55 protein-coding genes, 2 tRNA genes and 1 pseudogene (2 of these 58 cut by a window edge) are annotated in these 55,974 nt (G+C 69.0%); 31 read left to right on the top strand and 27 right to left on the bottom strand.

The window, feature by feature from the left end; genetic code table 11:
• Window positions 1–228, bottom strand: a pseudogene (locus PV679_RS26630) (hypothetical protein); the annotation flags it as partial.
• A complete protein-coding gene (locus PV679_RS26635; protein ID WP_319682938.1) occupies window positions 219–1,070 on the bottom strand; it encodes a DUF4253 domain-containing protein in 852 nt (283 codons plus the stop codon). The pseudogene PV679_RS26630 and the gene PV679_RS26635, both read right to left, overlap by 10 nt.
• 154 nt (window positions 1,071–1,224) lie before the next feature.
• Here PV679_RS26635 and PV679_RS26640 point away from each other — a divergent pair, with 154 nt between their 5' ends.
• Entirely contained in the window at window positions 1,225–1,545 is a 321-nt protein-coding gene (locus tag PV679_RS26640) for a hypothetical protein (protein WP_319682939.1), read from the top strand.
• Window positions 1,546–1,579: 34 nt separating this feature from the next.
• Window positions 1,580–2,068 carry a DUF4265 domain-containing protein gene (locus tag PV679_RS26645; RefSeq protein ID WP_319682940.1) on the top strand — a complete coding sequence of 163 codons (489 nt, stop codon included), beginning with the start codon at window positions 1,580–1,582 and terminating at the stop codon, window positions 2,066–2,068.
• A gap of 26 nt (window positions 2,069–2,094) precedes the next feature.
• On the opposite strand, the gene PV679_RS26650 is transcribed toward PV679_RS26645, so the two are convergent.
• Complete coding sequence (locus tag PV679_RS26650; protein WP_319682941.1) at window positions 2,095–2,595, bottom strand: hypothetical protein; 501 nt, start codon at window positions 2,593–2,595, stop codon at window positions 2,095–2,097.
• 59 nt (window positions 2,596–2,654) lie between these two features.
• Complete coding sequence (locus PV679_RS26655) at window positions 2,655–2,981, bottom strand: hypothetical protein (RefSeq protein WP_319682942.1); 327 nt, start codon at window positions 2,979–2,981, stop codon at window positions 2,655–2,657.
• A 267-nt stretch (window positions 2,982–3,248) separates the two neighbouring features.
• Between PV679_RS26655 and PV679_RS26660 the strand changes: the two genes are divergently transcribed.
• From PV679_RS26660 to PV679_RS26670, 3 genes are all read left to right on the top strand, one after another.
• A complete protein-coding gene (locus PV679_RS26660) occupies window positions 3,249–3,833 on the top strand; it encodes a hypothetical protein (protein WP_319682943.1) in 585 nt (194 codons plus the stop codon).
• 215 nt (window positions 3,834–4,048) lie between these two features.
• A complete protein-coding gene (locus tag PV679_RS26665; RefSeq protein ID WP_319682944.1) occupies window positions 4,049–5,359 on the top strand; it encodes a hypothetical protein in 1,311 nt (436 codons plus the stop codon).
• Complete coding sequence (locus tag PV679_RS26670) at window positions 5,359–7,422, top strand: hypothetical protein (RefSeq protein WP_319682945.1); 2,064 nt, start codon at window positions 5,359–5,361, stop codon at window positions 7,420–7,422. Before PV679_RS26665 ends, PV679_RS26670 begins: the two co-directional genes overlap by 1 nt.
• Here the strand turns inward: PV679_RS26670 and PV679_RS26675 are convergent.
• The 7 genes from PV679_RS26675 to galU form a co-directional block, all read right to left on the bottom strand.
• Window positions 7,404–7,477 (bottom strand) — tRNA-Ala (locus PV679_RS26675). The genes PV679_RS26670 and PV679_RS26675 overlap by 19 nt on opposite strands.
• A gap of 86 nt (window positions 7,478–7,563) precedes the next feature.
• Complete coding sequence (glpR, locus tag PV679_RS26680; RefSeq protein WP_319682946.1) at window positions 7,564–8,709, bottom strand: gephyrin-like molybdotransferase receptor GlpR; 1,146 nt, start codon at window positions 8,707–8,709, stop codon at window positions 7,564–7,566.
• 142 nt (window positions 8,710–8,851) lie between these two features.
• On the bottom strand, window positions 8,852–9,472 hold the full coding sequence (locus tag PV679_RS26685) for a GNAT family protein (RefSeq protein WP_319682947.1): 621 nt from the start codon (window positions 9,470–9,472) through the stop codon (window positions 8,852–8,854).
• Window positions 9,469–9,996, bottom strand: a complete 528-nt coding sequence (locus PV679_RS26690) for a MogA/MoaB family molybdenum cofactor biosynthesis protein (protein WP_319682948.1) — start codon at window positions 9,994–9,996, stop codon at window positions 9,469–9,471. The genes PV679_RS26685 and PV679_RS26690 overlap by 4 nt, the downstream gene beginning before the upstream one ends.
• A complete protein-coding gene (moaC, locus tag PV679_RS26695) occupies window positions 9,993–10,541 on the bottom strand; it encodes a cyclic pyranopterin monophosphate synthase MoaC (RefSeq protein ID WP_319682949.1) in 549 nt (182 codons plus the stop codon). Before moaC ends, PV679_RS26690 begins: the two co-directional genes overlap by 4 nt.
• A 72-nt stretch (window positions 10,542–10,613) precedes the next feature.
• Window positions 10,614–11,948, bottom strand: coding sequence for a gephyrin-like molybdotransferase Glp (glp, locus tag PV679_RS26700; protein WP_319682950.1), 1,335 nt, complete (start codon window positions 11,946–11,948; stop codon window positions 10,614–10,616).
• A gap of 4 nt (window positions 11,949–11,952) precedes the next feature.
• The gene (gene galU / locus PV679_RS26705; protein ID WP_319682951.1) at window positions 11,953–12,855 is read right to left on the bottom strand and encodes a UTP--glucose-1-phosphate uridylyltransferase GalU; all 903 of its coding nucleotides are present in this window, start codon (window positions 12,853–12,855) and stop codon (window positions 11,953–11,955) included.
• Window positions 12,856–12,960: 105 nt separating this feature from the next.
• Between galU and PV679_RS26710 the strand changes: the two genes are divergently transcribed.
• A complete protein-coding gene (locus tag PV679_RS26710) occupies window positions 12,961–13,572 on the top strand; it encodes a 5-formyltetrahydrofolate cyclo-ligase (protein ID WP_319682952.1) in 612 nt (203 codons plus the stop codon).
• 103 nt (window positions 13,573–13,675) lie between these two features.
• On the opposite strand, the gene PV679_RS26715 is transcribed toward PV679_RS26710, so the two are convergent.
• Window positions 13,676–16,513, bottom strand: a complete 2,838-nt coding sequence (locus PV679_RS26715) for a penicillin acylase family protein (RefSeq protein ID WP_319682953.1) — start codon at window positions 16,511–16,513, stop codon at window positions 13,676–13,678.
• 214 nt (window positions 16,514–16,727) lie between these two features.
• Between PV679_RS26715 and PV679_RS26720 the strand changes: the two genes are divergently transcribed.
• The 6 genes from PV679_RS26720 (at window position 16,728) to mscL (ending at window position 22,824) form a co-directional block, all read left to right on the top strand.
• Window positions 16,728–18,320, top strand: a complete 1,593-nt coding sequence (locus PV679_RS26720; RefSeq protein WP_319682954.1) for a potassium/proton antiporter — start codon at window positions 16,728–16,730, stop codon at window positions 18,318–18,320.
• Window positions 18,321–18,673: 353 nt separating this feature from the next.
• Window positions 18,674–19,933: an MFS transporter gene (locus tag PV679_RS26725; protein ID WP_319683004.1), complete on the top strand. Its 1,260-nt coding sequence runs from the start codon at window positions 18,674–18,676 to the stop codon at window positions 19,931–19,933.
• Between the two features lie 66 nt (window positions 19,934–19,999).
• Window positions 20,000–20,365 carry an FmdB family zinc ribbon protein gene (locus PV679_RS26730; RefSeq protein WP_319682955.1) on the top strand — a complete coding sequence of 122 codons (366 nt, stop codon included), beginning with the start codon at window positions 20,000–20,002 and terminating at the stop codon, window positions 20,363–20,365.
• A 79-nt stretch (window positions 20,366–20,444) separates the two neighbouring features.
• The gene (locus tag PV679_RS26735) at window positions 20,445–21,278 is read left to right on the top strand and encodes an S-methyl-5'-thioadenosine phosphorylase (RefSeq protein ID WP_319682956.1); all 834 of its coding nucleotides are present in this window, start codon (window positions 20,445–20,447) and stop codon (window positions 21,276–21,278) included.
• 253 nt (window positions 21,279–21,531) lie between these two features.
• Complete coding sequence (locus tag PV679_RS26740; RefSeq protein WP_416069807.1) at window positions 21,532–22,170, top strand: RcpC/CpaB family pilus assembly protein; 639 nt, start codon at window positions 21,532–21,534, stop codon at window positions 22,168–22,170.
• Between the two features lie 168 nt (window positions 22,171–22,338).
• Window positions 22,339–22,824, top strand: a complete 486-nt coding sequence (mscL, locus tag PV679_RS26745) for a large conductance mechanosensitive channel protein MscL (RefSeq protein ID WP_319682958.1) — start codon at window positions 22,339–22,341, stop codon at window positions 22,822–22,824.
• Between the two features lie 10 nt (window positions 22,825–22,834).
• Here the strand turns inward: mscL and PV679_RS26750 are convergent, their stop codons facing one another.
• The gene (locus tag PV679_RS26750; RefSeq protein WP_319682959.1) at window positions 22,835–23,041 is read right to left on the bottom strand and encodes a hypothetical protein; all 207 of its coding nucleotides are present in this window, start codon (window positions 23,039–23,041) and stop codon (window positions 22,835–22,837) included.
• Between the two features lie 125 nt (window positions 23,042–23,166).
• Here PV679_RS26750 and PV679_RS26755 point away from each other — a divergent pair, with 125 nt between their 5' ends.
• Together PV679_RS26755 and PV679_RS26760 are read left to right on the top strand one after the other, a co-directional pair.
• Entirely contained in the window at window positions 23,167–24,198 is a 1,032-nt protein-coding gene (locus PV679_RS26755) for a P1 family peptidase (RefSeq protein WP_319682960.1), read from the top strand.
• Between the two features lie 146 nt (window positions 24,199–24,344).
• Complete coding sequence (locus tag PV679_RS26760; RefSeq protein ID WP_319682961.1) at window positions 24,345–25,181, top strand: DUF6227 family protein; 837 nt, start codon at window positions 24,345–24,347, stop codon at window positions 25,179–25,181.
• 267 nt (window positions 25,182–25,448) lie between these two features.
• Here PV679_RS26760 and PV679_RS26765 read toward each other — a convergent pair whose 3' ends face one another.
• The 4 genes from PV679_RS26765 to PV679_RS26780 form a co-directional block, all read right to left on the bottom strand.
• Window positions 25,449–27,554: a fructose-specific PTS transporter subunit EIIC gene (locus PV679_RS26765; protein ID WP_319682962.1), complete on the bottom strand. Its 2,106-nt coding sequence runs from the start codon at window positions 27,552–27,554 to the stop codon at window positions 25,449–25,451.
• Between the two features lie 85 nt (window positions 27,555–27,639).
• Entirely contained in the window at window positions 27,640–28,644 is a 1,005-nt protein-coding gene (pfkB, locus tag PV679_RS26770; protein ID WP_319682963.1) for a 1-phosphofructokinase, read from the bottom strand.
• A complete protein-coding gene (locus tag PV679_RS26775; protein ID WP_319682964.1) occupies window positions 28,641–29,417 on the bottom strand; it encodes a DeoR/GlpR family DNA-binding transcription regulator in 777 nt (258 codons plus the stop codon). The genes pfkB and PV679_RS26775 overlap by 4 nt, the downstream gene beginning before the upstream one ends.
• 366 nt (window positions 29,418–29,783) lie before the next feature.
• The gene (locus tag PV679_RS26780) at window positions 29,784–30,779 is read right to left on the bottom strand and encodes an RNA polymerase sigma factor RpoD/SigA (protein ID WP_319682965.1); all 996 of its coding nucleotides are present in this window, start codon (window positions 30,777–30,779) and stop codon (window positions 29,784–29,786) included.
• Window positions 30,780–30,932: 153 nt separating this feature from the next.
• On the opposite strand from PV679_RS26780, the gene PV679_RS26785 reads away from it, so the two are divergent.
• Together PV679_RS26785 and PV679_RS26790 are read left to right on the top strand one after the other, a co-directional pair.
• Window positions 30,933–31,463, top strand: coding sequence for a GNAT family N-acetyltransferase (locus PV679_RS26785; RefSeq protein ID WP_319682966.1), 531 nt, complete (start codon window positions 30,933–30,935; stop codon window positions 31,461–31,463).
• A gap of 134 nt (window positions 31,464–31,597) precedes the next feature.
• Window positions 31,598–32,650 carry a questin oxidase family protein gene (locus PV679_RS26790; RefSeq protein ID WP_319682967.1) on the top strand — a complete coding sequence of 351 codons (1,053 nt, stop codon included), beginning with the start codon at window positions 31,598–31,600 and terminating at the stop codon, window positions 32,648–32,650.
• Window positions 32,651–32,693: 43 nt separating this feature from the next.
• On the opposite strand, the gene PV679_RS26795 is transcribed toward PV679_RS26790, so the two are convergent.
• A complete protein-coding gene (locus PV679_RS26795; protein WP_319682968.1) occupies window positions 32,694–33,476 on the bottom strand; it encodes a class III extradiol ring-cleavage dioxygenase in 783 nt (260 codons plus the stop codon).
• Window positions 33,477–33,591: 115 nt separating this feature from the next.
• Between PV679_RS26795 and PV679_RS26800 the strand changes: the two genes are divergently transcribed.
• Complete coding sequence (locus PV679_RS26800; protein WP_319683005.1) at window positions 33,592–34,125, top strand: MarR family winged helix-turn-helix transcriptional regulator; 534 nt, start codon at window positions 33,592–33,594, stop codon at window positions 34,123–34,125.
• Between the two features lie 159 nt (window positions 34,126–34,284).
• Here the strand turns inward: PV679_RS26800 and PV679_RS26805 are convergent, their stop codons facing one another.
• Window positions 34,285–35,820, bottom strand: coding sequence for an MFS transporter (locus PV679_RS26805; RefSeq protein ID WP_319682969.1), 1,536 nt, complete (start codon window positions 35,818–35,820; stop codon window positions 34,285–34,287).
• Between the two features lie 245 nt (window positions 35,821–36,065).
• The gene (locus tag PV679_RS26810) at window positions 36,066–36,719 is read right to left on the bottom strand and encodes a helix-turn-helix domain-containing protein (RefSeq protein WP_319682970.1); all 654 of its coding nucleotides are present in this window, start codon (window positions 36,717–36,719) and stop codon (window positions 36,066–36,068) included.
• Between the two features lie 274 nt (window positions 36,720–36,993).
• Between PV679_RS26810 and PV679_RS26815 the strand changes: the two genes are divergently transcribed.
• The gene (locus tag PV679_RS26815) at window positions 36,994–38,316 is read left to right on the top strand and encodes a M6 family metalloprotease domain-containing protein (protein ID WP_319682971.1); all 1,323 of its coding nucleotides are present in this window, start codon (window positions 36,994–36,996) and stop codon (window positions 38,314–38,316) included.
• Between the two features lie 20 nt (window positions 38,317–38,336).
• Here the strand turns inward: PV679_RS26815 and PV679_RS26820 are convergent, their stop codons facing one another.
• A complete protein-coding gene (locus PV679_RS26820) occupies window positions 38,337–38,753 on the bottom strand; it encodes a MerR family transcriptional regulator (RefSeq protein ID WP_319682972.1) in 417 nt (138 codons plus the stop codon).
• Between the two features lie 218 nt (window positions 38,754–38,971).
• On the opposite strand from PV679_RS26820, the gene PV679_RS26825 reads away from it, so the two are divergent.
• Window positions 38,972–40,111: a serine hydrolase domain-containing protein gene (locus PV679_RS26825; RefSeq protein ID WP_319682973.1), complete on the top strand. Its 1,140-nt coding sequence runs from the start codon at window positions 38,972–38,974 to the stop codon at window positions 40,109–40,111.
• 116 nt (window positions 40,112–40,227) lie between these two features.
• Here PV679_RS26825 and PV679_RS26830 read toward each other — a convergent pair whose 3' ends face one another.
• The gene (locus tag PV679_RS26830; RefSeq protein ID WP_319682974.1) at window positions 40,228–40,746 is read right to left on the bottom strand and encodes a hypothetical protein; all 519 of its coding nucleotides are present in this window, start codon (window positions 40,744–40,746) and stop codon (window positions 40,228–40,230) included.
• 100 nt (window positions 40,747–40,846) lie between these two features.
• On the opposite strand from PV679_RS26830, the gene PV679_RS26835 reads away from it, so the two are divergent.
• On the top strand, window positions 40,847–41,404 hold the full coding sequence (locus PV679_RS26835; RefSeq protein WP_319682975.1) for a PadR family transcriptional regulator: 558 nt from the start codon (window positions 40,847–40,849) through the stop codon (window positions 41,402–41,404).
• 268 nt (window positions 41,405–41,672) lie between these two features.
• A tRNA-Arg gene (locus PV679_RS26840) sits at window positions 41,673–41,748 on the top strand.
• A 44-nt stretch (window positions 41,749–41,792) separates the two neighbouring features.
• On the opposite strand, the gene xerC is transcribed toward PV679_RS26840, so the two are convergent.
• Window positions 41,793–43,454: a site-specific integrase gene (gene xerC / locus PV679_RS26845; RefSeq protein ID WP_319682976.1), complete on the bottom strand. Its 1,662-nt coding sequence runs from the start codon at window positions 43,452–43,454 to the stop codon at window positions 41,793–41,795.
• On the bottom strand, window positions 43,451–44,131 hold the full coding sequence (locus tag PV679_RS26850; RefSeq protein WP_319682977.1) for a helix-turn-helix transcriptional regulator: 681 nt from the start codon (window positions 44,129–44,131) through the stop codon (window positions 43,451–43,453). The genes xerC and PV679_RS26850 overlap by 4 nt, the downstream gene beginning before the upstream one ends.
• A 96-nt stretch (window positions 44,132–44,227) precedes the next feature.
• On the opposite strand from PV679_RS26850, the gene PV679_RS26855 reads away from it, so the two are divergent.
• The 5 genes from PV679_RS26855 (at window position 44,228) to PV679_RS26875 (ending at window position 49,458) form a co-directional block, all read left to right on the top strand.
• Complete coding sequence (locus PV679_RS26855; RefSeq protein WP_319682978.1) at window positions 44,228–44,458, top strand: hypothetical protein; 231 nt, start codon at window positions 44,228–44,230, stop codon at window positions 44,456–44,458.
• A 383-nt stretch (window positions 44,459–44,841) separates the two neighbouring features.
• Window positions 44,842–46,011, top strand: a complete 1,170-nt coding sequence (locus PV679_RS26860) for a DUF3631 domain-containing protein (RefSeq protein ID WP_319682979.1) — start codon at window positions 44,842–44,844, stop codon at window positions 46,009–46,011.
• A 231-nt stretch (window positions 46,012–46,242) separates the two neighbouring features.
• Window positions 46,243–46,983: a DUF2637 domain-containing protein gene (locus tag PV679_RS26865; RefSeq protein ID WP_319683006.1), complete on the top strand. Its 741-nt coding sequence runs from the start codon at window positions 46,243–46,245 to the stop codon at window positions 46,981–46,983.
• A 424-nt stretch (window positions 46,984–47,407) separates the two neighbouring features.
• Window positions 47,408–47,749, top strand: a complete 342-nt coding sequence (locus tag PV679_RS26870; protein WP_319682980.1) for a plasmid mobilization relaxosome protein MobC — start codon at window positions 47,408–47,410, stop codon at window positions 47,747–47,749.
• The gene (locus tag PV679_RS26875) at window positions 47,746–49,458 is read left to right on the top strand and encodes a relaxase/mobilization nuclease domain-containing protein (RefSeq protein ID WP_319682981.1); all 1,713 of its coding nucleotides are present in this window, start codon (window positions 47,746–47,748) and stop codon (window positions 49,456–49,458) included. Before PV679_RS26870 ends, PV679_RS26875 begins: the two co-directional genes overlap by 4 nt.
• A 28-nt stretch (window positions 49,459–49,486) precedes the next feature.
• Here the strand turns inward: PV679_RS26875 and PV679_RS26880 are convergent, their stop codons facing one another.
• Window positions 49,487–49,729, bottom strand: coding sequence for a DUF397 domain-containing protein (locus PV679_RS26880; protein WP_319682982.1), 243 nt, complete (start codon window positions 49,727–49,729; stop codon window positions 49,487–49,489).
• Complete coding sequence (locus PV679_RS26885; protein ID WP_319682983.1) at window positions 49,726–50,607, bottom strand: helix-turn-helix transcriptional regulator; 882 nt, start codon at window positions 50,605–50,607, stop codon at window positions 49,726–49,728. Before PV679_RS26885 ends, PV679_RS26880 begins: the two co-directional genes overlap by 4 nt.
• Window positions 50,608–50,793: 186 nt before the next feature.
• On the opposite strand from PV679_RS26885, the gene PV679_RS26890 reads away from it, so the two are divergent.
• Together PV679_RS26890 and PV679_RS26895 are read left to right on the top strand one after the other, a co-directional pair.
• On the top strand, window positions 50,794–52,113 hold the full coding sequence (locus tag PV679_RS26890; protein ID WP_319682984.1) for a hypothetical protein: 1,320 nt from the start codon (window positions 50,794–50,796) through the stop codon (window positions 52,111–52,113).
• Between the two features lie 19 nt (window positions 52,114–52,132).
• Window positions 52,133–52,849 (top strand): 2'-5' RNA ligase family protein, encoded by a 717-nt coding sequence (locus tag PV679_RS26895; RefSeq protein WP_319682985.1) that lies wholly within the window; start codon window positions 52,133–52,135, stop codon window positions 52,847–52,849.
• Here the strand turns inward: PV679_RS26895 and PV679_RS26900 are convergent.
• Window positions 52,827–53,273: an ATP-binding protein gene (locus PV679_RS26900; protein WP_319683007.1), complete on the bottom strand. Its 447-nt coding sequence runs from the start codon at window positions 53,271–53,273 to the stop codon at window positions 52,827–52,829. The two genes, PV679_RS26895 and PV679_RS26900, sit on opposite strands and share 23 nt — an antisense overlap.
• Window positions 53,274–53,492: 219 nt before the next feature.
• Between PV679_RS26900 and ribA the strand changes: the two genes are divergently transcribed.
• Window positions 53,493–54,650, top strand: coding sequence for a GTP cyclohydrolase II (gene ribA / locus PV679_RS26905; protein WP_319682986.1), 1,158 nt, complete (start codon window positions 53,493–53,495; stop codon window positions 54,648–54,650).
• Window positions 54,651–54,679: 29 nt separating this feature from the next.
• Window positions 54,680–55,974, top strand: partial view of a glycosyltransferase gene (locus tag PV679_RS26910; protein WP_319682987.1) — the 5' portion only. 37 nt of this gene lie beyond the right edge of the window; 1,295 of the gene's 1,332 nt are visible here — the first part of the coding sequence; it begins with the start codon at window positions 54,680–54,682; its stop codon lies off the right edge, out of view.
• Window positions 55,972–55,974, top strand: the 5' portion of a protein-coding gene (locus tag PV679_RS26915; protein WP_319682988.1) for a hypothetical protein. Its footprint extends 1,170 nt past the window's final position; only the first 3 of its 1,173 coding nucleotides appear in the window; it begins with the start codon at window positions 55,972–55,974; the stop codon falls past the right edge of the window. Before PV679_RS26910 ends, PV679_RS26915 begins: the two co-directional genes overlap by 40 nt.

The raw sequence follows: 55,974 nt of genomic DNA on the forward strand, positions 1-55,974 counted from the left end.
AGTACCGCTTCGTGTACTTGCTTGCCACCTGGTCACTGCTTCCTCTGGAACCACTCTGATCCCAGTCTCCAGGTGTCCACGATCAAGGGGAAGCTTCACGGTGAGATGGGCTTCGCGCTGGTGGTCGGCGACGATGCAGTCAGCCCAGCCGCTGCCGGTGAGCAGCCACGACAGGCGCATTTCGCTCGGCATCACGGAACCTTCCGTATGGGCATTGATCAATCCCACCAGAACTCCCACTCGTGAGCATCAATGAGTTGGTCGGCGTATGCGGTGAGGCTTCCGGTTGCCTGCCAGATGTTGTCGGGACAGAAGGCGAAGTGCTCGGCAGCTATGACCAGGGCAGTGTCGCGGTCCGCGGGCGCAGCGGCCACGCTCAGGGAGAGCGTGTCGAAGCCGGCGCAGACCATGCGGGCGCCGAAGCGGCGTTCCCAGTCACTCAGGATGGCGGAGAAAATGGCCGTGTCACTGTCGTAGTTGACGGGCCCTTGCCAACCAGCGGCGGTCAATGCTGTGGCCCCGGATGAGGCGGCGATCAGACCAAGGCGAAGCCAGGGGCGACGTGCGAGAAGGGCTTCTGCGTACTCGTCGGCGAGCTGGTCGGGGTCGCAGCGTGGGTGTCCGGCCGGGGCGAGACCTGGCCAGCGCTCGCCGAAGGGAGCCGTGACAGCGAGCCGTTCGTCGGGACGGAGGTTGTCGTCGTCATCATCGATACAGGTGTAGTCGTGCCACCAGCGGGAGAGCTGGGCAGCTGGCTGGTGGGCGTCAGGCGAGGTCAGTCCCTCGGGGAAGAGTTCGCCAGTGCCCCAGGGCCGATATTCGGGGTCCTGGCGGTCGTGAGCGTCGAGCAACAGGGGCCAAAGCCCGGACTGCGGGTGCTCGGCGCGCAGGGAAGAAAACAGATCGGCCGTGGCGGGCTGGTCGCTGAGCCACAGGGTGTGGATCTCACCGTCGCCTTCATCGGACAGGACTGTCCGCCCGGTTGGCAAGGGCGTCGTGATGCTGTACTGGTCGGGATCCTTCCCACGGAACAGTAGGTGCAGATCGCGTGGCAGCGGTTGGGAGATCACACGGGGAGGCTAGGGCACGCCACTGACGTCGCCCGTGGGCAGGCAACGGGCTGGGGATATTGGCGATGGGTGCCGGGGGTGATCGTTTCCCATGCATTGTCGGAGGAAGATGCAATGCTGAGTTCGGGTGCAACCAGGTCGGGAGTCGGGCGAGATGGGTTTTGAGGGCCAGATCTGGCGTTTGGTACGGGGCGGGGAGCCTCTCGGCGAGATCGTGGTTACGGAGGCTGACCTGCCCTGGCTGCGAGGACATCTGATCCCGCGGCCAGCGTTTGCCAAGGTCAAGCCTTGGTTCGAAGAATCTCTCGCGCTGGCGGAGGCGGAGGACTACGAGAGATTCGACGAGTCGTACGCCCGGATCGCCCGGCGCCTTTCCCTTGTTGCCCCGTCAGGTCCGGTCGCGGAGTTCCTGTTGCATGTTCAGAACGACCGGGCCTGGTTTCGATGGAGTGACGAACCATTCGACCACTCGTAGTAGCAGCGCGAGCGCGTCAGGGGATGCTGGTGGCATGACTGATGTGACAGGTGAGCACGTGAAGGTACTGTTCCCCCTCGATCAAGACGAAGACGGGTGGCCGCCGGTCAGCACCGAAGGTCTGTGGGCTGTCCGACTGGACGGGGATGCGGTCCGGATTGACAACACCCCGTGGTTTGTCACCAATGTCGCTTGTGGTGACATAGTCCGGGTCAATGAGGACGTTGACGGTCAATTGAGGGCGGTCGAAAAGGTCAAGTGGTCTGGAAATTGCCCGATCCGCGTGATTCCGTTTAGAGATGGACGGTTCGAGGGCGAACTAAGTCCGGTGATAGAGCTGTTCGCACCAGTCGGGGTCACGGGAGAGGGCCTTGCGCAGTTCGGGCTGGTCGCTTTGAACGTGCCGGGAGATGTCGATCTGGCGACTGTCCAAGAGTTGCTCTGGCGGGGATCGGACGAGGGCTGGTGGGACTTCGACGAGGGGTGTGTAGGAGATGCCTGGACAGCACTGCAGTCCAGATGATCTTCATTCTTTGCGCAGGACCTGTCTCAGGCATGGACCAACGTCGCGCTGATTCGGTTGATGGTCCGCAGAACCTCGTCTCGGTTTCTCGCCTGCTTGATCCACAACGGCAGTCGGGCCACCAAAGTCATCTTCTGACCAGTGTCGTACCAAGGTGCTCGTTCGCGCAGAGTGGCTCGGACGAACCGCCGGATCAAGTCGAGATGTTCCAGGTTGTACGCCCAGAGCCACCCGTGCCGGGTCTCAAGCTGCAGCCACAACGCCACGCCGAAATACGGATCTATCGCGGGGTGGTTGGTCCCACGGGCAAACGCGACGTGACCACCACTCGACTTCCGCGACAGACCGCAACTACGGCAGACCAGACGCCGCAGCGTGAACAGCGTCGGCCTTTCGCCATCAGACACCTGGGGCGCTGGCACAACGTGTGCGACGTTCGCGCAGTTCGGACATTTCACGAAGATCGAGTCAATGAAGTCGTAAGCGGTGCTGCGGGGATCCCGGAATCGACCATAAAATGATGTCATCTCGCAAGTATGTGGCGGAGTTACAGACCGTCGCACCCCCGATTCCCTTGAGGACAGCCTCAACGTGGAGCGTCTTCGTGCTCGGCCCACTCGGCAAGTCTGATCTTCACCTGATGGTTGTGCTCGGCGTGTGAGACCACTTCGCCGGAGACACGTTCGCCCATCACGGGCAGGTCGAGGCATCTGGGCATAGCGATGATCTCAGCGAGGCCGACAGCGTCGGGCCAGCCGTCGATGGAGAGGAAGACACCAAAGCGCTGTCGGCCGACGACCTCGCCAGTGATCTTGGTGCCGAGGGGAAGAGTGCGGATGGTCTCGGTCCACGCTCCGCGCGCCGTGGCTGCTCGGTTTTCGTAGTCCTTCCCAGGCCAGGCGTACTCACTCATGCACTGATCATGACATGGCGGGGTTGCCTCTCCGGCGCCTTCGCTGCCGCGAGCGGGAGAGACCTCGTGATCTGCCGTAATCATTAACAGAGTTCAGAATTACGACTGGCACGCAAAATGCCAGGTCAGACACGCCAGTCGACGGACTGGAGCTCACATGGCTCCCAACTGCCAGTCATGGTTGGCGATTTAGCTGCCTGGAACGACTGGCATTCCCAACGATGACTGCCGTTGCCTTGTTGCACGGGATGGTCACGGGAGGGCTGGATGGGCACCAAAGCGTTGGACGAAGCGGCTGCGGCTCCCGGCTTGCAGACAGCTGTCGAGTTCTATTCGGCCAAGGCCGATGCTCTGATCGGGCGGCAGGCTGACCTGGAGGCCGAACTCGCCACAATCAGGACGGATGTGGTGCGGTTCTCCAGCACGCGTGATCAGTTGGCCGAGGCTCTCGCCGGGATCCTTGCGGATAACCCCGAGCCGACGGCCGCAGACGAGGCTTCGGAGGACCGAGTAAAGAATCCCGGGGCCAGTGCCGACGAGTCGACGGGTGACCCGAGTCCTTCCGATACCCCGGCCGCGCAAGAGCAGACTCCGCAGGACACGTCGAAGTCCGGGTCGGGGGAGCTGATGCAGGCGGTTGAGCAGATCCTGGTGACAGCTGGGCGGCCTCTGGTTGCCCGGGACATCACCGAGGCGTTGGGCCGGCCGACGAAGGGCAAAGCGGGTCGGGCTCCGATCGAGACCACTCGACGGACCTGTAAACGGCTGGTGAAGAACGGCCGGGCTGTTGAGAATCCGGTCGGTGTGTTCACTGCCGTGCGGGCTCAGGAGACATTGAGGGAGGCCGCCTGACGACGCGCCGGATGTGAGCTGTCCCCTCCTCCCGTTGCGGGGAGAAGGGGACGGGTTCCGTTGAGCTTGGACCCTCGGCGGAACCTGTGACGTGGACCCTCGTAGTGGCTCACGCACCCCTGAGGCTAGAGCAATCCAGCTCGTCTCGGGGGGTGCGTGGCCTATTTCGTCGTTCCCGGGACGGCCTGTCCTGGGGAGCGGGAAGGCCGGTTTCGATGCATGACGCGGTTCCCATCCCGGTGCGGATACAGCTGCACCGCAAGGAAGTTCTCCAGGCGAGCGATGGTCGCGATGTCGGGCCAGCATCGGCCGGCGATGAGGTCGGCGATGGCCTGCCGGTTGACCTCGGAGCCGGCGGCCACCTGCCGCAGACTTCGCCCCTGGGTGTCCAGGGCGTCGGCGAGGGCCCGGGCGATGGCCTGGACGACACCGGCCGCGGCATCATCGACGACAGCTTGGGGCCAGGACTGAGGATCGCGGGCAAGGTCACGCGGCGGCCTTTTACAGGACAAACCTCCGACCATGTCGATGCACTCCTTTCCGTGAAGATCGGCTTCGATACCTTCACCGGCTGCTTGTCCAGCCGGTTTTGTTGGTCTGTGACACTGAGCCCTGAGGTCTCCCGCACGATCCGCGAGTACCGTCCCCGCCGGCCGCACCAGCGGTGGGCGCCGGTCGCCGACCAGGTCAGAGCAACCGTCGCCGCTGCCGCCCCCGCTACCTGTTACGAGGCAGGCCATCTGCTGCACGTGGTGGGGCGGCTCGCGATGTGGGCAGAGGGCTGTGGCATGCCGAGGGATCCCGGCGTGTGGCTGCGCACCGAGAGCATCGATGCGTTCGTGCTGTCCGGTGCCGGGGACGTGTGCGGTTCGACCGTGCAGACCTACCGGTCGTGGCTGCGGCGTGTGCGTGAGGCGCTGGTGTGGGTCCAGCGCGGTGAGGCCCCTCCCGCACGGATGTCTTCGCCCCGCAGTCCTCAACCCCCTTACGCGGAAGGCGATGTGTCGAGATTGCGGGCCTGGGCGGGGCATCTTCCGGGCCGGGCCAGGCTGGACGGACTCGCGTTGATGGCGCTCGGCGCCGGCTGCGGCCTGCTGCCCGGCGAGGTGGTCCGCGTGCGCGGCCACCACGTCCGCGTCACCTCCGGCGGTGTCGCGGTGCTTGACCACGACATGCTGGGGCGGCTCGTGGCGTGCCAGGCCGGCCGGGAAACGGTACTCGCGGACCTCGCCCAGGCGGCTGGAGCCGGCTACCTGTTCCGGCCGGGCCGGAAGGTGGCCGCGGCAAAGAATCTTGTCTCCTCCTGGCCCAGCCGGCACCGGCCGCACGCCGGCCTGCCCCCGTTGTCCGCTCGTCGGCTGCGGTCGACATGGATCGTGCGGCTGCTGTCGGACGGGGTCAGCCCGGCTGCGGTCGCCTCCGCGGCCGGGATGGCCTCTCCGGCCGGACTGGCCCCCTACCACCGCTGGGTTCCCCCACTACCGCGCGAGGAGGTGATCCGGCTCCTGCGCGGACCCCGCCGGTGATGGCCCGCCCGGCCCGGGACGAAGAAGCCGCACGGGCCCTGCGGCCCCGGATCCGCCCCGGGAAACAGACTCTGATCGCGGACTCCAAAGTCGGCCAACTCCTGGCCCTGCTGGACCGCTCCGGTGTCCCCCAGCAGGTGGAAGAGCTGCTGCGGGGGCGGCCCGGACCTGCCGGGGTGCGCCCGCGCACGGTGCTCGCCGGGCTGCTGCTGGCCTCCTACTTCACCGGCCGGGCCACGGTTGCCGACGCCTGGCGGATCCTGCACTTCCGTCTGGAGCCGAGGGCTCGCGGCTGGCTGGGCATCCCCGAAAAGCCGCCCGGCACCGCGCGGGAACGCATCGCGGCGAGCCGACGCCTCTACCGGGGCTGGGACCGGATCACCACCGTGCTGGATCCGGCCCGCTGTGACCGCCGCTCCCGCCTTCCGCAAAGCACTGCGGATGCCTACGCGGACGCCTGGGCCGTCCCGTCCGGCCAAAACGCCGCACTGCGTTTGCAGAAGCTGGCCAACCAGCTGGTCCTCACCCCGGTCCGACTCGCCCAGCAACGCGGCTACCTGCGGGGCTGGCGCGGTGACGTGGGCGTGGACGCGACTGCGATCCCGGTCCTGGCCCACCCCGACAGCGAACGAACCGGCACCGCCTCGGTCGAGATCACAGCAGGCTGGCACTACAGCGGCGGATCCGACACGGGTACCTTCGGCTACAGCGCGAGCTTCGTCGTCGCCGCACACACCCACCGCCCCCACGATGCGCCCGGCAGGACGACGGCCTACCCGCAGATGTGCGTCGGCCTGATCATGGATACCCCCACAGTCCGCACCGGCCCCAACGCCATCACCGCACTCACCCAGCTCAGCGAACTGGGACTGCCGACCGGGACCTGCGCGGCCGACCGCGCCTACACCGGATGCGCACCGGAGAACTTCCAGATCCCCGTACGCCGACTCGGCTACCGCCTCGCTCTGGACTACAAGGCGGCCGACCGTGGTATCCAGGGCAGCTGGCAAGGAGCCGTACTGATCGACGGCTCCCTCGCCTGCCCACACATCCCTAACGCCCTGGCTCAGGCCACTCATGGCATGGACGACAAGACCTTCCGCCGACGGCTCGACGACCTGAAGCCGGTGGTCGCCGAGCGGCTGCCCTACTTCCTCAAGCTCAAGCAGAACGCCGATGCCCGTGGAACCGTGAGCCTGCAATGCCCGGCGGCCGGGCCGTCTCCTTCGGTGAACTGTCCACGCCGAGAACGCCTCCGCCCTGCTCGACCGACCGCCTCGGGCCCGCCTCAGCCCGTGATCAAACTGGCGGATCTCCGCTCCCGCACCAGCCACGCCTCGGCTCGCCCGACCATCCAGCTCCCTGACAGAGAGTGGGCGGACCCTCCCGGCAAGGAGGCGCTGCCCGCCGTCTGCGGGGCCTCCGCGATCAGCGTCCCCGCCGACGCGGCCGGAGACCTGAAGAATGCCAAGTTCCGGCAGGACAGCCACTACCTCAGCCCCACCTGGGAGCGTCTACAAGCCGATCCGCTCTCACAACGAGGGCCTCAACGGCCGCCTCAAGGGCGCCGACATGGACATCGGCAACCCGATGCACCGTCGAGTCCCCGGCCAGGTGGCCCAGACGATCCTCATCGCGATCATGGTGACCATCGGGAACCTGGACATCCTGGAAACCTGGCTCTACGAGCGCACCGGCAACCGGCTCTTCGACACCGACTTCGAGTCCATTGCGGCTGCCCCAGGTTGCGACCTGTCTTCCGTCCCCGCACCAATCGACATGGGGCGGCATCCGCCAGCCAACCTCTGATCGGGCAACGTCACAGCCACACAGCACCATCACCAGCCCCGGGCGACCGGGGCCGGTTCGCATGTCCTGGCAAGGCCCAAGCGTCTGCCCAGCAACCGGCCAGACCCGATACGCCGCCATCCACCACCCCGAACAGCCATCGAACGACCCCTGAAATGACGAAGATCCCGCCCGATCTTGCGATCGGACGGGATCTCGTCAACGCTCCTGAGCTAACTCAAGAACAGTCGTGTTGTGGACCTGAGGGGATTTGAACCCCTGACCCCCTCGATGCGAACGAGGTGCGCTACCAGTCTGCGCCACAGGCCCTTGCAACGAGTGAAACTTTAGCACCCTCGCCGCCGTGCTCGGAAATCCGTTAGCGGCTGGTCACGGGCGAGCTTTGGCCTGGTCGCTCACTCGTTGGCCGCGCGCGGGCGGTCGCCCTCGTCGTACTGGTCGAAGAGCGGGGTCTTGCCCCGGTCACGGCCGCGGCGGGGCGGAGGCGTCCGCTGCTGCGGCGGTGCTTCGGCGGCCGGCTCGGCCGCCGAGGAGCGGGCCGCGCTCCAGGTCTCCGGGTCGCTGACGTCGACACCGCTGGTGGCACGGGGTGCGACCGGCGCGGTGACATACGTCGGAAGCGGCACCGGGACCGGGTCCCAGCTGTCGCCGGACGCCGGGCCGCGGTCGCGCTGCTGGTCGACCCACTCCGCGTGGTCGGTCTGCTCCACGAGCGCGCGGCGGCCCGCCTCCTGCGGAGAGACCGTGGGAGCCGGCTCCGGCTCCGGGCTGGTTTCGGGCTCCTCGTCCGGTGTCCCGGCCGCCGCCGTCGACGGCTGGTGGCGGCGCGGGCGGTTCTCGCGGAGGCGCTGCGCGGCTGCCTCGGCCCTGCGCCGGTCCATGGTGAAGGCGAAGCGGCGCCGCTCCTGGCCGCGCAGATGCACGATGTACGCGCTGAGCAGGACGGCCGGGACAGCCGGGGCCCAGAGGAAGCCGAGGCCGCCGACCGCCGCGACCACCGCGCCGAGCGTGAAGGCGAGAAAGAGGACCACGGTCGTACGCCGTCGGCGCGCGAGGACCTGCGAGCGCTGCGCGCGCCGGGCGCGTTCGGCCGCGGCGCTCGACGCGGCGCGCGCCGCCGCCGAGGGACGCGCACGCCGCTCGGACGCGGGCCGGGCATCTGCCGGACGGGGCACCGAACGGGATTGCGCGGGTCTGGCCGTTCCTGGTCCGGCCGGCTCCGGGACGTCCGCGCGGACGTCCATCCGGGCTTCGGTAAGGGCCGGACGCGCCGCGAAGGCCCGGACGTCGACGGAGCTCATCGACTCCGTGCGCACGCCCGGTTCGGCGTCGGGCCCGGCCTCCTCGGCGGCTCTTCCCTGAAGCTCCTTGGCGTAACGGCGCTCCATGGCCGCCCTTCCGGACAGCAGCCGGATGGCGGTGCTGAAGCGTTCCGTCGGACGTGCCTCATTGAGCTCGTCCTGCCTGCGGAGCCACATCGGCACCAAGTAGGCGGCCCAGGCCCCGACGATGACTGCGTAGATGAGGCCGCTGCTGCTCACGGTTCACACCGTAGAGGTGTTCACGCGAAGGCATCCGCCAATTGAGCCGGTGTGTCGCACGATCCGGCTGATATCACGGACTTTTTTTGTGACTGTTCAGATCAACTGGTGGCCATATCCTGATCAATATCGAACACTTATTTTATTTTCGCTGTCCGGGACGCGCCTGGCGCCAGCGGCGGACCAGTCCCTCGGGCACCTCGTCGGCCGTGAGCGCGAAGACGAGATGGTCGCGCCACGCACCGTCGATGTGGAGATAACGGGGCCGCAGTCCCTCCTCGCGAAATCCGAGTTTCTCGACGACCCTGCGGCTTGGCCCGTTCTCGGGACGAATACAGATCTCGACACGGTGCAGTCCGACCGCACGGAAGCAGTGGTCGACGGCCAGCGCGACCGCGGTGGGCATGACACCTCGGCCCGCGACCTCCCGGTCCACCCAGTAGCCGACATGTCCCGAGCACATCGAGCCCCAGGTGATCCCGGCGACCGTGAGCTGGCCGACGAGCCGGCCCTGGTACTCGATGACGAAGGGCAGTATCCGGCCCGCGTTGGCCTCGGCGCGCAGATGGCGGACCATCTGGCGGTAGGTGGGACGCTGAGCGACCGGACCGCCCGGGGCCGCCGGCGGAATGGTCGCCTCCCAGGGCCGCAGCCAGTCGCGGTTGCGCCGGTTCACCTCACGCCAGACACGCTGGTCGCGCAGTCTTATGGGGCGGAGCGTGACATCTCCGTCCACCAGGATCACCGGCCAGGCGGGGTTCATCCGGAGGTACGCGAGTGATCGCCGCCATGGATCTGGTCCACGGCGTGGACGAGCAGCCGGCCGAGCACGGCGAGACCGTCGCGTACACCGCCGGCCGAGCCCGGCAGGTTCACGATCAGGGTCCGTCCCGACACACCCGCCAGGCCCCGCGAGAGCGCGGCGGTGGGGACCTTGGCGGTGCCGGCGGCGCGGATCGCCTCCGCGATGCCCGGGATCTCGTAGTCGAGCAGGCGCCGGGTGGCTTCCGGAGTGCGGTCCGTCGGTGAGATGCCGGTGCCGCCGGTGGTCAGGATGACGTCGTACGCGGCGGCGACTCCCTCGCGCAGGGCCTGCTCGACCGGATCTCCGTCGGGGACGACACGCGGTCCTTCGACCGAGAAGCCGAGCGCGCCGAGACCCTCGGCGAGGATCGGGCCGCCGCTGTCGGCGTAGACACCGGCGGCGGCGCGGTTGGACGCGGTGACGACCAGGGCGCGGTACGGTCCCGGCTCACTTCCGGGACTCCCGCTCGCGGCCGCGTTCATACCGCGTCTCCGTCTCCCGCGCGCGACTCCGCCGGAGGCCGCTCCCAGTGGCCGGACGCGCCGCCGGTCTTCTCCTCGACCCGTACGTCCGTGATGACCGCGCCCTTGTCGACCGCCTTCACCATGTCGACGACGGTGAGCGCGGCGACCGAGACGGCGGTCAGGGCTTCCATCTCGACGCCCGTACGGTCCGTGGTCTTCACGGTCGCGAGGATCTCCACGGCGTCGTCCGTGACCGAGAGATCGAGGGTGACGCCCGAGACGGCGAGAGGATGACAGAGCGGAATCAGGTCCGGCGTCCGCTTGGCGCCCATGATGCCCGCGATACGGGCGGTGGCGAGGGCGTCTCCCTTGGGCATTCCGCCGCCTCTGAGCAGTTCGACGACGCGCGGCGAGACCAGCACCCGGCCACTGGCGCGGGCGGTGCGCGCGGTGACCTCTTTCGCCGAGACGTCGACCATGCGGGCCGCGCCCGACTCGTCGATATGTGTCAGGTTGCCCTGTTGATGGTGTCCGGGGGTCTCCCCCCGGGAAAACACAGTCATTGGCTGTGGCGCTCCCGATTTGGGCCCGGCAGGGCCTGTGTGCGCAGACACGGTACCGCCACCGGCCGGTGCTCAGCCGATCAGGACCACGTCGAGTTCCGTGCCCGGCTCGGCCGACGTCGACTCCTCGGGGATGATGATCAGCGCGTCGGCCTGGGCGAGGGCGGCGACGAGATGGGATCCGGAGCCGCCGACCGGGGTGACGGTGCCGGTCTCGGCGTCATACGTACCGCGCAGGAACTGGCGGCGGCCGGCCGGGGACGACAGCGGTTTGTCGGCCGCCAGCGTGGCGCGGACGGTCGGTCGGTGGACGTCCTTGAGACCCATCAGCGCACGGATCGCCGGGCGGACGAACAGCTCGAACGAGACATAGGACGAGACCGGATTGCCGGGAAGCGCCAGCAGCGGGGTGTGCTCCGGGCCGATCGAGCCGAAGCCCTGTGGCTTCCCGGGCTGCATCGCGAGCTTGCGGAAGTCGATACCGCTGCCCGCCTCGTCCTCGTCGCCCACGGAGGAGAGCGCCTCCTTGACGACGTCGTACGCCCCGACGCTCACACCACCCGTGGTGACGACCATGTCCGCGCGGATGAGCTGGTCCTCGATGGTCGCGCGCAGCGTGTCCGCGTCGTCGGTGACGGCACCGACCCGGTAGGCGATGGCGCCCGCGTCCCGGGCCGCCGCGGTGAGCGCGAAGCTGTTGGAGTCGTAGATCTGGCCCTCGCCGAGCCGCTCTCCCGGCTGGACCAGTTCGCTGCCGGTGGAGAGGACCACCACGCGCGGCCGAGGACGCACCCGCACTGTGCCACGGCCGATGGCGGCCAGCAGACCGATCTGCGGCGGGCCGAGGACCGTACCGGCCGCCAGCGCGAGATCACCGGCCTGGACGTCGCTGCCGCGCGAGCGGACATGGTCACGGGCCTCGACCGGGCGGTACACCCGGACCTCGCCACGCGCTCCGCCGGAGCCCTTGCCGGCCGGGCGCATGGTGGTGGCCGCGCCGCCGCCCGCACCGCCGTCGGTCCATTCGACAGGGACGACGGCCTCGGCACCGGGCGGCAGCGGAGCGCCGGTCATGATCCGGGCGGCCTGCCCGGGGCCGACGTCGGGCAGCGAACCGCTGCCCGCCGCGACATCGCCGACGACGGTCAGCACGGCGGGAAACTCCTCGGTGGCGCCCGCGAGATCCGCCGTACGGACCGCGTACCCGTCCATGGAGCTGTTGTCGAACGGCGGCAGAGCCACCGGCACCGTGACGTCCTCGACGAGGACGCAGCCCTGCGCGTCGGGCAGTTGCAGCTCGATCGGGTCGAGAGGGTGGACGGCGGCGAGGATGTCCGCCAGGTGTTCGTCCACCGACCAGAGCGGCTCGTGACGGAAGGCCGGTGCCGGTTCTGCCGTACTGCTCAAGGCGCTACATCTCCTCGCTGACGTAACTGCGGAGCCAGGTCCGGAAGTCCGGGCCCAGGTCTTCACGTTCGCATGCGAGTCTGACAATGGCACGGAGATAGTCGCCGCGGTCGCCTGTGTCATAGCGACGGCCCTTGAAAACGACGCCGTGGACCGGTCCGCCGACCTTCTCGTCCGCGGAGAGCTGCTGAAGGGCGTCGGTGAGCTGGATCTCACCGCCGCGGCCCGGCTCGGTCTGGCGCAGTATCCCGAAGACGGCGGGATCCAGCACATAGCGGCCGATGATCGCGTAGTTGCTCGGAGCGTCGGCGGCGTCGGGCTTCTCGACCAGATCGTGCACCTTGACCACGTCGGCGTCGGCCGTGGGCTCGACGGCGGCGCAGCCGTAGAGATGGATCTGCGCGGGGTCGACCTCCATCAGCGCGACGACGCTGCCGCCTTCACGCTCCTGGACCTCGACCATGCGGGACAGCAGCCGGTCCCTGGGATCGATCAGGTCGTCACCGAGCAGGACGGCGAACGGCTGGTCGCCGACGTGCGGCGCGGCGCAGAGCACGGCGTGGCCGAGCCCTCTCGGGTCGCCCTGGCGCACATAGTGCATGGTGGCGAGGTCGCTGGACTCCTGGACCTTCGCGAGGCGCTCGGTGTCTCCCTTGCGGGTGAGCGCCTCCTCCAGCTCGTAGTTCCGGTCGAAATGGTCCTCAAGAGGGCGCTTGTTCCGGCCGGTGACCATAAGGACGTCGGAGAGCCCGGCGGCCACCGCCTCCTCGACCACGTACTGGATCGCCGGCTTGTCCACGACCGGCAGCATCTCCTTCGGAGTGGCCTTGGTGGCGGGCAGGAACCGGGTGCCGAGGCCTGCGGCGGGGATGACAGCCTTGGTGATCCTGGAGGGCGACTGAGTCATGCGGAGCACCTTATCCGGTAAGTATGGGCGGAAGATGATGATCCGGTTAACTTTCGTCTCTTACAAGCACATACGAGAGGTTTGTGATGTCCGGTGAGTGAAGAGATGACCGGAAAGCACCGCCTGCGCAGTGAACTGCTCGCCGCGAGAACCCTGCTGACCAGTGAAGACGCGCGAAAAGCCGCGGTGGTTCTCGCGCGGCACGCGCTGGATCTGTCCGAGCTGGCCGGGGCCCGTACCGTTGCCGCCTATGTCTCGGTGGGGCGCGAGCCGGGTACGCGCGAGCTGCTCGACGCGCTGCGTGCGCGGGGCGTACGCGTGCTGCTGCCGGTGCTGCTGCCGGACAACGACCTCGACTGGGCGCTCTACGAGGGCGCGGAGCGTCTGGTCCGCGCGGCACGTGGACTGCTGGAGCCGGACGGTACGCGGCTCGGCTCCGACGCCGTGCTGGAGGCGGAGGTCGTGCTGCTGCCCGGTCTCGCGGTGGACGGTCGCGGGATGCGGCTGGGACGGGGCGGCGGATCGTACGACCGGGTCCTCGGCCGGCTGGCGCGGGCCGGCGCCGAGCCCGCGCTGGCCGTCCTGCTGTACGGCGACGAGCTGGTCGCGCGGGTCCCGGAGGAGCCGCACGACCGTCCCGTACAAGCGGTGGTGACACCGGAAGGCGTCAGACGCTTCGACGGCGGCGCGGACGAGCGGCGTCAGCACGGGCGCTGACGCCGCTCGGCGCGGTGGATCACGGCGCTCGCTGTCCGTCCGGCGGTGGCCGCCTCGCGGTTCACGGCACGGGCCCTCGGGCTGACAGCGTGCACGCGTGGGCCTACGGCGTCAGTGTCAGCGTGTCGGCGGTGGCGCGTCCCACGGCGTTCACGCTGTAGGGCCAGTCGAGCAGTTCACCCTTGGCCCACTTGTCCGTCTGGTCCGTGTAGTGCGCGCTGTACGCGTGTCCCGAGGCGCCCGTCAGATTGATCCAGCGGGATTTGTCCCAGTCACCGACGTTGACGACCATCCGCATCGACGGGACCCAGATCACGTCGTAGCCACCCGCCGCGTTCCAGCCCGTCGCGTCGACCGCGGCCTCACCGCCGCCGAGATCCCACGGGCCGCGGTTGAGCATGAACCGCAGGACGCCGGGACCGTCGGTGCCAAGAGTCTGGTTCTTCAGGGTGAGCTGGTGCAGCCGGCCCCAGTTCCAGCTGTTGATGTCCTTGCCGAGCTTGGCGGTCAACTCCCAGCGAGCGTCCCGCATGGCCCGCTCCAGCAGCTCGTCGCGCGTCTTGGCGGCGGCGTCCTTACGGCTGGCCGGGGCGCTCCACCAGGCGTTGTCCTCGTCCTTGACGAGCTTCCGCACCACCTCGTACCAGCGGTCCCCGCCGTCCGGCTGGGCCGCGTCCGGGTCGCGCTGGCCGCATTCCCGTACGAGCTGGTCGAGATCGTCGAGCGGTCCGGTGCTGTCGGCGGGACGGACATTGAGGCACTCGCCCTTGACCCGCACCTCCTTCGGCAGCTTGTTGCCGAAGGCGAGCTTGAGGACATTGCGCCAGACCGCGTTGAAGTAGGCGGCCGCCGCCGAGTCGGGTTCCTGGGTGCCGTCCCAGCCTTCGAGCAGCTTCTGGGCCTCGCGGACGGACGGGTCCGAGACATCGATCTTGAGCAGATAGGGCATCAGCACCTTGGCGATCTGGCTGCTGTTGTCCATCTGCATGGTCTGCATGTCGTCGGTCGAGATCCGGCCGCCGTCCTTGGTCTTCGACTCGATCAGATCGTTGATCCGCTGGCTGCGGGCGCCGTAGCCCCAGTCCTCGGTCAGCGTGTACGGATACTTGTCCGAGTCGATGACGGCCTGGTTGGCGGTGACGATGTAGCCGCGCTTGGGGTCGTACTCGTATGGCAGCTCGTCGGACGGGATGTATCCCTTCCACGCGTACTTCTTGTCCCAGCCCGGGGCCGGCATCCGGCCGTCGAAGCCCTCGGAACGGATCGGGATCTTGCCCGGCGCCTGGTAGCCGATGTGGCCCTTGGTGTCGGCGTAGATGAGGTTCTGCGACGGGACCTCGAAGTGCTCGGCGGCCTTGCGGAAACCGGCGAAGTCCTTGGCCTTGTTCAGCTCGAAGACCGCGTCCATGGACCTGCCCGGCTCCAGCGCGGTCCACTGCAGCGAGACCGCGTAGCCCTCGCCGCGGTCCGGGGCGACATCGCCGACGGGCGCCTTGTCGCCGACCTTCTCCAGCTCGGTGTCGCGATCGGAGACCACGGGCCCGTGGCCGGTGGAGCGGATCGTGATCTTCTTGCTCTTGCCGCCCGCGACCTTGATGGTCTCCTCGCGGGTCTTGAAGCGCACCTCGTCGTCGCCGTACTGGTACGAGTCGCCGTCGACCTTCTCCAGATAGAGATCGGTCACATCGGCGCCGAGGTTGGTGAAGCCCCAGGCGATGTCCTGGTTGTGGCCGATGATCACGCCAGGCATACCGGCGAAGGTGTAGCCGGCGGTGTCGTACTCACAGGTCTTCGAGACGCTGCGGCAGTGCAGGCCCATCTGGTACCAGAGCGAGGGAAGCTGAGGCGCCAGGTGCGGGTCATTGGCGAGCAGCGGCTTGCCGGTGGTCGTTTTGTCGCCGGAGACGACCCAGGAGTTGGAGCCGATGCCGTTGCCGCTCGGACCGAGCAGCGCGGGAATGTCATCAAGAGTGTCGGAAAGGGCGTCGAGCTGGGAGTTCAGTCCTTCGGTGGCGTCAACCACGCTCCCGGTGCCGGAACCGGTACCACCCGCCGTACCGATCCCGGTACCAGTGCCCGTGCCGGTTCCGGTGCCCGTGCCTGTGCCGTCTCCGGTCCCTATGCCGGTGCCGGTGCCCGTCCCGTCGCCCGTGTCACCGCTGGTGGGCTCGGCCTCCGGGTCGTACTTCCCGGTGATCGGATCGATCCCGCCCGCGTCGACGATGGGCTTGTTCCGGTCGAACGGATACGCCGGATACAGCTCGTCTATCTGCTTCTCGCTCAGCCGGCTCGTGAGCAGTGAGCGGTCGATCTCGTCCTGCATATTGCCGCGCAGGTCCCAGGCCATCGCCTTGAGCCAGGCCACCGAGTCGACGGGGGTCCACTTCGCGGGCTTGTAGTCGTTCGTGAGGTTCAGCGCGGCGTACTCGACGGAGATGTCCTTGCCGTCGCGGCCTTCGAGATAGGCGTTGACGCCGTCCGCGTACGCCTGGAGGTTCTTCTTGGTGTCCGGCGAGAGCTTGGAGTCGTACTCCTCCTGCGCCACCCGGCGCCAGCCGAGAGTGCGCAGGAAGGCGTCGGTCTTGACCTGGCTCTGTCCGAACATCTCGGAGAGCCGGCCGGCGGTCATATGACGCCGGACGTCCATCTCCCAGAAGCGGTCCTGCGCCTGGACGTAGCCCTGGGCGCGGAACAGGTCCTGGTTGCTGTTCGCGTAGATCTGCGGGACGCCGTAGCCGTCCCTTCTGACGTCGACGGGGCCCGAGAGTCCCTTGAGCTGGATCTTCCCTGTCGTCTGGGGCAGAGAGGCACGGACCGTGCTGACGCCCCAGTACGTGCCGTAGCCGACACCCGCGACAAGCGCCAGCACCAGGACGATCAAGATCAGACGGGCGCGTCGTCCCTTCTTTTTGACGGAAGGGGGGGCTGTGTTGGCGGGCATCGCTGTCCTTCGAGGGGCAGGGTGGTCCTGGAATGCTGGAGCAACCATAGGCGCAGCGGTTCCGCGCCCCCGACGCGGTGTCATGTTGTGCGACTCGTCGGGCGATCACATAAGGAATCACGCAGCAAATCACATCGGAACGCGACGCAGATCACAGCGCTGCTCGTACAAGCGATCGAACGCGTCAAGAAAGCGTTAAAGATTAGGTAAGGTAATGAAGTACCGGCTGCCGGAGGAACGATCCGGCAAGCGCGAGGGGAAGGATCGGCCGCTGACTGTCCACCAGCTCAACCAACTCCTGCTCATCAGTTCGCTCGTGCTGCTGATCGCTGTCGCCGCGGTACGGATCTCGTCCCGGAGCGGCCTTCCCAGCCTGCTGCTGTACCTCGGGATCGGGGTCGCCATAGGGCAGGACGGCTTCTTCAACGTCAAGTTCGACAACGCCGAGCTGACGCAGGTCATCGGCTATGCCGCGCTTGTGGTGATCCTGGCCGAGGGCGGCCTGGGCACCAAGTGGAAAGAGGTCAAACCGGCGCTTCCCGCCGCGGCCGCGCTCTCGACCGCCGGCGTCGGCGTGAGCGTGGGTGTGACGGCTACCGCCGCGCACTATCTGATCGGTCTGGAGTGGCGGCAGGCGCTGATCCTGGGCGCGGTCGTCTCCTCGACGGACGCGGCCGCGGTCTTCTCCGTGCTGCGCAAGGTGCCGCTGCCGAGCCGGGTGACGGGAGCGCTGGAGGCCGAGTCCGGCTTCAACGACGCTCCCGTGGTGATCATCGTGGTCGCGCTCTCCGTGTACGGCCCGGTGGAGCACTGGTACGTACTGATCGGCGAGATCTTCCTGGAGCTGGCGATCGGCGCCTGCATCGGAGTCGCGGTGGGCTGGGTGGGCGCCTTCGCGCTGCGGCATGTCGCTCTGCCCGCCTCCGGCCTGTATCCGATCGCCGTCATGGCCATCGCGGTCTCGGCGTACGCGCTCGGCGCCACGGCGCACGGCAGCGGCTTCCTCGCCGTCTATATCGCGGCGGTGATCCTCGGCAACTCCAGACTCCCGCACGCGCCGGCGAACCGCGGCTTCGCGGAGGGCCTCGGCTGGATCGCGCAGATCGGCATGTTCGTCCTGCTCGGACTGCTGGTCACACCACATGAGCTGGGTGACGACTTCTGGCCGGCGGTGATCGTGGGCCTGGTGCTGACCATGGTGGCGCGGCCACTCTCGGTCCTGATCAGCCTGCTGCCGTTCCGTATCCCGTGGCAGGAGCAGGCGCTGATGTCCTGGGCCGGGCTGCGCGGCGCGGTGCCCATCATCCTGGCGACCATTCCGATGGTGTCCTACATCGAGGGCAGCCGCCGGATCTTCAATGTCGTCTTCGTCCTGGTCGTCGTGTACACGCTGGTGCAGGGACCGACGCTGCCATGGCTGGCGCGGGCGCTACGGCTCGGCAACGCCTCCGGCGCGGCCGACCTGGGCATCGAATCGGCGCCGCTGGAGCGGCTGCGCGGACACCTCCTCTCCGTCGCGATCCCCAAGCGGTCGAAGATGCACGGCGTCGAGGTGGCGGAGCTGCGGCTGCCTCCGGGGTCCGCGGTGACCCTGGTCGTACGGGACGGAAAGAGCTTCGTGCCGCTGCCGTCGACCGTGCTGCGCCGTGGCGACGAGCTGCTGGTGGTGGCGACGGATCCGGTACGGGACGCGGCGGAGCGGCGGCTGAGGGCCGTCGGACAGGGCGGGAAGCTGGCGGGATGGCTGGGCACGGACACCGAGGCGAGCGCGGGTACGGGCGCGGGCCTCGGTGGGAGGTCCGGGTGACCGGCTGATCCGGCCGTCCTGGCGCAATCGCAGGCATACGCGGCGGTCACCGGACCTTTCTCAGGCAGCGTCAGACGCGTGCCTGTAGGATGAAGGCACGTTTGATTGACCAACTCTGCCTGACGCAGTGCTGGCGCGACCGTATGGCGGCCGTGGCGTCCCCGTGATGGGCCCTGGTATCCACCGCAGTTCCGCGCAAGAGGACAGCTCTCGGCGCGCCCGTGGATCCCGGGTCGCTACCAGGCGGCAGAAAGGCAAGGACCGTGTCCGACAACACGGTCGACACCGCCGAGCCCGCCACGAGGACCTCGGCCGGTGAGAAAGCCGCGGCGGTCCGGCCGGGATACGGGCGGCTGCTCCGTACACCTGGTGCCTGGACGTTTCTGCTGCCGGGCTTCGCCGCGCGGCAGCCCTTCGCGATGCTGACGATCGGCATCGTCCTGCTGGTCCAGCACACCACTGGTTCGTTCGGCAGCGCGGGAGCCGTCGCCGCCGTCACCGGTGTGTCCATGGCCTTCTTCGCGCCGCAGGGCGGCAGGCTCGCGGACCGGTTCGGTCAGCGCGCGGTACTGGTACCGGGAGTGCTGCTGCACACGGTGTCCGTGGCGGCACTGATCGCGCTGGCGCTGGCCGGAGCGCCACTCTGGGCGCTGTTCGCGGCGGCCGTCCCGACGGGTGCCTCCGTCCCGCAGATCGGGCCCATGGTCCGGTCGCGCTGGGCCGCCGTGCTGGGCGGCACAGCGGGAACCGGGGGCTCCGGAGGGGTTTCGCCGCTGCTGCCGACCGCGGCCGCCTTCGAATCCGTGACGGACGAGTTCACCTTCGTCATAGGACCGGTGCTGGCGACCGCGCTCTGCACGGGCGTCCACCCGGCGGCCGGACTGATCGCGGAGGCGGCTCTCACGCTGGCCGGCGGACTGCTCTTCGCGGCTCAGCGACGTACCCAGCCAAAGCCGGGCGCGCGTGGCGCGGGCGCTTCGGCCGAGCCGCGCACCTCCGCGCTGTCCGTGCCCGGGGTACGGGTACTGGCCGTGGCGTTCCTGGGCATCGGTTCGGTCTTCGGCGGAATGCAGGTCTCGCTGACGGCGTTCGCGGACGAGATCGGCGCTCCCGGCGTGAACGGCCTGCTGTACGGGATCTTCGCGGCGGGCAACATGCTCGCCGGGATCGTGTGCGGCGCCGTGGCGTGGAGGACCGGCCCTCGGCGCAGACTGTTGCTCGGGTACGCGGGGCTGACCCTGGCGGCCTCCGCGCTGTGGGCGGTGCACTCCGTAGCGCTGCTCGCCGGACTGGGCCTGCTGGTGGGCCTCTGCATCGCGCCGGCGCTGATCACGGGCTACACGCTGGTCGAGTCGCTGGTGCCCGCTTCGGCCCGCACCGAGGCCTTCACCTGGCTGACCGGCGCGGTCGCGCTCGGTCAGGCGGCGGCGGTCACGGTCGCCGGACGGCTGGCGGACTCGTACGGCGCGAGCGCCGGGTTCGTGGTGCCGCTGGTGGGCACGGCGCTGGCGCTGGCCACCGTGGTGGCACTGCGTTCACGGCTGGCTCCGAGGGCCTCGGGACGTGTCGCCGCGCGTGGGATGAGTCACCGCGTGCCGGTGACAGTGGACTGATCGCGCGGAATACGTCACTATGGATCGTCGTTAGCACTCATTGAGTGAGAGTGCCAGGAGGAGCAAGTGCCGACCTATCAGTACCAGTGCACCCAATGTGGCGAGGGCCTTGAGGCGGTGCAGAAGTTCACCGATGATGCCCTTACCGTGTGCCCCAATTGCCAGGGACGCCTGAAGAAGGTGTTCTCCGCGGTCGGCATTGTCTTCAAGGGCTCCGGCTTCTACCGCAACGACAGCCGTGGCTCGTCGTCCAGCAGCGCGCCGGCCTCGGCCAGCTCTTCGAGCTCGGCCTCGGCGGGCACGAAGTCGTCGTCGGAGTCCAAGGCCGCCGCGTCGACCTCGTCGTCGGCCTCCGGGTCTTCCTCGGGCGGGTCGGGCTCCACGTCCGGCTCCGGCTCGTCGAGCGGCTCCAGCGGCTCGTCGGCCGCCTGATTCCTTCCACGTCCCAGGACCCCGCCGTTTCGTACGGCCGGGGTCCTTGGCGTACACCGGTACGACTACTGTGACCGGCATGGTGAACGCAGAAATCGGCGTGATCGGTGGCTCGGGCTTCTACTCCTTCCTGGAGGATGTGACCGAGCTCCAGGTGGAGACACCGTACGGACCGCCCAGCGACTCGCTCTTCCTCGGTGAGATCGCCGGCCGGCGGGTCGCTTTCCTGCCCCGGCACGGACGCTCCCACAACCTCGCGCCGCACCGCATCAACTACCGCGCCAACCTGTGGGCGCTGCGGTCGGTCGGTGTGAAGCAGGTCCTCGGGCCGTGCGCGGTGGGCGGGCTGCGGCCGGAGTACGGGCCGGGCACGCTGCTCGTACCTGACCAGCTCGTGGACCGTACGAAGGCGCGCACCCAGACCTTCTACGACGGTGTGCCGCTGCCGGACGGAAGTACCTCCAAGGTCGTGCACATCTCGCTGGCCGATCCGTACTGCCCCGAAGGGCGCAAGGCGACGCTCGCGGCGGCGCGTGGGCGCGACTGGGAGCCGGTGGACGGCGGGACGCTGGTGGTCATCGAGGGGCCGCGCTTCTCGACGCGCGCGGAATCGCGGTGGCACGCGGCGATGGGCTGGTCGGTGGTCGGGATGACCGGGCATCCGGAGGCCGTGCTCGCCCGTGAACTGGGTCTCTGCTACACGTCGATGACGCTGGTGACGGACCTGGACGCCGGGGCCGAGACGGGTGAAGGGGTCTCTCATGAAGAGGTCCTCAAGGTGTTCGCCTCCAATGTGGACCGGTTGCGTACGGTGCTGTTCGATGCGGTGGGCGGCCTGCAGGCGAGTGAGACGCGGGACTGTCTGTGCTCGCACGCGCTCGACGGGATCGAGACCGGGCTCGAACTGCCCTGAGCTCCGGGCCGGCCGCTGAGCTCTGACACCCTTCGGGCGCGCCCTCGTCGACGGGAACCGGGCCGGGTAAGCGCTGCCAGGGTGAACTCTGCCCGAGGGCCGGGAAGTTACCCGGGCCCGTGCCGGAACCACTCGCGCGGGTGAGGGATTTATCCACAACCGGGGACTGGTCCACAGGCTTCGGCGGGATCGTCGCGGACCGTGGATCGTGAGGAGCGGTCACAGAAACTCCTCACGGCAGGCGGTGGTTGCCATGTCCCGTTCCTTCACGCACGACGCGTCTCGTCCTTCTCCCTCGCCGCGTTCTCGCGCGGCTTCCTGTACGCCTCCGGCCTGCACACCGGCTCCGGAGCCGCGCGGTGTGCCGCCGTTCGATCCGCTGCGGGTGCGCGGCTCCGGACAGCGGCTGCGGCGGGCCGTGCTCAGACGGCGGCGGGCGATGGCGGCCGGGCTGGCCATGTCGGCTGCCGCGCTGGCCGCGACCGGGGCGGGTGGTGCGGTCGGTGCGGCGACCGGCCCCGACGCCCGCTCGGAGGCCGCCGCCGGGGCCGTGGCCGCTGGGCTGCCCGAGCGACAACTCGCCGCGGAACCGGTGGAGATGGTGTCCGCGCCCGTCCGTATCGCCGACGCGGCCACGGTCGGGCTGCTGCGTCCGGGAGACAAGGTCGATGTGATCGCGGCGCCGGCCGCTCCGCCGGGATTGCCCGGAGCGGCCGAAGGACCGGCCGAGGCGCGGGTGGTGGCGGCGGGCGCCCGGGTCGCCGAGATCCCGCAGGAGCGGGAGACGACGTCGGACGGCGGAGCACTGGTCGTTCTCTCTGTCCCACGGGCCACCGCCACGGCACTGGCCGGCGCGGGCGCCACCTCCCGCCTGGCGGTGACGCTGTGCTGAGCGCTCTCGCGGTGGGCCGTACTGACGAGCTGCCGAGCCGGCGTATCGCGTGTGCGGGTATCGCGTGTGCGGGTATCGCGTGTGCGGATTGGACAGCGTGGGCACGCGCTGCCTTAGGTTGCGGGGCAGTTAGTCATCCCTACCGCACATGTGAAGAAAGGCTCACTCGTGAGCAAGGAGAAAGAGAGCGTGCTGGCGGGCTTCAAAGCCTTCCTGATGCGCGGCAACGTGATCGACCTCGCGGTCGCGGTCGTCATCGGCGCGGCGTTCACCAATGTCGTGAACTCGGTCGTCAAGGGCATAATCAACCCGGTCGTCGGCGCGTTCGGCACACAGGATCTGAACAAGTACAGCTCGTGTCTCGAATCCCCGTGCAGGACCAACCCGGCGGGCGATGCCGTGGACGGCATCCCGATCATGTGGGGGACGGTGCTGAGCGCGGTCCTCACCTTTGTGATCACGGCGGCTGTCGTGTACTTCCTGATGGTGCTGCCGATGTCCCGGTTCCTCGCCAGGCGGGCCAGGCAGCAGGCCGCCAAGGAAGACGTCAAGGAGGTCATGGACGTCAGCGAGCTGGAGGTGCTCAAGGAGATCCGAGACCTCCTGGTGGCGCAGCGCGGCCCGGTGCCAGGCAAGGACCAGGACAGGTTTTAGAAGTCCCGGCTCAGAGGTGGTGGGGCGGCTTCTCGTCGAGGAAGCGCGCGAGGTCGGCGGCGCTGTCACCGCTCGCGGCGGGCCGCTCTCCCCAGCCGCGGTCCGTATCGTCCGAGGACTGCTGGTCCAGCGGATCGTCGAAGACCAACGCCGGGTTAAAACGGGGCGGCCGGGACTGCTCAGTGGCTCGCGGATCGGGAGTGGCGGCGGGGCTCATACCTCCAGGGTACGGGGGTGGGAGCGGGACGCCGCGGCGCCGCCGACGGGCTGGGCCGCCGGGCCTGAACCACTCGGTCCGGGCGCTTCCGCCCATCGGGCGCCGTGGTACGGATGATGGGGCTCATGGCATCCAATGACGCACTCACCGATGTGGCCGGTCTGCGGGTCGGGCACGCGCGCCTGCCCGGGGAGCGCGCGCTCACCGGCACCACCGTCGTTCTCGCCCCGGAGGGCGGGATGGTCGCCGCCGTGGACGTACGGGGCGGAGGCCCGGCCACGCGGGAGACCGACGCCCTTGACCCGCGCAATATCGTCCAGCGCATCGATGCCGTCGTGCTGACGGGTGGCAGCGCGTACGGACTCGACTCCGCGTCCGGTGTCATGGCGTGGCTGGAGGAGCGGGGACGCGGCGTCCGGGTCGGTCCCGGCCCCACCCAGGTGGTGCCGGTCGTCCCGGCCGCCGGCATCTTCGATCTGGGACGGGGCGGCGACTGGCCGGCCCGTCCGGACGCGGCGACGGGCCGTGCGGCCGTGGAGGCGGCGTCCGGCACGGAGAGCGGGACACCGGTGGCCGAGGGCGGCGTGGGGGCCGGGACGGGAGCCCTCATCGGCCCGATCAAGGGCGGGGTCGGTACGGCGAGCGTGCTCCTGGACTCCGGGACGACCGTCGCCGCTCTGGTCGTGGCCAACGCGGTCGGCTCCGCGATCGATCCGCTGACCGGCGTGCTGTACGGGCGGTATTTCGACGGGCGGGTGGAGTACCCGGCGCCGGAGATCCACGAGGCGGCGCGGCTGCGGCTGGCCGAGCTGCGCGAGCGGAACGGTCCTCCGCCGCTCAACACCACGCTCGCCGTCGTCGCCACCGATGCTCAGCTCACCCGCGCCCAGGCGCATAAGCTCGCGGGGACGGCGCACGACGGTATCGCGCGCGCCGTGCGTCCTGTACATCTACTCAATGACGGGGATACCGTCTTTGCTCTGTCGACGGGTGGGCGCGCCCTCGCCGAAGGGGATCCGCTGGCGCTCAACGATCTGCTCGCGGCGGGCGCGGACGTCGTGACCAGGGCGATCGTGCGAGCGGCGCTCCTGGCGGAGAGTGTCGACGGGCCCGGCGGCACGTTTCCGTCGTACCGCGAGCTGTATGGACTCGACTGACGGGCGCACCAATCGAGTTGAAGGGGGGCGCACGGGAACTTCATGTACGCCCCCACCGTTTTCTCAAACCTAGGACGCGACGTCACCCATAGGGGCTACGTTATGCAATCACCAAGTGACATGCGGCGACGGCCTGGAGACCCACCTTGAACGATCCCTACGAGACAACCGAGACGCACCTCGAGCGACTCCTGGGTCGGGCACTCAACTCCTTCGACCTCCCTGACGCGTTGGTCGAGCGGCTCGACAATGCGCTGGCGCACGCCAGCTCGCTGTGTTCCGCGCACCACAGTGCGGGGCTGCACCGCGAGACCTACCGGCACACCTATCTCCTCACGGACGGCAGCGCGCTCACCCTCTGGGAACTGGTGCACAACACCGGCCGGGACGGCACGCCGCTGCACGAGCTGTACGTGGAGGAGTCCGAGGTCCAGCTCGCCGCGGCCCGGCTGGGCAGCCCCGGCGGCGCTGCGCACCGGGCAAGGGAAAGGCCGGAGGAGCCCAAGGCGCTCACTCATTCCGCCGGTCCGTCCCTGGACGACCTCGCGGCCGGTCTGCTGTCGGAGCTGGAGGCCGGCCGGAAGGCGGATATCGACGCCGACATCGCTCTGCTCAGCAGCCTGCTGTCCGAACCCGCGAAGCCCAGGCCGCGGAGATACGTCCCGGACAACTCGCCGGACCACGCCCGCCGTGTGCTGCGCCGGGCGGAGAACGACGACCGGCCGGGCGAGGACACCGCCCGGCTGCTGCGGACGGCGTTCGCGCACCACATCACGCAGGTCTTCGGCCGGCAGTGCCAGGTCGAGGGCAAGGACGCCGGCTTCATGCTCTACGAGCACGCCTTCCTGCTGATAGACGGCAGCGAGACGAGCCTCTGGGAGGTGGAGCACACCGCGACGCCGGACGGCCGCCATATGTGCGAGGTGTACGAGACGGAGCGCACCGCGCGCGAAGCGATGGAGCTCCGCGCGCGGGTGCGGTGAGGCAGGAGTGCGGTGAGGCGGGCGCCTGCGGCGTCCGGCGCCGCAGAGGGCCGAGGGGCGTACGGCCGTGAGATCACGGGCGTACGGCCTCGGCCCTGAGGACGCGGCGTACACGGCCCTGAGAGGACGGAGGTAGGGCCCAGTTCCATGCCCTGGGCCTGTCCTGTGCGGGTGCCTGGCGCCGGGGTGCCTTCCCAGTGGTGCCCCGGTGGTGCGGGGCCGCCAACCGGTCGGCCGCTGGAGCTTTCTTGGCTGGTGAGGGCCGGCTCAGGCGGCCACCAGCACCTCTGCCTCATCTCCTCCGTCGCGTACAGGTCCCGCCTTCTGCTCCTGGTCCGGACGGCCGGTCTTCCGTGCTCCCTTCAGCAGGATGACCAGTCCGGCGCTGACCGCCGTGCCCGCCGCGACCGCGATCAGGTAGAGGAACGGATTGCCGATCAGCGGGACGACGAAGATGCCGCCGTGCGGGGCCCGCAGCGTGCACTCGAAGAGCATCGACAGCGCGCCGGTGACCGCACCGCCGGCCATCGCCGACGGGATCACCCGCAGCGGGTCGCCGGCCGCGAAGGGAATCGCGCCCTCGGTGATGAAGGATGCTCCGAGCACCCAGGCGGCCTTGCCGTTCTCCCGCTCGGCACGGGTGAACAGCCTGCCTCGTACGGTCGTCGCGAGTGCCATCGCGAGCGGCGGGACCATGCCCGCGGCCATCACGGCGGCCATGACCTTGAGGCTGCCCTCGTTGGGGTTGGCGAGGCCGCCGACGGCGAAGGCATAGGCGACCTTGTTCAGCGGGCCGCCCAGGTCGAAGCACATCATCAGGCCGAGGACAACGCCCAGGATGATCGCGTTGGCTCCGGAGAGGCCGGACAGCCAGTCGGTCAGGGCGTTCTGGAGCGAGGCGATGGGTTTGCCGACCACCAGGAACATCAGGAAGCCGACGACCGCGGAGGAGAGCAGCGGGATGACGACAACCGGCATGATGCCGCGCAGCGGCGCGGGCACCTTGATCCGCTGGACGGCCATCACCGTGCCGCCCGCGATCAGGCCGCCGGCCAGGCCGCCGAGGAAGCCCGCGTTGATGGTGAGGGCGATGGAACCGCCGACGAAGCCCGGCACAAGACCGGGGCGGTCGGCCATTCCGTACGCGATATAGCCCGCGAGGACGGGCACCAGGAAGCTGAACGCCAGGCCGCCGATCTGGAACAGCAGCGCCGCCCAGCTCGTGTGCTCCGTCCAGACGAAGTGCTCGGCGACGGAGGGCGCCTTGTTGATGGTGTAGCCGCCGATGGCGAAGCCGAGAGCGATGAGAAGCCCGCCGGCGGCCACGAACGGAACCATGTAACTCACGCCGGACATCAGCCATTTACGCAGCTTGGTGCCGGCGCCTTCGCCCGGTTCTCCGGCGTTGTCCATCGGGGTGGCGTGTGTGGTGGCGGTGGTCTCGCCGCGTTCGGCCTTGCCGCGCACCTCGCTGATCAGCTCGCCGGGCCGGTTGATGCCGGCCTTCACACCGACATCGACGGTGGGCTTCCCCGCGAACCGTTCCTTCTCTCGTACGGGCACGTCATGCGCGAAGATCACACCGTCGGCGGCGGCGATGACCGCGGGGTCGATCCGACGGAATCCGGCGGAGCCCTGCGGCTCGACGACCATCTCGACACCGGCGAGCTGACCGGCCTGTTCCAGGGCCTCGGCGGCCATATAGGTGTGCGCGATCCCGGTGGGACAGGAAGTGACGGCGACGATCCGAAAGACATGACCGCCGCCGGACGAGTCACCGGTCGCGGTGGCTCCCGTGACGTCCGTCGTCCCATCCGCGCCGGTGCCGCTGTCCACGCCGGTGCCGGTGTTCGCGCCGGTGCCGCTGTCCGCGCCAGTGCCGGTGTCCGCGCCGGTGCCGGTCGCGGCGTGCGCCTCCGTGGCCGCCGGTGGCTCATCACCGCGTATCAGGGAAGCCGTCGCCGCCCGGTCCGTCGACGCTCTGAGGGACGCCGTGAAGTCCGCGTCCATCAGGCGGCGGGCCAGGGCCGAGAGGATCGTCAGATGGGCGTCGTCGGCACCGGCCGGGGCCGCGATCAGGAAGATCAGGTCCGCCGGGCCGTCCGGGGCACCGAAGTCAACGCCACGCGCCGAGCGGCCGAAGGCCAGTGTCGGCGCGGTGACATGAGCGCTGCGGCAGTGCGGTATCCCGATGCCGCCGTCCAGTCCGGTCGGCATCTGGGCCTCGCGTGCTGCCACGTCAGCCAGGAAGCCGTCGAGATCGGTGACGCGGCCGAGGGCCACCATGCGTTCGGCCAGCGAGCGGGCCGCGGCTTCCTTGGTCTCGGCGGCCAGGTCGAGGTCGACCAGGTCCGCGGTGATCACGTCGCTCATCGCGGGCTCCTTCGCTTGGATGTCTCGCGGGTCAGATACAGGGAAAGGCACAGGTCAGAAGGGAGGAACGGGAAGCTGGAAAGACTCATGCGGCAGGCTCCCCGGAGGGACGGTCCGCAGCGGGACGGTCGGTGAGCGGACGGTCCAGCGGGATGTCGGCGGTCACCGTGACCGCCGACGGGTCCAGATCGGCGGGGGACGGCATCACGCTGCCCGGAAGCTGCACCGCCGCCGCGCCGTGCGCCACCGCGGACGCCAGCGCGTCCGGACCTTCGCCGCCCGCCGCCAGGAAACCGGCCAGCGAGGCGTCGCCCGCGCCGACGTTGCTGCGGACGGCGGCGACCGACGCGCGGCCGAAATACGTCCCCGCGGCCGAGACCAGTAGCTGTCCGTCGGCGCCGAGGCTGGCGAGGACGGATCCGGCGCCGTATGTCCGCAGTTCCTCCGCGGCCTTGACCGCGTCGCCCACCGTCGTGAGCGGACGGCCGACGGCCTGGGCCAGTTCCTCCGCATTCGGCTTCACGACATCCGGCCGCTCGCGGAGCGCGGCCAGCAGTGAGGGCCCCGAGGTGTCCAGTGCGACTCTGGCCCCGGCCTGGTGCGCGCGGGCGACCAGCTCGGCGTACCACTCGGGAGCGAGCCCGCGCGGCAGGCTTCCGCAGCAGGCCACCCATCCAGCGGCGCTGTCCGCGAGGGCCCGGCCCTGCGCGCGGACCTGTGCCCGGATCGCCGAGAGCAGCGACTCCGCCTCGACCGCGGTCAGCTCGGGCCCCGGCGCGTTGATCTTGGTCAAGGTGCCATCGGGTTCGGCGAGTGCGATGTTCGAGCGTGTCGCGCCCGCAACCGGCACCGGCGCGACCTCGATGCCCTGTCCCGCGAGGAGTTCGGCGACAAGCGCGCCCGGCGCGCCGCCGAGCGGCAGCACGGCGACCGTACGCAGCCCGGCCGCCGCCAGGGCCCGCGAGACATTGACGCCCTTGCCGCCGGGATCCATACGTTCGGCCGTGGCCCGCAGCACCTCGCCGCGGTCCAGGGCCGGCACCTCGTACGTACGGTCCAGGCTCGGGTTCGGAGTAACGGTGAGGATCATGCGCCTCCCTCCGGGACGGTCAGCACCTCGGCGCCCGCGGCCTCGACCGCCGCGGCGTCCGAAGCGCTGAGCCCGCTGTCCGTGATGAGCAGATCGACATCCGCGAGACCACCGAAGCGCGCGAAGTGCTCCTGGCCGTACTTCGCCGAGTCGGCGAGCAGCACCACCCGCCGGGCGGCGCCGATGATGGCGCGTTTGACCGCGGCCTCGGCGAGGTCCGGAGTGGTGAGACCGCCGTCTGGCGAGAAGCCGTTGGTGCCGAGGAAGACGACATCGGCCCGGATCTCTCCGTACGCCCGCAGCGCCCAGGCGTCGACGGCCGCGCGCGTGCGGTTGCGGACCCGGCCGCCGACCAGATGGAGGTCGATACCGGGGTGGTCGGCGAGGCGCGCCGCGACGGGCAGCGCGTGGGTGACGACGGTGAGCCCGCAGTCCAGCGGAAAAGCCGCCGCGAGCCGGGCCACGGTCGAACCGGCGTCGAGGATGACACTGCCGTCCCGCGGCAGCTCGGCGAGCGCCGCGTGCGCGATGCGGACCTTCTCGTCGGCGGCGGTGGCCTCGCGCTCCGTGAGGTCGGGCTCGAAGTCGAGCCGCCCCGCCGGGATGGCCCCGCCGTGCACCCGCCGTACGAGCCCGGCACGGTCAAGCGCCTTGAGATCGCGCCGCACGGTCTCCGCCGTGACCTGGAACTCCTCCGCGAGCGAGAGCACATCGACGCGGCCGCCTTCACGGGCGAGGCGCAGGATCTCCTGCTGACGCTCCGGTGCGTACATGTGGTTTTACGTCCATCTCATGACCGAGCCTGTGGTTTCGGCGCCACGCTACGCCCGGATTTCCGGAAAGTAAACAGAACTGGGCACTGGACAGACATGAACGGGCATCGACGCGCGACCAGCGACACAACGACATGCCGAACCCCGGCAGCCGAGGCGCCGCCGGGCCGGACCGTATGTGTTCAGTGAGCCTCTGCCGCCGGGCTCGGCGGTCGCGCGAGGCGGGGCCAGTGGCCGGGCAAGGGTGAGCCCCGGCACCTGGGGGGGGTTGGTGCCGGGGCTCGTCTGAGGGGGCCGACGAATCGACCGGCCCGTACGAAGAGACAGTACGAGTAAGGGCGACACTACGGCTACTGGCGGGCGACGTCACGCCGCCGCGTCGAAACCTGTGTCCCGAGCCATTTTCTTCAGCTCCAGCAACGCGTGCTTCTCTATCTGCCGGATCCGCTCACGGGTCAGCCCATGCTCCTTGCCGACCTCGGTCAGCGTGCGCTCCCGGCCGTCCTCGATGCCGTAGCGCATCTTGATGATGGAAGCCGTGCGCTCGTCGAGCTTGCCGATGAGGTCTTCCAGCTCCTCGCTGCGCAGCAGCGTCAGCACGGACTGCTCGGGCGACACGGCGGACGTGTCCTCCAGCAGATCACCGAACTGCGTGTCTCCGTCGTCGTCCACCGACATGTTCAGACTGACCGGGTCACGCGCCCAGTCGAGCACGTCGATGACGCGGGACGCGTTCGATCCCAGCTCGGCGGCCACCTCGGCCGGCTCGGGATCGCGGCCGTTCTCCCTGTTGAACTCACGCTGTACCCGGCGGATCCTGCCGAGTTCTTCCACCAGGTGGACGGGCAGCCGGATCGTACGGGACTGGTCGGCTATGGACCGCGTGATGGCCTGGCGGATCCACCAGGTCGCGTACGTCGAGAACTTGAAGCCCTTGGCGTAGTCGAACTTCTCCACCGCACGTACCAGACCGGCATTGCCCTCCTGGATCAGATCCAGCAGAGGCAGACCGCTGCGCGGATAACGGCGCGCCACGGCCACCACCAGGCGGAGGTTGGAGCGGATGAAGATGTCCTTCGCGCGCTCACCCGCGGCGACCAGCGCCTCAAGCTCTTCGCGCGAAGCGCCACCCGCCTCGCTCTCCACGTCTCCGTCGAGAATCTGCCGGGCGTACACTCCAGCTTCGATGGTCTGGGACAGCTCGACTTCCTTTGCGGCGTCGAGCAGCGGTGTACGCGCGATCTCGTCGAGGTACATGCCGACCAGGTCGCGATCGGCGATCTCCCCGCCCACGGCGCGAACACTGCTTGCCGCTTTCGTCTCGCCAGTGGCGGTACGACGGGCGACGGCACGGGTTGCCATGCGAGCTCCCTTACTGGGCTGAGTAGGTCGCGACACCCTTTCGGGTGCCCTGCATCCGAAGGAAACAACGACTGGAATCCGGACAGAATTCCCAAGCTGTACATGGATCTTTGTGATCATGCAGTACCCTGTCGCGCCACCTGGGGAGGACATATGACAGAACCATTCGCGGAAGTGCTGGTCAGGCCCCGGACCGAGGCAGACATCGGCGCGCTCACCGACATCTACAACCACTACATCCACGAGACGGCCATCACTTTCGACACCGTCGCCTTCACTCCGGAGGAACGCCTGTCCTGGTTGCGCTCCCATCCGGAAGACGGCCCGCACCGGCTTCTGGTTGCCCAGGATGTGCCGTCCGGCCGCGTCCTCGGCTACGCGACCAGCAGCCCCTTCCGTCCCAAGGCCGCGTATTCGACATCGGTCGAGGTCAGCGTCTACTGCGCGCACGACGCGGGAGGCCGCGGCGTCGGCACGCTGCTCTACAAGGCGCTGTTCGAGTCCCTGGAGGGCGAGGACCTGCACCGCGCCTACGCCGGGATCACCCAGCCGAACGAGGCCTCGCGCCGGCTGCACGCGCGCTTCGACTTCCGGCGCGTCGGGACGTACGCGGAGGTCGGCCGGAAGTTCGGCCGGTACTGGGACGTCGCCTGGTACGAGAAGTCACTGGGGTCCGGGACCTGAGCCGACGGGCCCGGGCCAGGGACCTAGGTCCCGGAGGCGGCGGCCCGGGCCCGGGACTTAGGTCCCTGGGGCCGTCCCGGCCTGGGTCCGCGGTCCGTTACGCACCGCACCGCGTCCGGCCTAGCGTGGTGTGCATGGACACGACGGGCGATACGGCGGATCACACCCCGGGTGACACCACGGGGACCCTGGACGAAGCGCTGGAACGGCTGCACACCTCCGGGCCCGAGCGGCAGGGCTGGCTGAGCAATCACGGCCCAATGGCGGTGGAGGCGCTGGTACGTCACGGCCAGGCGCCGATCGTCCACCGCTGGCTGGACTACTACCGCGCGAAGCTGGAGGACATGCCGTCCACCGATACTCCGGTGACGGCGGCGAACTGGCGGGAGGCCCTCGCGGATCCGCGGCGCATCGCCGACTGGACCGAGTACTTCGAACGCGAGACCACCGAACGTCCCTGGCGCGACGTTCTGGTGGAGTGGTGGCCGCGACTGCTGCCCGGCATCGCGGCCGGAGCGACGCATCCGGTGATCCGGGTGGGCCACGCCGTACGGACGCTGCTGACCACGGAGGAGACCGCTCCGCGCGTGCTGGAGCTGGCGCACGGCCTCGGCTACTGGGCCGCCCGGCACCAGCCGCTGCCGGTGCTCGGACGGCTGGCGCCGGCGCCGAGCGCCGCCGCCGCGCTGGACGCCGTGCCGCCGGTGCCCGTGCGGGAGGGCGGGATCCGTGAGCGGTTCGCCGGGCTCAGCGCGTTCCCGGTCTGGCCGCCGACGGAGGGCCAGGGCCTCGGTCCTGATGATGTCCATGACCGGCTGGCCGAGCTGGTGGCAGCGGCGGTGCACCGTTACGCGACCCATGGCCACGGCTCGCCGATCATGCTGGTACACGCCGCGACCGCGCCCAACGCGGTACTCCGCACCTTGCCCGCGCTCCCCCGTGAGCTGTGGGCGCCGAGCCTGGAGGCGGCCTGGGCCGCGAGCGCGGCGGTCACCGCGGCGTACTCTCCGGCCGCCGCGGCCCCGTACGCACCGACCGGACTGTCACCAGAAGAGGTCTTCGAGCGGGCAGCGAGGCACGGCGACGACCACACGATCAAGTTCACCGACACCGCACTCGATGTCGGCGACGGGACCGCGCTGGCCGCGGCGGTCAGGTCGATCGACCTCAATGACCCAGTGCTGTGAGGCGGCTCAGCGTGCCACGGCCCGACACACCGGACCCAGCGGCTCAGCCGAACTGCAGCGAACGCTTCGCCAGGCCCATCCAGAAGCCGTCGATGACGCTGCGGCCTCGGTCCAGCTCTCCTTCGGAGGCACCGAGCGTCACGAACAGCGGTGCGAAGTGCTCGGTGCGCGGATGGGCCAGGCGCCCGGCCGGGGCCTTGTGCTCGAAGTCGAGCAGCGCGTCGATGTCCTGGGCCAGCAGCGCCCGCGTGCCCCAGTCGTCGAACTCCGCCGACCAGCCGGGCACACCGTTGCCCGCCTGGCGCAGCGCGGCCAGATTGTGGGTGAAGAAGCCACTGCCGACGATCAGCACTCCCTCGTCGCGCAGCGGTGCCAGTCTGCGTCCGATGTCCAGCAGCCTGCGAGGGTCGAGGGTGGGCATGGAGACCTGGAGTACGGGGATGTCGGCGTCCGGGAACATCTCCACCAGCGGTACGTACGCGCCGTGGTCGAGCCCGCGGTCCGGTACGTCCTGCACGGGCGTACCGGCGCGGCCCAGCAGTTTCCTCACCGACTCGGCGAGCTCGGGCGCGCCCGGAGCGGCGTACCGCACTCCGTAGTAACGCTCCGGGAAGCCCCAGAAGTCGTAGACCAGCGGCACGGTCTCGGTCGCGCCGAGTGCGAGCGGAGCCTCTTCCCAGTGGGCGGAGACCATCAGGATCGCCGTGGGCCGGGGCAGCGCGGCGGACCAGCCGGCCAGCTCACGGGTCCAGACGGGATCGTCCGCGAGAGGCGGTGCGCCATGGGAGAGATAGAGGGCGGGCATACGCTCCGCGACTGCGTTCATGGCGACTCCCGGTCTGTGTGCTGCTCGCGACTGTCCCACAGTGATTGCTTGAACACTCAAGCAGTCACCAAGCCAAGCCTAACCACGTCTAGTTTAACTTTCAAGAATGGGTACAGTGGATTACATGACCACGGCATCCACCGGCAGCGACGCCGGTACGGGCGGGGAGCCGCGCTGGCTCAGCGGCGACGAGCAGCGCGTCTGGCAGGCGTATCTCCAGGCCACCACGCTGCTGGAGGATCATCTCGACCGCCAGTTGCAGCGCGACGCCGGAATGCCGCACATCTATTACGCCCTGCTCGTGCATCTCGCGCGGGCTCCCCGCCGCCGGATGCGCATGACCCAGTTGGCCATGGACGCGAAGATCACAAGGTCGCGGCTCTCGCACGCGGTGGCCCGCCTGGAGAAGCACGGCTGGGTGCAGCGCGAGGACTGCCCGTCCGACAAACGCGGACAGAACGCGTTCCTGACCGAGCAGGGCAACGACGTACTGAATCGGTCCGCGCCGGGCCATGTCGCCGCCGTACGCCAGGCGATCTTCGACCGGCTCAGCGCGGAGCAGGTGGACCAGCTCGGCGAGATCATGCGGGTCATGGCCGAGGGACTGCAGCCGGAGGGTACGGGCGCGGATCTGCCCTGGCGCCGCTGAACCACGGCGGCTCCGTGCCCGGTGAGGCCGGCCTCGGCCGCGATCACCTCTTCGCCGGCCGGAAACCCGCAGGTGAAACCCACACGCGAGACCCCGCGCACGATTCCTCGTGCGCGGGGTCTCCGCACGTCCTCAGCAGGCGATCTCCGTAAGGGACCGTCAGTGCATCACGACCGGGACCGCGGCATCCGCCTCGGCGCCCTCGGCACCGGCGGCGGCCGGGGTGGCATTGGGACGCCCGGTGTTGATGAAGGTCACCGCGATCGCGGCGGCGACCAGCAGAATGCCGACCGCCCACCAGATCGCGCTGGTGAAGCCCTCCACCAGCGCCTGGAGCTCCAGAAGCTGGCGGTTGCCGGTGGTCGCGGCGTGGGACGCGACGTACGCGGTGGTGGCGGAGGCCGCGATGGTGTTCAGCAGCGCCGTACCGATCGCGCCGCCCACCTGCTGCGAGGTGTTCACCATCGCCGAGGCGACACCCGCGTCGCGCGGCTCGATGCCGTGCGTGGCGAGCGACATGGCCGGCATGAACGCCGTACCCATACCGAGGCCGAGCATGAGCTGCGCCGGCAGGATCAGACCGGCGTACGAGGAACCGATCTCAAGCTGGGTCAGCAGCAGCATGCCGATGGCGGCGAGGACGAAGCCGGGGCCCATCAGCAGTCGCGGCGCCACCCGGGTCATCAGCCGGGCACCGATCTGGGTCGAGCCCGTGATCATGCCCGCGATCATCGGCAGGAAGGCGAAGCCGGTCTTGACCGGCGAGAAGCCCTCCACGACCTGGAGGTAGTAGGTCAGGAAGAGGAACAGGCCGAACATCGCGATGATGGCGAGGCCCAGGGAGAGATAGACACCGCCGCGGTTACGGTCGGCGATCACGCGCAGCGGCAGCAGCGGGGACTTGACCTTCGACTCGATGAGCACGAACGACACGAGCAGGACGACGGCGGCGACGAAGAGAGAGATCGTCATCGGGTCGGACCAGCCGTTGGACTCGGCGCGGGTGAAGCCGTACACCAGCGACACCAGGCCCAGGGTGGACAGCACGACACCGGGGATGTCCAGCGGCGAGCGGTTGCGGCTGCCGGAGGGCTCGCGGATCACGAAGTACGCGCCCAGCGCGGCCACGATCGCGAACGGGATGTTGACGAAGAACGTCCAGCGCCAGTCGAGGTACTCGGTAAGGAATCCACCGAGGATCAGCCCCACCGCGCCACCGCCACCGGCGATCGCTCCGTAGATGCCGAAGGCCTTCGCCCGCTCCTTGGCGTCGGTGAACATCACCGCGAGCAGCGACAGCGCGGCCGGCGCGAGCAGCGCGCCGAAGGCACCCTGGAGCGCCCGGGAGCCGAGCAGCATCGCCTCGCCGGTGGCGCCGCCACCGAGCGCGGACGCTGCGGCGAAGCCCAGCAGACCGACGACGAAGGTGCGCTTACGGCCCCACAGGTCCGCGATACGTCCGCCGAAGAGCAGCAGACCACCGAAGGCGAGGGCGTAGGCCGTGATGACCCACTGCTTGTTGCCGTCCGATATCCCCAGGTCCTGCTGGGCGGAGGGCAGCGCGATGTTCACGATCGTGGCGTCGAGGACGACCATGAGCTGGGCCAGGGCAATGAACGCCAGCGCTTTCCAGCGGGTCGGGTCGGCGAGCGGAACGCTCGGATCAGGAAGCCGCGTTTCGGCTGATTTTGGCATGGAGATATCCACCTAAGGGTGCAGAAAGGCGAAAACGTACGTAAGTACAGGCGACGCTGCGAGACTTACGAGGTCATGGAGTCACTGGGGTCACTGGGTGACGGAGTGATGGACAGACGGGGTGCGGAGCACGGGACCTGGGCGCGAGGCCCGGAGGGCCGGCTGCACCGCACGGAGTACGAGGGATTACTGGGCCGGTTCCGGACGGCTCCGGCCGGGGGTTCGTGGTTGTGGCTCAGGGCGCGTCACGGTGCGGCGCGGCGCAGATCCTCCAGGGTCGCGGCCGTGCCGGTCAGTTCGGAACGCCCCGGGGCCGCCAGGCCGTCGAGGAACAGTTCCAGGTGGCGGTGGATGTACCCGTCCATGTTCAGACAGCCGGTGCCGGGCAGCGGACGGGTGAGCTGGGACAGCGCGACCATCAGATCGCCGACGGCGACATCGGTACGAAGCTGTCCCGCCTGCCGTGCCCGCTCCATCAGCCCTTCGACGGCCTCTTCGAGGCGGACCCGCTCGGCGTCGAGATCGAGTCGCCGGGTGTCGACCGAGCCGGAAAGCATCGGGCAGAGCGCTCCGATCCGCTCGCCCGCCGCGGCGTGCACGAAGCGCCGCAGCGCGGCGAACGGCACCGTCTCCTCGGCCGCGGCTCTCTCCGCCTGGTCCGCGGTGCGGGCCAGCACGGACAGCACCACGTCATGGGCGAGGGCGTGCCGGTCGGCGAAGTGCCGGTACAGCGTGGCGTTGCCGATGCCGGCGCGGCGAGCGATCTCGTCGAGCGGGGCTTCCGGGCCGTACTCCACGAACATCTCGCGGGCCGCTGCGACGATCCGCTCGCGATTACGCAGAGCGTCCGCGCGCGGACGCGGCGCGCGTCGCACTTCGGTCTCGGCGGCGATGGTCATATCGGCCCCTTCCCTCCATGCGCGATCCGGCCTGCGGTTCTGAACGAGCCCCCGTAACCGGGGACCGCGTCCCCGGTTCTCGGAGACACACGTTCAAACGGGGAAACCGTCCCCGGTTATTTCACGGGAACTTGTGACTTGAATCACAAAACCAGCGAGGTGGAAAGAACCCTCGATCGGCGCACCCAGCGAGCGCCGACACGCCGAGCGACGCAGGGTGAGCAAACGGAGAGCAGTCAGGACGGCCGACTGCCGCGGACCCGAAGGCGACCGCATGCAGCAGACGCGTCGGATACGCAGAACCGGCGGCAGTGCCGGAACCACGGGATACGCCAGAAGCGCGCGCGGCGCCCGCAGACTCGGCGCACTCGCCGGCCTCGCCGCGGTCACCATCGCCGCCCTGGCCTCGGGAAGCGGACCTCTCCCCGCACCCATCCGCGCGTCCCCGGGGCCCGTGTCCACCAACAGGACGTCCGACCTCGGCGCGTGCCGTATCGCCTCCACCGCGATCGTACAGATGTCGGAAGGGCTTCCCACTCCGCCGGGCTATTCCCGGTCCACCGGGAAGGTGCGCGCCCTCAATCTCATGATCGACTTCTCGGACGCGCCGGGAGCCGGGTCGGCCCTCGCACGGCTCGCGGAGTTTTTCCCGAAGACGTCCGAATGGTTCAGGACCAGTTCGTACGGGCGGCTCGACTACCGTCCCGAAGCCCCGCTGAAGGACTGGCTGCGTATGCCGAAGCCCTTCAAGGAATACGGGATAGAACGCGGAGCTCCCTACGATCCGGGCTACCGGAAGCTTGTCGAGGACATCGTGTCCGTCACCGACGCGGATGTGGACTTCAGCGCGTACGACCTGGTCAACGTGCTGGTCACGCCCAATGCCGGACCCTCCGCGCTGCAGACGGTCCTGTCCGTGACCTTCTCCGGCAATGTGGACGCGCCGAGCGCGGACGGTGTCCCGCTCTCGAACACGTCCTTCGTCTACAGCCGCCAGGACGACGGCTCCGGTTCGTATCCGCTGACCGGCTACCGGGTGCTGCCCCACGAGAACGGCCATGTCTTCGGCCTTCCCGACCTCTACACGATGGACGGCGGCAGCTCGGTCGGGCACTGGGACATCATGTCCGAGGACTGGGGCGCCAACAACGATCTGATGGGCTGGCACAAGTGGAAGCTCGGCTGGCTCGACGACAACCAGGTCAGTTGCGCGTCCACATCGGGCAGCAGTGAACACATGCTGGGCCCGCTGGCCACGGCGGGCGGGCCCAAGCTGGCCTTCGTACCGATCTCCAAGGAGTCGGGATACGCGGTGGAGGTACGGACGCGGGCGGGCAACGACGACGCGGTGTGCGAACCGGGCGTCCTGATCTACCGCGTCGACTCCGGGATCGACACCGGGCGGGGCCCGATCACCGTCGCGGACAGCGCGACGAACAGCGGCGGCTGCACGCGACGGCCGAATGTGCACGCCGAGCTGTCCGATGCGACGTACCGGCCCGGAGAAACCTTCGTCGACGACGAGAACAACATCCGGATCGCGGTGCTGTCGGAGGACTCCGGCGGACATTTCAAGGTACGGGTGACACGGCCCTGACCCGGACGTGAGCGCTGGCGTCACACCGAGGGTGTCTCTCCCTCGGAAGCATGGCGCGGCCCGCTGCCGGGGTCGGCACGTTCCGCGCGCACCGCGTCGAGATAGTCGGCGATCGCGTCTCTGTTACGGGTCAGACACTCGATGCGCTCGGACATCCGATCGTGTTCGCGTTCCAGGATGGCGATGGTCTCCGGAGTCGCACCGGGAAAATAGATACTCCTGGGCGTTTCGAGGCACGGCAGGATCTGCTGGATGACCCGGGTGGGCAGCCCGGCGTCGAGGAGTCCTCTGATCTGCAGCACGCGGCCGACGAGAGACTCGTCGTACTCGCGGTAGCCGTTCGAGGAGCGGCCGGGCGCCATCAGCCGCTGCTCCTCGTAGTAGCGCAGCAGCCGCCGTGATGTGCCCGTGCGCTCCGCCAGCTCTCCGATCCGCATTCGCACAAGCGTATGACACGAGGACTGATTCCAGCCGGACCTGGGCCTGACCTGACCTCGACCTGGGCCTGACCCGGGCCTGACCTGGGGCGCTTGACCTTCCCATCGATGTGAGTGTTTCAAGCTGGTTCTCGGTCTCCGGCCCGCCGCGAACTCGCCTCGGGCTCACCGGCCTTCGAGAAGCACGTCCCATCACGCCCCGAGAAAAGACACCGAACATGACCGATCCCCAGGGCACGTCCGAGCCCCGTTTCGACGCTGTGCGCGCCGCGCTGCGGCGAAATCTCGACTCCGGTGAGGAGCTGGGAGCCTCATTGGTCGTCGATGTCGACGGCGAGCGCGTCGTCGACCTCTGGGGCGGCTTCCGCGACACTGCCCGCACGGTCGCGTGGGACCAGCACACCATCACCAACGTGTGGTCGACGACGAAGACCGTCACCAGTCTCGCCGCGCTCATGCTGGTGGACCGCGGCGAGCTGGATGTCCACTCGCCGGTGGCCAGGTACTGGCCCGAGTTCGCCGCCAACGGCAAACAGGATGTCAAGGTCCGCCATCTGCTCTCACACACCTCCGGAGTGTCCGGCCTCGACCAGCCGGCCACGATCGAGGATCTCTACGACACGGAGCGGGCCGCGGCCCGCATGGCCGCTCAAGCTCCGTGGTGGACGCCGGGCACGGCGTCGGGCTATCACCTCCTCAACTTCGGACATCTGATCGGCGAGGTCGTCCGCCGCGTCAGCGGACGGACCCTGAAGCAATTCGTCGCGGAGGAGATCGCCGGCCCTCTGGGCGCGGACTTCCAGATCGGGGCGGCCGAGCGGGACTGGAGCCGCATCGCCGATGTCGTCCCGCCGCCTCCGCTGCCGTTCGATCCGGAGGCCGCCGGGCAGGACAGCCCCGCCTACAAGGCTCTGACCGGTCCGTCGCTCACCGCGGACGTGGCCAACACTCCCGCGTGGCGGGCCGCCGACATCGGCGCGGCGAACGGCCACGGCAACGCCCGCTCCGTTGCCCGCATCCTCTCCGCGCTGGCGCGCGGCGGAGAGGTCGACGGTGTCCGGCTGCTCGGCGAGAAGACAATCGAGCTGATCTTCGACGTCCAGGCGGACGGTGTCGACGCCGTCAACGGACTCGCCCTCCGCTGGGGCATCGGCTACGCGCTGCCCCAGAAGGACACGATTCCCTGGATCCCCGACGGGCGGATCTGCTTCTGGGGCGGCTGGGGCGGCTCCATGATCATCATGGACTTCGACCGACGGATGACGATCTCCTACATGATGAACAAGATGGCACCCGGCATCCTCGGCTCCGACCGCAGCGCCACTTATGTACGGGCCGTCTACGACCACCTTTCGTAGCGACCGTGCATCGACCCTCCCGATCCTCCCGGTCGTCCGCGTCGATACCAGAGGCTCTCCTTGGCTCCGCCGTACGGATGAGACCCCGGCCCGGACGCCCGCACGGGCTAGTACAGCTAGACAGAGCGGGATAGACGCAGGTGAGGATCTCGACGCCCGACATGGCAGCCGACACCCACCCAGGCCGGCGCGTCGGTCCTGCTACGGATCGCCTGGGCGGCGCCTATGAAGGTGAAAGCCGCCGCCCAGGCGGTCGTGATGATGACATTGATCCGGAGGAACGCGGGTATGTCCCCGTACTCACGAGGAATCTGGCGCCGGGCGATTCCCAGAGTGAAGGGCCGACCGACCAGAAGCGCCCCCGAGGCGGTCAGAGCGAGCCAGCCGAAGGACATCACACCGGCGTAGGGCTCCAGCGGCGAGTCCGGAGCAGCGCGGGCGAGAGCACCGAGGCCTATGACATACACAACCGTGCTCACATCGAGGATCCCCGCATCCCAGGAGACGCCCGCCCGACGGTCCCACACGAACAGAAAACCGCCGGCGAGCAGGCCGGCGACGGCGCCCCATCGCCAGTCGAAGGACGACAGGACGGCGAACGCGATCCAAGGAATGAAGCCACGCAGATAGCCCACAGCGATCTCCTCGACGGCAGCCCGGACCCTCCAAGCTCGACATGTCCAAACTAGAAGGTCACTCTTCGACATGTCAACCGTGGAAGGTAAGATGAGCGTCATGAGCCTTCGCCACGCCCTCCTGGGACTCCTCGTCGACCGCTCCGCCAGCGGATACGACTTGATGAAGCTGTTCGACACCTCGCTCGCCAATGTCTGGCCCGCCACCCAGAGCCAGGTCTACGGCGAGCTGAACCGCCTCGACGCGACGGGCCTGATCGAGGTAGTGGCCGAAGGCCCCAGGGGGCGCAAGGAGTACGGCCTCACGGAGCCGGGCAGGGAGGAGCTGCGCCGCTGGCTCACCGAGGACGACGCGGACAAGCCCCAGCGCAACGAATCCCTCCTCCAGGTCTTCTTCCTCGGTGTCCTGCCCCGGGAACAGGCCGTGGAGCACCTCTCGCAGCAGGCGGACACGGCGGCCGCGCAACGCGCCGCGCTCGTGGAGCTGAATGAAGCGGTGGACTGGGGAGACAACATGCTGTCGGTCAACAGCAAACTGGCGCTGGAGTACGGGCTGCGCCAACGCGCGATGGAAGAGGAGTGGGCACGCTGGGCCGCCGAACAGGTCCGTAACGCGGACCGGCCGGACCAGCCGGCAGACAAGGCGAGCGGTCCCTGAGCGCCGGCCCCAACCGCCGCCGCCCGCACCACGTTTGCCGCATCGAGACGCCCGACTGGCGCGCGCGGCGTTGGCCAAAAGCCCCGCCAGAAGGACTGTCGGCCGCCTTGCGATCACACGCACCGGCCACCGCTCCTCGGCGGGCGAACACCGCCAGTCACGGCACTGGCCGCACCCGAACCCACACCAAAGACCCGGTGGCCGCCCCGGCGCCACCCGCTACACTATGTGCCGTGACGCAGCCTCACCGGCGGCACCATCACACCCCGCCTTCGTAGCTCAGGGGATAGAGCACCGCTCTCCTAAAGCGGGTGTCGCAGGTTCGAATCCTGCCGGGGGCACCACACATTAAGCCGCTGACCTGGGGTTTCTCCCCCAGGAAGGCGCGTTATCCGGCCTCGGACTCCTCGTCCGGGGCCGTTTGCGTGAGCGCTGCGTGAGCGGACGGGAAGTTGATCTCCCGAATATCGCCCAACGGATCAGCATCATTCGGCACGGGCTGGCCGGCGTGGTGGGCTTCGGAATCCCCCTGGGGCTCGGAGTCCCCAGGGGTGGCCCGCGCTCGCGGCACGAGACGGGCCGCAGCCTCGGCGATCGCCAGATCCGCCTCGGGGAGCAGGCTCGTGTAGGTGTCCGACGTGATGGTGATCGAGGAGTGGCCGAGCATCTCCTGGATGTCCTTGAGGCCGGCACCGGCCGCGTGGGCGAGGGTCGCGGCGCCGTGGCGGAGGTCGTGGAGCCGTATCGGTGGGAGGCCAATCTCCTCGTACAACTCGATGAACCGCCTTGTGACGTTGGCGGGGTGGAGCAGTTCTCCGTTCTCTCGGGTGAAGACCCTGCCGGTCTCCACCCAGGCGCTCCCCCACTCCTCGCGGCCCTTCTCCTGCTGGGCACGGTGCCGCCTCAGCGCTCGGACCGTGTCGGAGTCCAGCGCGATGGTGCGCGCGCCCGCATCGGTCTTGGGGTCGTCCTCATACACCTCCCAACCGTTCACCACGAGCTGCTTGGCGACTGTGATGAGTCCGGAGTCCAGGTGGGTGTCGGTCCACCGCTGACCGCACGCCTCGCCGCGTCGCAGCCCGCGGAACGCGATCAGGTGGAACAGCGCGTACAGGCGGTCCTCCGCGACGTGGTCGAGGAAGAGGCCGGTGTGCTCCGGTGTCCAGACCATCACCGGCGAGGACTTCTCGCCGGTGCGCTCCCAGTAGAGGATGCGCTCCTCGGTCCACACGAGCGCCTTGGGGCGTTTCCCCGCCTCCAACTCGACGTGGGCCGCCGGGTTGAAAGTGATCAGCTGCTGCGCGATCGCGGCGTTCAGCGCGGCCCGCAGGGTGGAGCGGACGCGCTGGCGCGTTGCCGGACCGACGATGCGCCGGTATGGCTCCATCTCGGCGATGGCGGCCTTCATCGCCTTGCGGCGGGCACGGGGTTCGCGCCCCTTCCAGGCAATCTGTGCAAGGTCGTCGACTGCCTTGCGGCGTGCCGCGTTTCCCTCTGCGATCTCGACGTTGGCCTCGGCGATGGCTTCGAACATCTCGGACAAGTGGCTGACACGCAGCCGATCGAGCCGGTAGTGCCCGATCCCCGGTTTGAGGTGCACGCGGATGTTGCTCTCGTCGCGGCTGATCGCACTCTGACGGCCCTTCTTGCCTGCCAGCCACATATCCAGCCACTCCCCGACCGTGAGCCGGTTCGTCAGGTCGAGGCCGTGGCTGAGGCGCCTGCGGGTCGCCTCGATATCCGGCAACGGCGCCTTCTCGTCCGCCACCTTCTCCAGCAGCTCGCCTATCTGCGCCAGCCCTTCCGAGTCGTCGGTGTCGGCGAGACCGAGAAGCGCGCGAACGTGATCGAGATCCGTTTGTGCGGCCTTGAGGCTGTCGTAGCCAGCCCGGCTGAAGGAGCGACGGCTGCCGTCCTCGCAGGGTGGGAGTTCCTGCCGTATCGAGTAGGAGCCGTGCTTGCGGCTGGTGAGCTTGGGGCAGTTCTTCCCAAGTGGTTTGCCTGTCCGGGGGTCCCGGCAGTAGCAGCGGCGGTGCGTGGAACCCTTCAAGGGCGTTCCTCCAATGTGGTGTCGGTATGCGCTTCTGGCAGGTCGACATCTCCTAGTGCGGGCGGCAGCGCGGGTGGAATGGCCCCCTCACCCCGGAGCTCCAGACGGAGATAGCGGAGGCTGTACTTGGCCGAGATGGCCCGGTCGGCGTACTCGCTGCGCTTGCGTTCCGCCTCTTCCTGCTGGGCACGACCGGTAGCCGTCCTAGCGGTGAACCCGGCCTGCTCCTCCTCTTCGAGCCCGGCAAGGGCAGTACGTACGAGGCTGGCGTGACGTTCGAAGTCCGGTAGCAGGCCGGCGTCGTACATGGGTACGTCCTCCTCTCCGGTGAAGCGGCGCAGGGCGTTCCATGTGGGTACGAGGTCTTGGAACGGGAGTTCTTGGGTCCTGTCGACGTATCCGACCGGAAAGATCAGGCAGACCGGGTACGTCTCCAGCGCGGCGGCCAGGACCATCACGTCTACGAGCGGGAGGTTCGCCCGGCGGCCGGACTCCATGTTGGCGATCACGTTGCGCGGGATGGGATGCCCGAGTTGTTCGCAGCGATCCGCCAGATCCTGGGCGCTCCATCCCATTTCCCGCCTCCTTCGCCGGACTTCGCCCGCCACGTTGGCCTTGATCCGGTCCGCCCACTCCGGGAAGTCGTCCTCTTCATCATCGAAATCGCGTTGTGTCATACAGACACATTAGCTTGGCCATCCTTGTTGGTAGCGGCCTGGAGCCGGACGTGATGCCCGCGTTCGCCGAGGGCTGTACCGAAGGGAGCGCGCCACATGCGCGACGACACACCGGCCGAACGGGCGAAGGGCATGAGTCGGGAGGAGTTGCTCGCCCTCCCCGTGGCGGTTGACCTCGATACGAGCAACCGCGCCCTCGGGCTCGGGCGGAGCAAGGGATACGAACTGGCGAAGCGTGACGCCTACCCGTGCAGGGTCCTGCGACTCGGAAACGCTTACCGGGTCGTGACTGCGGATCTGCTGAAACTGCTCGGCTTGGCAGCATGAAGGGCCGGGAGCGTAGCAGGTCGTTCTGCGTTGGGCTGACACAGAAAGGCTGGACTGTGGACGGGTGTGGCCGTACGGTCCGTGTTCCCCCGCGATGGCCTGGTGGCCTCGCGACGCAGATGGGCCTCCGGCGGTGCAACGCCGGAGGCCCGAGCACCCCCGAACGGCCCGTGAAGAACCAACCCGGCGGCCAGGGCCCGCGAGCCCGCCACCGCCAGACGAGGAGCTACCCCGTGGAACATGCGGGACCCGAACCCCATTCCGCCTCTGCCAAGCCTTCTTGGCCGCCGGTCGCCATCCCCGGCCGACCGGCCCGCCACACTGGCGAAGCCTCAGGAGTCGACAGCCAGGGTGCGCCGCGTCCCGCCGAGGTGGGTCAGCCCATGACGGAGGCGGCATCGGTCACGGAGCCGACCATCGGGGCAAAGCTGCTGAATGAACTGCGCGCGCAGATAGTGAAGTTCGTAGTCCTGCCCTCGGCAGAGGCCATCGACGCGGTCACCTTGTGGGTGGCCGCCACGCATCTGCAGACGGCGTGGCAGCACGCGCCGCGCCTCGCGGTCGTCGGCCCCGCAAAGAGGTGCGGCAAGTCGCGGCTGCTGGACGTGGTGACCGAGACCGTGCGCGCCCCGCTGATCACGGTCAACGCCAGCCCGGCGGCGATCTTCCGCTCGATCACCCACGAGGACCCGCCCACGCTCCTGGTCGACGAAGCCGACACGCTGTTCGGAACCGCGAAGGCAGCGGAACGCAACGAAGACCTGCGCGGCCTGCTGAACGCCGGTCACCAGCGCAACCGCCCCACCCTGCGGGTCAGCGGACCGGAGCACAAACCGCAGGCGTTCCCCACCTTCGCCATGGCCGCGCTCGCCGGGATCGGAGACCTGCCCGACACGATCATGGACCGGTCTGTGGTCATCCGTATGCGCCGCAGGGCACCAGGCGAAACCGTCGCGTCCTTCCGCACCGTCCGCGACACCCCCGCCCTGCACGCCATTCGCGACCGGCTCACCGACTGGCTGCAACCGGAGTTCGCGGAGGCGACGGCCAGCGAGCCGAACATGCCTGTCGAGGACCGTGCCGCCGACACCTGGGAACCTCTGGTGATCGTCGCCGACCTGGCCGGCGACGACTGGCCCGTACTGGCACGCACGGCCTGCCGGGCGATGACCGCCCATGAGTCCGGCAAGGACGCGGACACGGGGCTGCGTACCCGAATCCTGATCGACATCCGCCGCGTATTCAGCGCTGAGGGTGATCCCGCCTCGCTGCGTACGAGCCGCCTGATCGAAGAGCTCAACGGCGACCCGGAATCCCCGTGGGCCGAGCACGGCCCCGCCGGGCTGAACCCGCGCCGCCTGGGACTGCTGCTGGAGGACTACAACATCCGGCCGGGCAATCACCGCTTCCCTGACGGCGTCCAGGCCAAGGGCTATGCACGGACCCAGTTCCTGGACGCCTGGGCCCGCTACTGCCCTGCGCCGACCGCCGATTCGTCGCTTCCTGCCGAGCCTCCCGAAGCCTCCGGGACCACCACCCACAGCGCAGCCTGACCCGACTCAACCCGTCACACCCGTCCCCGCGCAGGTCAGCGCGGGGACGGGTGGCCGGCCCGCAACGGGTCAACCCGACATCACCGCCCCACCCGTACCTGCCCTGACCAGGCATGCAACGGGTGGTACGAGTCGCCTCGCATCCTGGCTGCCACCACGCCCATGCCCGTGGCCGCCGCACAACCCCGCCTGGAGTGCGTCCACTTGCCTTCCGCCAACGCCACCCCCGCCATGCCCGGCACCGCTGCAATCCGCCTCGGTGTCGCCGTGCTCGGCGCCGTCGGTTTCGCCCTCTCCTACGACGCCCTGCGCCAGATGGCCGTCGCCATCCACATCCGCGGCCTCCTCACCTACACGTTCCCCCTGGTCATCGACGGGTTCATAGCCATTGGCGTCGGCGCCCTTCTGATCCTCCGCACAGCGCCACTCGGCTCGCGCCTCTACGTCTGGGTGCTCGTCGGCATCGCCACCACCACCAGCATCTGGGCCAACGCCCTGCACGCCATCCGCCTCAACCAGCAAACCCGCAATACCGGTCTTCACCTCGATGACATCACCGTCGGAGTCCTCTCCGCCATCGCCCCACTGGCTCTCGCCGGTTCGGTCCACCTCTACCTCGTCATCCGACGCCACCCCCTGGCCAGCCACACCGACACGGATGCGCCGAAGCAGCCGTCGCTCGCCGGTCACTTCCCAAGTGAAGGCGCCGCAGACGCCGGGAGCGATGTGGCGGAACGATCCGCCACAGTGGCGGATCGCCAAGGGGCGGGAGCCAAACCCAGGGGACGACAGCCGAGCGCGACCATGGACGAACTCCTCGCCATCGGCCGCAACGCTCCCCGAGGGCGCGACGGCCGTATCTCACGTCGCGCGGTGGAGTCAGAAATCCGGGCCAAAGGCCACAGCGTCGGCAAGGACCGCGTAGCCGACGCCACCCGCATGCTGCAGGCCGAACTCAACGAGGCCCGCTGAGTTCCCTCGTAGGGCCCACCCCCCGTCCACGGTTCGCACCACTCGTCCCCGACCAGCTCAGCGCGAGGACGGGTGCTCGGACCGTCAACAAGCCGACACGACATCGCCATCCCCTCACAATCGCTTACCGGAGAACAGCCTCATGTACGACCAGCACCACGAAGCCCCTCCCCATCAGCAGCACATACCCACGACCACGGCAAAAAGCGGAGCAAGTTGTACCGGGAGCAATGCTCCCGGGATTCCCGCCCCAGAGGTGGCGGGGGCGGCTCGATGCCAGGAGGCACCGGACCGGCCGGCAGCGACCGAGGGCGGACCGCAGCCTGGAACTGGAGGGGGACAAGCGGACGGAGCCTTCTCTCCCAGGCGCCAGCGCCCGCGTCAGCCGAAGCCGCTCAAGCGACTCCATCAGCCCAGTTGCCGTATGAACGACGCCGAGTTCTCACGCTTCAGCCAGGCGGCCGACCAGTGCGGGATGAGCAATGCTGCCTTCCTCGCGTACGCCGTGGACAAAGCAGCCCGCGACCTGACCCGTACCGCAGCCGAGATCGCCACCGAGCGGGAAGTCATCGGCGAGGTCTTCGCTGCGCGTCGGCACCTCGGCCGCATCCACGGCCTGTTCAATCAAGTCGCCAAGGCTCTGAACTCCGGCGATCGCGCGCCCCACCTCGAGGCCACAGCTCAAGCGGTCCACCGCGCGGCCCGCCGTATGGAAGACGCTGCCGACGCTCTGCTCGCCCACCGCGATGGCGACACCCCGGCATGATCCCCAGCATCCACAAGCGCGGCAGCAAGACGGTCGGCCTGATCCGCTACCTCTACGGACCGGGCACCCACGAGGAACACGTGGACCCACACCTGGTCGCCGCCTTCGACCCGTTGGCTCCGGACCCTGGCCGCGACCCCAGCGCCACCTACGCACAGCTTGAGCGCCTACTCGATCAGCCCGTCAACGCTCTTCCAGAAGGCAGGCGCCCCGAGAAGCACGTGTGGCATCTGTCGGTACGTTCCAGCCCCGAGGATCCCACCCTCTCCGACGAGGACTGGGCTGCTATCGCCCGCCGCACAGTCGCCGCCACCGGCATCGCCCCCGACGGCGACGAACAAGCCTGCCGATGGGCGGCCGTCCGCCACGCCGACGACCACATCCATATCATCGCCACCCTGGTGCGCGACGACGGCCGCCGGCCTCGACTGCACAACGAGGCCCGCCGCGCGCAAGCCGAGGCCCGCCGCATCGAAGTCGACTACGGCCTGCGCAGGGTCGCGTCGGGCGACGGTACTGCCGCGATACGCCCCAGCAGCGCGGAACGCCACAAGGCCAAGCGCCTCGGACAAGAAGCCGCGTCGAAGGAGCTGTTGCGTGAGCACGTCCGCCGCGCCCTGGCCGGCGCGGTCGGCGAGGCGGAGTTCTTTGACCGACTCACCGCCGAAGGCGTCCGGATCAAGATGCGTGTCGCGCCCTCCGGCGACGTGCTCGGCTACAACGTCGCCATCGTCGGCGACCGCAACAAGGACCGCGAGCCCATCTGGTACGCCGGATCCACGCTCGCCCCGGACCTCTCCCTGCCCCGCATCCGCAAGCGGTTCGCGGCCTCCACGGAGACCGATCCGCAGTCCACAACCTTGGACCGCAGCGGCGCCTCGGCACCGGCCCGTGCCCGCTACGCCGCCGTACAGACCGCCGACGTGGCTCTCACCTCGTTGACGGCAGGGGACGAAGGTTCGGCAGCCGCCCACTTGATCGGGGTGGGCGAGGTGATCGACGCTCTCGCCCAGACCTCGGCCAGCACCACCCGGGGGGAACTACGAGAAGCGGCAAGGCATTTCGAGCGCGCCACCCGCTCGCACATCCTCGCCAAGAACGAGGAGATGCATGCCCTGCGCCGAGCGGCCCGCCAGATCGTCCACTCCGGCGCCGCCTTCGGTCACGGCCAGGACAGTGCCGCTACCTCGCTGATCCTCGACGTCATGATCCTTGCCGTCGTCGCCGCCGTCCACTGGCACGCCGCCCGTGGAAATGCCCAGCAGGCTGAAGCCGCCCAACGCGCATCCCTCCATCTGCGTACGGCCTACCAGATCACGGCCGCCGGCCCTCTGGCCACACTGCGTGCCCACGGTGAACGCCTTCTGGCATCAGACCGACAACGCCACGCAGCCACCGTCCGCACCGCGCTCCCCCACCTCGCCGACCGTCTCCAATCCGAACCAGGATGGGAGGCGCTGACGGCCGTACTCGACCAAGCCGAACGAGCAGGCTTCGACACTGCGGCCCTCCTGGCCAAGGCCGTCGGGGAGCGCGAACTCCACAGCGCCAACTCGGCGAGCGAGGTCGTGGTCTGGCGGCTGCACCACCTCGGATACGTCGCCACGCCCACCCGGCCTCCGAAGTCAAAGCCGACGCCGAGTCCTGTTCCCGCTCCCGCGGTACCTGCCGCCCCCCGCTACGAAGATGTGCGCATCCGCCGACGGTGACCCGGACGACCGGCGACCAGGGAAAGCTTCAGAAATGCGGGAGACCCCGGCGAACGGGCCCCTGGCTCAGCGCTTTCAGCAGCTCGTCCACGGCGGATCGGGCCAGGACCAGGGGAGTCCCGCCGCGATTCTTGGAGTCGCGGATCGCCGCGTACGAGCCGAAGTCGGCCACCTCGACGCAGTCGTTGGCGCCACCGCTGTATGAACTCTTTCGCCAGCACGCCGTTCCAAGGTCTTCGGGGCGGGGACGGCGGGGCGGTGCTGTGCTCACTGTTCAAGCTCCTCGGCGGTGCGGGTGATGCTGGTGCGTGTTTCGGCCGGACTGAGGGCGCAGGCCCTGAGCTGGTCGAAGATGTCCGTGTAGTTCCCGACGTCGCTCTCGGACTCCAGGTACACGGAGTTCTTGGGATTCTCCAGCCAGACCAGTGGGCCCGTGGGCTGAAGAAAGGTGAGGATGACGAACGGCCCGTAAAGCCCCGGGTGGGCGCCGAGGGAGAACGGCAGCAACTGGACGTTGACGTTGGGCAGTTCGCCGACCCGGACGAGATGGGCGAACTGGTCGCGCATCACGCTGTCCGAGCCGACGGTACGACGCAGGACGGCTTCGTCGAGGACCGCACAGAGCTCGATCGGATGATCACCGCCCAGGCGGCTCTCCTGGCGTTCCAGGCGAACCTTGACCAACGCCTCGACCTGCGCCGGAGTGAGGTCGGGACGCATCTGTGCGATGACGCCCCGTGCGTAGTCCTCGGTCTGGAGGAGGCCGGGGACAAGCATGGGCTGGTAGCTCGACAGTGCCGTGGCGTCTGCTTCCAGGGCCAGGTAGCCGTCGTAGCGGGTAGCGGTGAGAACTGCGGAGTACTTCCGCCACCAGGGCTTTCGCTGTTCCTTGTCGGCGCGGACCAGATCGAGGATGTCGTCACGCAGAGCGGTGTCGGTGATGGTGTAGCAATCCAGGAGGGCACGTACAAGCAGGGGCGTGGTGCCGCGTTCACCGGTCTCGACACGACTAAGAGTGCCCTGGTTGACCTCGATCCGTTCGGCGACCTCGGCGAGGGTGAAACCGGCGGCTCCCCGCAACTCGCGCAGGCGCGCGGCGAGCTGGCGTCGGTAGACCGACTGGGGTACCAGCGTCCTCTTCAGTGCCATAGAGGCAGTGTGTCCGGCCCCATGATCCGAGACAACCCGATCGGGCCAACTTCGCCAGACATATTGCCTAGTTACGGTTGCGTGGGCATGCTTTCCTCAGTCAGACGCCCGCCCGCTCGGCTTGATGTGCGTGCGTACCGTCCGCAGACGGACTGATGTTCCGCCCACGCGTCTGGAGGTTCCCTGGTGCCCCGGATCACGCTTCTGAGGCAGTTACTCGAAGCCCGGCATCTCACGACGCACAGGGCGTTCGAGGCACAGTTCCTCCGCGCGGCCCGGCGGCTCGCCGCCGAGGTCGACGACCCCGGGCTGGCCTCCGTGGCGGTGTCGTCACGACAGTTCGACCGGTGGATGGGTGGGGAGCTGAAGAACCTGCCGCGTCCCGATACCTGTCGAGTCCTCGAAGAGCTTTTGGGAAGGACCGCCGAGGAGTTGTTCGCGCCGACCTCGGCGGAGCACGGAATAGCAGCTCCGGAGCCTGCGAAGATCTCGCTCGTTCATGCCGTCTGTCCGGTCGCGGACGACGAGAATCCGGTCGGCATCATCACCCGCGCGCGTGAGTTGAGCTGTGGGAACGCCGATGAGGCCACGCTGACCTTGCTCGCCTCCCAGCTCGACGAGATCGCCGACCGCTACGAGATGGACGGGCCGCACGGACTGTCGGGCCAAGCGAAGAGCCTCCGAAAACTCGGCCACACCCTCCTTGCCGGTCAGCAGCCACCGTCGGCTCGCCGGGAGTTGTTCCGGATCACCGCGAGGGCCGGCGGACTGCTCGGCTACATGGCGGTGAACACCGGTAACTTCCCGCTGGCCGAGGCGTACTGCGCGGAAGCGCTGGAGTTGAGTCGGGCGATCGGCGATCTGGACACCGAACTGTGGGCCGGCGGCACCCTGTCCTTCGCCCTCTACTACACCGGCCGATACGACGAGGCCGACGCACGCGCCGCCGCAGCGGTGGACCGGTCGCCGAACCATCCACAAGCCATCCGGTTGCTGGTGAACGGCCGCGCCCGCGCACTGGCCAAGCTCGGCGACCGTAAGCGGACCGAGCGGGCGATCCGCCAGGCCCTCGACCTGTCCGACCGGCACGACGTGGCACCCGGGCTGACTTCTTGCATCTCGTTCGGCCCGTACGGCCGGGCCCGCACTCTGGCCAACGCGGTGACCGCGCGGGTCGCTCTGAAAGATGCCGCTCACGTGCTGCGGGAGGCCGAACACCTCGACGAACTGATCGAGGAATCCGACTCGGCCTGGAGTCGTTCCCTTGTTCGTCTGGACGTGGCCACGGCCCTGCTCCAGCAGCGGGCGCCGGACGTGGAGCACGCCATGACCCTGGGCCGGGAGGCGGTCGCCTTCGCTGCCCCGCTGCCCATCAGTTCGGTGCGGCAACGCTCCCAAGACCTGTACGAGCGAGCGGCACCTTGGCGGTCCCGGCCTGCCGTACGCGAGTATGGCGAACAGCTCCGCGCCTGGGGCTGTCGGACCTCGCCCGTAGTGGCGCGGTGATCACGAAGGAGTTCGCCGGGTGTCTCCGCCGCACATGCCTCTCAGCGCCGACCCCGCCGCCTTCCCGGTCCGGCCGCCGGCCGACCTGAGCGATCCCGCGGTGCTCGCCGCACACGACCAGGCAGCCTTCGACGCTGTGGAGACCATGGTCGACCACTGGGCCCGGCCAGGGTGGGCACTGGGGACCCGCGCGTACTACTGGCTGCTCGCCTTCCCCGGCAACCCGGAGCTGGCGGCGCTCGCCAAGCAATGCCAGCATGCGCTCTCCCCCCTCGGTCTGGACCCCGTACCGGACGACGGACTCCACATCACGCTGGCCCGCATCGGCTCCCCCGCCGCGCTCTCCCCCGCCCGCCTCAATGAACTGATCAGCACGACGGCACCCCTCCTTCCGCCGGCCTTCCCACTCCGGGCCATTCCGCTGGCGGGTTCCCGAGGGGCGGTACGCCTGTCGGTGACCCCCTGGGCCCAGCTGGTGGCACTGCACGCCGTCCTCAACGACGCCATGCAGGCGTTCGGCTTGCCTCCTCGTAAGGCGACCGCCTTGTTCCGGCCCCATCTCAGCCTGGCCTACAACAACAAGCCCCGCCCGGCCGCCCCGGTCATCAAGACCGTCACAGGGCTGCGCGGCTGCCCTCCCGTGGAACTACAAGTCCATGAGGTGCAGTTGGTGGAACTCCGCCGCGAGGAACGGGCCTACAGGTGGGATGTGATCAAGAGCCTGCCCCTCGGCTGACCAGCACTTCACGGCGCGGCAGGACCGCAACCACGGCCTTGCCGGTCGCGGTGGCCTCCACGTACCAGCGCCTTGTCAGCATCTCCACCAACCGCAGCCCGCGTCCGGACTCCGCCAGCGGGTCACGATCGGAGAGGGCGGGAGGACGCACGCCGCCGCGGTCGTCCTCCGAGTCGTGGACCGAGACGACGACATGGTGCGCATCGATCTCGATCGTCAGGCGATCGGGACCGGCGGCCGTGTGCCGGACGGCGTTGCCGACCAACTCAGAGGTGACCAGGACCGCGTCGTCCACGCAGGACACGACATCGGCGAGCAGGTCGCGGACCCGCTCGCGGGCAACGGCCAGCGGCTCGGCCTGACCGGCCAGGAGTACCCAGTGGGTGGGGGGGTTCCGGCTCGCAGGGCTTGGGGTGTTCGCCATCACGGTCCGCTCTTCCGGTCGCACGACAGGGACGTGACCCTCAGATTCCGCTTGTCCGGGGCGCGTCTCCACGACGCTGGCCCGCCGTTTCGACGCCTTCACGACGGCGGCGAAACGGCGTATCCACGGCGTGGAGACGCCGCTCGCGTGGCGGGAGTCTCGAACTCCCCGGCCCCGGTCGGGGCATTCGAGCCGCCGACTTCGCGCGAGGAGATCACCGTGACCGACTCCGTACCCACCGCCCCGCCGACACCCGTCCCGCCCGTGCCCTCTGTGATCGACCGGTTCGTCGGCCCGTGGGAGTTCCTGTCGAACTACTCGCCCGCGCCGGTCCACCTGGACAACCGCCCGTACCCCACGGTCGAACACGCCTATCAGGCGGCCAAGACCACCGACGAACAGATCCGAGTCCGTATCGCTACGACGCCCGGCCCCGACGAAGCCAAGTCGCTGGGCCGTCGGAACGCGAACCGCGCGGACTGGGAAGAGGCCAAGGTCGCTGTGATGCGGACCCTGGTGGAGGAGAAGTTCCGAGCCCCCGACCTTCGGGAGCGGCTGATCGGAACCGGCAGCGCCCAACTGATCGAGGGCAACGACTGGGGCGACCGGTTCTGGGGCGTCTGCGACGGCCAAGGCCAGAACACCATGGGGCTGATCCTCATGGCCGTACGGGAGCAAGCCCACCGAAAGACCGCGGTGAAGCGTGACGAGCGGCCTGCGGCCATGGCCGCAGGCCGTGCCGATCTCGCTGACGGGCTCAACTGCGTGTCACAGGCCCGAATCCCCACCGCTCAAGGGGTGTTCACCGCTCGGGGGTACCGAAACCTGCTCCAGGGCGGCGAACAGCTCGTCCTCACCCTGGGCCAGGTATATGACGGTGAACAGGTCCTCTTGCGCGTGCACTCGGAGTGCGTGACAGGGGAGGCCCTCGGCTCGCTGCGCTGCGACTGCGGCCCGCAACTGGACGCCGCGCTTGCCGCGGTCGCCGCCGAGGGCGCCGGAGTGGTCCTCTACCTGCGGGGACACGAGGGCCGGGGCATCGGACTGCTGGCGAAGCTGCGGGCGTACGAGCTCCAGGACGCCGGGTTTGACACCGTCGACGCCAACGCCGCCCTAGGTCTGCCGACCGACGCACGTGACTACCGGGTCGCCGCGCAGATCCTCGCCGACCTGGGTGTCCGTTCCGTACGTCTGCTGTCCAACAACCCCGGCAAGACATCGGCACTGCGAGAACTGGGTGTCCGGGTGACCGAGCAGGTACCGCTGCTCGTCGCACCGACCATCGACAGCTTCGACTACCTGCGGACCAAGCGGGACCGCATGGGCCACGAGCTGCCCGGCCTGACCGATCCGTTTCTCGCAGGGCGCGCGTCATGATCGGCTCTCGCCCCATGGGGTTGCCCGCGGTGGAAGGCTTGCAGCCCGGCGCGTTGGCCGGCCGCTGGGCACAGTCCGGATACGCGCCACTGGAGCTTGTAGCCGAACTCCCCTTCGCCACAAGGCTGGTACGGCTCGCCGCTCCCGGCCGTCAGAGCTGGGTGCGACGCGGCCGGACGTGGTGCCACGCTCCATCGAGGCAACTGCTGGCCTTCCTCAGCCGTACGCCCGCCTTGGTCGGACCCGTCCGGCTGCTGATCGTCGAGCGAGGCCGGCCCCTGGCTCTCGGCGTCTTGTACGAAGCGGAGGTCGCCGACCCGTGGTCGGTGACAGGGTGGCTCGGCTGGCCCGACATCCCGCCGCTCGGCCCCGCCGGACCCACCACCGCAGCGGCCCTTGCCGCGCGCAGCAACGACTACCGCCCCCTCGACCACGCCGCTGAGGCCCTCGGTCTGGGTCCCATGGATACCTTCCGGGCCCGCTCGCTGCCCTGGCGCGGAGGCATCAGCGTGATCCTTCCGGCTCGCGGGGTGCACGAGGTGCTGCCCGACGTTCTCTCCGCGCTCGCCGGAGCCGCTTCCCGCCTCACTCCGGACACTCCGTGGGAGGCGATCGTCGTCGACGACGCCGACGATCCTCCCGTTCGGCTGCCCACCGGCCTCCCGCCGCAGATCCGGCTCGTCCACAGCGCGGACCGCCTCTACAGCGGCGGAGCCCGCAACCTCGGGATGGCGCACTCCCGCTACGAGCTGCTGGTGTTCTGCGACGCCGACACCCACCTCGCCCCGGACTATCTCCAGCAGCACGTCGCCCGCCACCTCGTCGCCCCCAACCTGATCACGGTCTCCTTGCGCGAACAGGTGCCCGGCCACCTGCCCCTCCCCGACCGGGCTCCCGACGGAAGACGTGACACTCGGAGCATCGCCCGGTACGAGCCAGGGCGCGTCGGCCTGACGCCTGTCACGGCAGCGGTCACCATCTATCCGCTCGCCCAGACCCACGGTTTCCGCGAGTTCGGCCACGGCCAGCACCTCGGCCCGGTCGACCTGCCGTTCATGGTGAAGGGCAACAACCTGGCTCTGCCGGCCTCCACCGCCCGTCCACTGGGCTTCCCACCCGAATTCGTGGGCTGGGGTCCGGAGGACATGTGCTTCGCGGCCAAGCTCGTCGCCCGCGGCTCTTACGTAGTCCCCGTGCTGTCCACCGGGGTCTTCCACCGTGCCCACCCGCCTCGATCCGGGAGCCCCGCGCGCAGGGACGCGGAACTGGCGACGAACCTCGCCCACTACGCCCGTCGCCTCGACGAGCCCGCCGCTCACCCTTG

The sequence above is a fragment of the Streptomyces sp. AK02-01A genome, assembly GCF_033795305.1.
Lineage (GTDB): Bacteria > Actinomycetota > Actinomycetes > Streptomycetales > Streptomycetaceae > Streptomyces.

Bases quoted from the DNA above. Each gene is read 5' to 3' on its own strand.
- galU (WP_319682951.1), bottom strand. From the start codon at position 12,855: ATGACTCAGTCGCCCTCCAGGATCACCAAGGCTGTCATCCCCGCCGCA.
- PV679_RS26755 (WP_319682960.1), top strand. From the start codon at position 23,167: ATGGCATCCAATGACGCACTCACCGATGTGGCCGGTCTGCGGGTCGGG.
- PV679_RS26820 (WP_319682972.1), bottom strand. From the start codon at position 38,753: ATGCGGATCGGAGAGCTGGCGGAGCGCACGGGCACATCACGGCGGCTG.
- PV679_RS26645 (WP_319682940.1), top strand. From the start codon at position 1,580: ATGACTGATGTGACAGGTGAGCACGTGAAGGTACTGTTCCCCCTCGAT.
- PV679_RS26750 (WP_319682959.1), bottom strand. From the start codon at position 23,041: ATGAGCCCCGCCGCCACTCCCGATCCGCGAGCCACTGAGCAGTCCCGG.
- PV679_RS26865 (WP_319683006.1), top strand. From the start codon at position 46,243: ATGCCCGGCACCGCTGCAATCCGCCTCGGTGTCGCCGTGCTCGGCGCC.
- PV679_RS26740 (WP_416069807.1), top strand. From the start codon at position 21,532: ATGTCCCGTTCCTTCACGCACGACGCGTCTCGTCCTTCTCCCTCGCCG.
- PV679_RS26815 (WP_319682971.1), top strand. From the start codon at position 36,994: ATGCAGCAGACGCGTCGGATACGCAGAACCGGCGGCAGTGCCGGAACC.
- PV679_RS26710 (WP_319682952.1), top strand. From the start codon at position 12,961: ATGACCGGAAAGCACCGCCTGCGCAGTGAACTGCTCGCCGCGAGAACC.
- PV679_RS26875 (WP_319682981.1), top strand. From the start codon at position 47,746: ATGATCCCCAGCATCCACAAGCGCGGCAGCAAGACGGTCGGCCTGATC.
- moaC (WP_319682949.1), bottom strand. From the start codon at position 10,541: ATGACTGTGTTTTCCCGGGGGGAGACCCCCGGACACCATCAACAGGGC.
- PV679_RS26885 (WP_319682983.1), bottom strand. From the start codon at position 50,607: ATGGCACTGAAGAGGACGCTGGTACCCCAGTCGGTCTACCGACGCCAG.
- PV679_RS26685 (WP_319682947.1), bottom strand. From the start codon at position 9,472: ATGAACCCCGCCTGGCCGGTGATCCTGGTGGACGGAGATGTCACGCTC.
- PV679_RS26835 (WP_319682975.1), top strand. From the start codon at position 40,847: ATGAGCCTTCGCCACGCCCTCCTGGGACTCCTCGTCGACCGCTCCGCC.
- PV679_RS26780 (WP_319682965.1), bottom strand. From the start codon at position 30,779: ATGGCAACCCGTGCCGTCGCCCGTCGTACCGCCACTGGCGAGACGAAA.
- PV679_RS26690 (WP_319682948.1), bottom strand. From the start codon at position 9,996: ATGAACGCGGCCGCGAGCGGGAGTCCCGGAAGTGAGCCGGGACCGTAC.
- PV679_RS26790 (WP_319682967.1), top strand. From the start codon at position 31,598: ATGGACACGACGGGCGATACGGCGGATCACACCCCGGGTGACACCACG.
- PV679_RS26715 (WP_319682953.1), bottom strand. From the start codon at position 16,513: ATGCCCGCCAACACAGCCCCCCCTTCCGTCAAAAAGAAGGGACGACGC.
- PV679_RS26670 (WP_319682945.1), top strand. From the start codon at position 5,359: ATGGCCCGCCCGGCCCGGGACGAAGAAGCCGCACGGGCCCTGCGGCCC.
- PV679_RS26640 (WP_319682939.1), top strand. From the start codon at position 1,225: ATGGGTTTTGAGGGCCAGATCTGGCGTTTGGTACGGGGCGGGGAGCCT.
- PV679_RS26795 (WP_319682968.1), bottom strand. From the start codon at position 33,476: ATGAACGCAGTCGCGGAGCGTATGCCCGCCCTCTATCTCTCCCATGGC.
- PV679_RS26850 (WP_319682977.1), bottom strand. From the start codon at position 44,131: ATGACACAACGCGATTTCGATGATGAAGAGGACGACTTCCCGGAGTGG.
- PV679_RS26650 (WP_319682941.1), bottom strand. From the start codon at position 2,595: ATGACATCATTTTATGGTCGATTCCGGGATCCCCGCAGCACCGCTTAC.
- PV679_RS26860 (WP_319682979.1), top strand. From the start codon at position 44,842: ATGACGGAGGCGGCATCGGTCACGGAGCCGACCATCGGGGCAAAGCTG.
- PV679_RS26660 (WP_319682943.1), top strand. From the start codon at position 3,249: ATGGGCACCAAAGCGTTGGACGAAGCGGCTGCGGCTCCCGGCTTGCAG.
- PV679_RS26870 (WP_319682980.1), top strand. From the start codon at position 47,408: ATGAACGACGCCGAGTTCTCACGCTTCAGCCAGGCGGCCGACCAGTGC.
- PV679_RS26665 (WP_319682944.1), top strand. From the start codon at position 4,049: ATGCATGACGCGGTTCCCATCCCGGTGCGGATACAGCTGCACCGCAAG.
- PV679_RS26825 (WP_319682973.1), top strand. From the start codon at position 38,972: ATGACCGATCCCCAGGGCACGTCCGAGCCCCGTTTCGACGCTGTGCGC.
- pfkB (WP_319682963.1), bottom strand. From the start codon at position 28,644: ATGATCCTCACCGTTACTCCGAACCCGAGCCTGGACCGTACGTACGAG.
- PV679_RS26775 (WP_319682964.1), bottom strand. From the start codon at position 29,417: ATGTACGCACCGGAGCGTCAGCAGGAGATCCTGCGCCTCGCCCGTGAA.
- PV679_RS26655 (WP_319682942.1), bottom strand. From the start codon at position 2,981: ATGAGTGAGTACGCCTGGCCTGGGAAGGACTACGAAAACCGAGCAGCC.
- PV679_RS26785 (WP_319682966.1), top strand. From the start codon at position 30,933: ATGACAGAACCATTCGCGGAAGTGCTGGTCAGGCCCCGGACCGAGGCA.
- PV679_RS26855 (WP_319682978.1), top strand. From the start codon at position 44,228: ATGCGCGACGACACACCGGCCGAACGGGCGAAGGGCATGAGTCGGGAG.
- PV679_RS26765 (WP_319682962.1), bottom strand. From the start codon at position 27,554: ATGAGCGACGTGATCACCGCGGACCTGGTCGACCTCGACCTGGCCGCC.
- PV679_RS26720 (WP_319682954.1), top strand. From the start codon at position 16,728: ATGAAGTACCGGCTGCCGGAGGAACGATCCGGCAAGCGCGAGGGGAAG.
- PV679_RS26805 (WP_319682969.1), bottom strand. From the start codon at position 35,820: ATGCCAAAATCAGCCGAAACGCGGCTTCCTGATCCGAGCGTTCCGCTC.
- PV679_RS26810 (WP_319682970.1), bottom strand. From the start codon at position 36,719: ATGACCATCGCCGCCGAGACCGAAGTGCGACGCGCGCCGCGTCCGCGC.
- PV679_RS26735 (WP_319682956.1), top strand. From the start codon at position 20,445: ATGGTGAACGCAGAAATCGGCGTGATCGGTGGCTCGGGCTTCTACTCC.
- PV679_RS26900 (WP_319683007.1), bottom strand. From the start codon at position 53,273: ATGGCGAACACCCCAAGCCCTGCGAGCCGGAACCCCCCCACCCACTGG.